This is a genomic window from Granulibacter bethesdensis CGDNIH1 (assembly GCF_000014285.2).
Taxonomy (GTDB): Bacteria; Pseudomonadota; Alphaproteobacteria; order Acetobacterales; family Acetobacteraceae; genus Granulibacter; species Granulibacter bethesdensis.
In genome coordinates this window covers 682,762-740,432 of sequence record NC_008343.2, presented here as the reverse complement: position 1 = coordinate 740,432, position 57,671 = coordinate 682,762, and the positions used below count along the sequence as shown (strand labels likewise).

Annotated in this window: 45 protein-coding genes, 1 tRNA gene and 1 pseudogene (2 of these 47 only partly in view); 14 read left to right on the top strand and 33 right to left on the bottom strand. The window is 58.4% G+C overall.

Annotated elements, in window-relative coordinates:
• On the top strand, nucleotides 1-976 hold the 3' portion of the coding sequence (locus GBCGDNIH1_RS15690) for a cobyric acid synthase (RefSeq protein WP_011631361.1). The gene continues 470 nt to the left of window position 1, outside the view; 976 of the gene's 1,446 nt are visible here — the last part of the coding sequence; its start codon lies off the left edge, out of view; its stop codon occupies nucleotides 974-976.
• Nucleotides 977-984: 8 nt separating this feature from the next.
• Here GBCGDNIH1_RS15690 and cbiB read toward each other — a convergent pair whose 3' ends face one another.
• Nucleotides 985-1,992, bottom strand: a complete 1,008-nt coding sequence (gene cbiB, locus GBCGDNIH1_RS15685) for an adenosylcobinamide-phosphate synthase CbiB (protein ID WP_025318299.1) — start codon at nucleotides 1,990-1,992, stop codon at nucleotides 985-987.
• Between the two features lie 20 nt (nucleotides 1,993-2,012).
• Here cbiB and cobD point away from each other — a divergent pair, with 20 nt between their 5' ends.
• A complete protein-coding gene (cobD, locus tag GBCGDNIH1_RS15680; protein WP_198353680.1) occupies nucleotides 2,013-3,029 on the top strand; it encodes a threonine-phosphate decarboxylase CobD in 1,017 nt (338 codons plus the stop codon).
• A 98-nt stretch (nucleotides 3,030-3,127) separates the two neighbouring features.
• Here the strand turns inward: cobD and GBCGDNIH1_RS15675 are convergent, their stop codons facing one another.
• A complete protein-coding gene (locus tag GBCGDNIH1_RS15675) occupies nucleotides 3,128-4,924 on the bottom strand; it encodes a methanol/ethanol family PQQ-dependent dehydrogenase (RefSeq protein ID WP_011631358.1) in 1,797 nt (598 codons plus the stop codon).
• A gap of 468 nt (nucleotides 4,925-5,392) precedes the next feature.
• Nucleotides 5,393-6,562 carry a glycosyltransferase family 4 protein gene (locus GBCGDNIH1_RS15670; protein ID WP_011631356.1) on the bottom strand — a complete coding sequence of 390 codons (1,170 nt, stop codon included), beginning with the start codon at nucleotides 6,560-6,562 and terminating at the stop codon, nucleotides 5,393-5,395.
• An 85-nt stretch (nucleotides 6,563-6,647) separates the two neighbouring features.
• On the opposite strand from GBCGDNIH1_RS15670, the gene GBCGDNIH1_RS15665 reads away from it, so the two are divergent.
• Nucleotides 6,648-7,415 carry an alpha/beta fold hydrolase gene (locus GBCGDNIH1_RS15665; RefSeq protein WP_025318297.1) on the top strand — a complete coding sequence of 256 codons (768 nt, stop codon included), beginning with the start codon at nucleotides 6,648-6,650 and terminating at the stop codon, nucleotides 7,413-7,415.
• A gap of 163 nt (nucleotides 7,416-7,578) precedes the next feature.
• Nucleotides 7,579-7,655, top strand: a tRNA-Arg gene (locus tag GBCGDNIH1_RS15660).
• A gap of 281 nt (nucleotides 7,656-7,936) precedes the next feature.
• Here the strand turns inward: GBCGDNIH1_RS15660 and GBCGDNIH1_RS15650 are convergent.
• Nucleotides 7,937-9,556: a glucan biosynthesis protein gene (locus tag GBCGDNIH1_RS15650; RefSeq protein ID WP_157691975.1), complete on the bottom strand. Its 1,620-nt coding sequence runs from the start codon at nucleotides 9,554-9,556 to the stop codon at nucleotides 7,937-7,939.
• 179 nt (nucleotides 9,557-9,735) lie between these two features.
• Between GBCGDNIH1_RS15650 and GBCGDNIH1_RS15645 the strand changes: the two genes are divergently transcribed.
• The gene (locus GBCGDNIH1_RS15645; RefSeq protein WP_011631353.1) at nucleotides 9,736-11,817 is read left to right on the top strand and encodes a hypothetical protein; all 2,082 of its coding nucleotides are present in this window, start codon (nucleotides 9,736-9,738) and stop codon (nucleotides 11,815-11,817) included.
• Between the two features lie 63 nt (nucleotides 11,818-11,880).
• Here the strand turns inward: GBCGDNIH1_RS15645 and GBCGDNIH1_RS15640 are convergent, their stop codons facing one another.
• On the bottom strand, nucleotides 11,881-13,368 hold the full coding sequence (locus GBCGDNIH1_RS15640; RefSeq protein ID WP_050748395.1) for an FAD/NAD(P)-binding protein: 1,488 nt from the start codon (nucleotides 13,366-13,368) through the stop codon (nucleotides 11,881-11,883).
• Nucleotides 13,369-13,527: 159 nt separating this feature from the next.
• Here GBCGDNIH1_RS15640 and GBCGDNIH1_RS15635 point away from each other — a divergent pair, with 159 nt between their 5' ends.
• Together GBCGDNIH1_RS15635 and sfnG are read left to right on the top strand one after the other, a co-directional pair.
• Nucleotides 13,528-14,835, top strand: a complete 1,308-nt coding sequence (locus GBCGDNIH1_RS15635; RefSeq protein WP_011631351.1) for an SfnB family sulfur acquisition oxidoreductase — start codon at nucleotides 13,528-13,530, stop codon at nucleotides 14,833-14,835.
• 10 nt (nucleotides 14,836-14,845) lie between these two features.
• Nucleotides 14,846-15,925 carry a dimethylsulfone monooxygenase SfnG gene (gene sfnG / locus GBCGDNIH1_RS15630; RefSeq protein ID WP_011631350.1) on the top strand — a complete coding sequence of 360 codons (1,080 nt, stop codon included), beginning with the start codon at nucleotides 14,846-14,848 and terminating at the stop codon, nucleotides 15,923-15,925.
• A gap of 66 nt (nucleotides 15,926-15,991) precedes the next feature.
• Here sfnG and nadC read toward each other — a convergent pair whose 3' ends face one another.
• The 3 genes from nadC to nadA are packed head-to-tail and all read right to left on the bottom strand — an operon-like array spanning nucleotide 15,992 to nucleotide 19,420.
• Nucleotides 15,992-16,837: a carboxylating nicotinate-nucleotide diphosphorylase gene (nadC, locus tag GBCGDNIH1_RS15625; protein WP_011631349.1), complete on the bottom strand. Its 846-nt coding sequence runs from the start codon at nucleotides 16,835-16,837 to the stop codon at nucleotides 15,992-15,994.
• The gene (locus tag GBCGDNIH1_RS15620; protein WP_157691974.1) at nucleotides 16,834-18,381 is read right to left on the bottom strand and encodes an L-aspartate oxidase; all 1,548 of its coding nucleotides are present in this window, start codon (nucleotides 18,379-18,381) and stop codon (nucleotides 16,834-16,836) included. The genes nadC and GBCGDNIH1_RS15620 overlap by 4 nt, the downstream gene beginning before the upstream one ends.
• Before the next feature lie 55 nt (nucleotides 18,382-18,436).
• A complete protein-coding gene (nadA, locus tag GBCGDNIH1_RS15615; RefSeq protein WP_011631347.1) occupies nucleotides 18,437-19,420 on the bottom strand; it encodes a quinolinate synthase NadA in 984 nt (327 codons plus the stop codon).
• A 314-nt stretch (nucleotides 19,421-19,734) separates the two neighbouring features.
• Here nadA and GBCGDNIH1_RS15610 point away from each other — a divergent pair, with 314 nt between their 5' ends.
• Nucleotides 19,735-20,289, top strand: a complete 555-nt coding sequence (locus GBCGDNIH1_RS15610) for a sulfotransferase family 2 domain-containing protein (RefSeq protein ID WP_025318291.1) — start codon at nucleotides 19,735-19,737, stop codon at nucleotides 20,287-20,289.
• Nucleotides 20,290-20,355: 66 nt separating this feature from the next.
• Here the strand turns inward: GBCGDNIH1_RS15610 and GBCGDNIH1_RS15605 are convergent, their stop codons facing one another.
• The 5 genes from GBCGDNIH1_RS15605 to GBCGDNIH1_RS15585 form a co-directional block, all read right to left on the bottom strand.
• Entirely contained in the window at nucleotides 20,356-20,721 is a 366-nt protein-coding gene (locus GBCGDNIH1_RS15605) for an RT0821/Lpp0805 family surface protein (RefSeq protein ID WP_011631345.1), read from the bottom strand.
• Between the two features lie 171 nt (nucleotides 20,722-20,892).
• Complete coding sequence (locus GBCGDNIH1_RS15600) at nucleotides 20,893-21,234, bottom strand: carboxymuconolactone decarboxylase family protein (protein WP_025286149.1); 342 nt, start codon at nucleotides 21,232-21,234, stop codon at nucleotides 20,893-20,895.
• Between the two features lie 69 nt (nucleotides 21,235-21,303).
• Complete coding sequence (locus tag GBCGDNIH1_RS15595; RefSeq protein ID WP_338014266.1) at nucleotides 21,304-22,263, bottom strand: NUDIX hydrolase; 960 nt, start codon at nucleotides 22,261-22,263, stop codon at nucleotides 21,304-21,306.
• An 11-nt stretch (nucleotides 22,264-22,274) separates the two neighbouring features.
• Nucleotides 22,275-24,146 (bottom strand): hypothetical protein, encoded by a 1,872-nt coding sequence (locus GBCGDNIH1_RS15590; protein WP_011631342.1) that lies wholly within the window; start codon nucleotides 24,144-24,146, stop codon nucleotides 22,275-22,277.
• Nucleotides 24,147-24,167: 21 nt separating this feature from the next.
• On the bottom strand, nucleotides 24,168-25,199 hold the full coding sequence (locus GBCGDNIH1_RS15585) for a mitochondrial fission ELM1 family protein (RefSeq protein WP_025318287.1): 1,032 nt from the start codon (nucleotides 25,197-25,199) through the stop codon (nucleotides 24,168-24,170).
• A gap of 174 nt (nucleotides 25,200-25,373) precedes the next feature.
• Between GBCGDNIH1_RS15585 and GBCGDNIH1_RS15580 the strand changes: the two genes are divergently transcribed.
• Nucleotides 25,374-26,363 carry a succinylglutamate desuccinylase/aspartoacylase domain-containing protein gene (locus GBCGDNIH1_RS15580; protein ID WP_232449674.1) on the top strand — a complete coding sequence of 330 codons (990 nt, stop codon included), beginning with the start codon at nucleotides 25,374-25,376 and terminating at the stop codon, nucleotides 26,361-26,363.
• Nucleotides 26,364-26,393: 30 nt separating this feature from the next.
• Here the strand turns inward: GBCGDNIH1_RS15580 and cobT are convergent, their stop codons facing one another.
• From cobT to GBCGDNIH1_RS15565, 3 genes are all read right to left on the bottom strand, one after another.
• Entirely contained in the window at nucleotides 26,394-28,280 is a 1,887-nt protein-coding gene (cobT, locus tag GBCGDNIH1_RS15575; protein ID WP_011631339.1) for a cobaltochelatase subunit CobT, read from the bottom strand.
• 20 nt (nucleotides 28,281-28,300) lie between these two features.
• Nucleotides 28,301-29,335 carry a cobaltochelatase subunit CobS gene (gene cobS, locus GBCGDNIH1_RS15570; RefSeq protein WP_011631338.1) on the bottom strand — a complete coding sequence of 345 codons (1,035 nt, stop codon included), beginning with the start codon at nucleotides 29,333-29,335 and terminating at the stop codon, nucleotides 28,301-28,303.
• 85 nt (nucleotides 29,336-29,420) lie between these two features.
• Nucleotides 29,421-30,035 carry a J domain-containing protein gene (locus GBCGDNIH1_RS15565; protein WP_011631337.1) on the bottom strand — a complete coding sequence of 205 codons (615 nt, stop codon included), beginning with the start codon at nucleotides 30,033-30,035 and terminating at the stop codon, nucleotides 29,421-29,423.
• Between the two features lie 110 nt (nucleotides 30,036-30,145).
• Here GBCGDNIH1_RS15565 and GBCGDNIH1_RS15560 point away from each other — a divergent pair, with 110 nt between their 5' ends.
• On the top strand, nucleotides 30,146-30,481 hold the full coding sequence (locus GBCGDNIH1_RS15560; RefSeq protein WP_025318284.1) for a BolA family protein: 336 nt from the start codon (nucleotides 30,146-30,148) through the stop codon (nucleotides 30,479-30,481).
• An 18-nt stretch (nucleotides 30,482-30,499) separates the two neighbouring features.
• On the opposite strand, the gene GBCGDNIH1_RS15555 is transcribed toward GBCGDNIH1_RS15560, so the two are convergent.
• The 6 genes from GBCGDNIH1_RS15555 to GBCGDNIH1_RS15530 form a co-directional block, all read right to left on the bottom strand.
• Nucleotides 30,500-32,314 carry a beta strand repeat-containing protein gene (locus GBCGDNIH1_RS15555; RefSeq protein ID WP_043452710.1) on the bottom strand — a complete coding sequence of 605 codons (1,815 nt, stop codon included), beginning with the start codon at nucleotides 32,312-32,314 and terminating at the stop codon, nucleotides 30,500-30,502.
• Nucleotides 32,305-32,718, bottom strand: a complete 414-nt coding sequence (locus tag GBCGDNIH1_RS15550; protein ID WP_157692804.1) for a hypothetical protein — start codon at nucleotides 32,716-32,718, stop codon at nucleotides 32,305-32,307. Before GBCGDNIH1_RS15550 ends, GBCGDNIH1_RS15555 begins: the two co-directional genes overlap by 10 nt.
• 112 nt (nucleotides 32,719-32,830) lie before the next feature.
• On the bottom strand, nucleotides 32,831-33,616 hold the full coding sequence (locus tag GBCGDNIH1_RS15545; protein WP_011631333.1) for a competence/damage-inducible protein A: 786 nt from the start codon (nucleotides 33,614-33,616) through the stop codon (nucleotides 32,831-32,833).
• A gap of 17 nt (nucleotides 33,617-33,633) precedes the next feature.
• The gene (locus GBCGDNIH1_RS15540) at nucleotides 33,634-34,803 is read right to left on the bottom strand and encodes a bifunctional GNAT family N-acetyltransferase/(deoxy)nucleoside triphosphate pyrophosphohydrolase (RefSeq protein WP_011631332.1); all 1,170 of its coding nucleotides are present in this window, start codon (nucleotides 34,801-34,803) and stop codon (nucleotides 33,634-33,636) included.
• Between the two features lie 4 nt (nucleotides 34,804-34,807).
• Complete coding sequence (argJ, locus tag GBCGDNIH1_RS15535; protein ID WP_011631331.1) at nucleotides 34,808-36,037, bottom strand: bifunctional glutamate N-acetyltransferase/amino-acid acetyltransferase ArgJ; 1,230 nt, start codon at nucleotides 36,035-36,037, stop codon at nucleotides 34,808-34,810.
• A 3-nt stretch (nucleotides 36,038-36,040) separates the two neighbouring features.
• Nucleotides 36,041-36,922, bottom strand: a complete 882-nt coding sequence (locus tag GBCGDNIH1_RS15530) for a peptidylprolyl isomerase (RefSeq protein ID WP_043452705.1) — start codon at nucleotides 36,920-36,922, stop codon at nucleotides 36,041-36,043.
• Between the two features lie 383 nt (nucleotides 36,923-37,305).
• Between GBCGDNIH1_RS15530 and secA the strand changes: the two genes are divergently transcribed.
• Entirely contained in the window at nucleotides 37,306-40,059 is a 2,754-nt protein-coding gene (gene secA, locus GBCGDNIH1_RS15525) for a preprotein translocase subunit SecA (RefSeq protein ID WP_011631329.1), read from the top strand.
• An 83-nt stretch (nucleotides 40,060-40,142) separates the two neighbouring features.
• On the opposite strand, the gene GBCGDNIH1_RS15520 is transcribed toward secA, so the two are convergent.
• Nucleotides 40,143-41,729, bottom strand: coding sequence for a hypothetical protein (locus tag GBCGDNIH1_RS15520; protein ID WP_011631328.1), 1,587 nt, complete (start codon nucleotides 41,727-41,729; stop codon nucleotides 40,143-40,145).
• A gap of 833 nt (nucleotides 41,730-42,562) precedes the next feature.
• On the opposite strand from GBCGDNIH1_RS15520, the gene GBCGDNIH1_RS15515 reads away from it, so the two are divergent.
• Nucleotides 42,563-44,941 carry a TonB-dependent receptor family protein gene (locus GBCGDNIH1_RS15515; protein WP_011631326.1) on the top strand — a complete coding sequence of 793 codons (2,379 nt, stop codon included), beginning with the start codon at nucleotides 42,563-42,565 and terminating at the stop codon, nucleotides 44,939-44,941.
• Between the two features lie 65 nt (nucleotides 44,942-45,006).
• Here GBCGDNIH1_RS15515 and GBCGDNIH1_RS15510 read toward each other — a convergent pair whose 3' ends face one another.
• From GBCGDNIH1_RS15510 to GBCGDNIH1_RS24945, 3 genes are read right to left on the bottom strand one after another with little or no spacing between them, the layout of a single operon-like run.
• A complete protein-coding gene (locus GBCGDNIH1_RS15510; RefSeq protein ID WP_011631325.1) occupies nucleotides 45,007-45,990 on the bottom strand; it encodes an acetyl-CoA carboxylase carboxyltransferase subunit alpha in 984 nt (327 codons plus the stop codon).
• Between the two features lie 49 nt (nucleotides 45,991-46,039).
• Nucleotides 46,040-46,912 (bottom strand): tyrosine recombinase, encoded by an 873-nt coding sequence (locus GBCGDNIH1_RS15505; RefSeq protein WP_011631324.1) that lies wholly within the window; start codon nucleotides 46,910-46,912, stop codon nucleotides 46,040-46,042.
• 37 nt (nucleotides 46,913-46,949) lie between these two features.
• The gene (locus GBCGDNIH1_RS24945; RefSeq protein WP_164504080.1) at nucleotides 46,950-47,093 is read right to left on the bottom strand and encodes a hypothetical protein; all 144 of its coding nucleotides are present in this window, start codon (nucleotides 47,091-47,093) and stop codon (nucleotides 46,950-46,952) included.
• 126 nt (nucleotides 47,094-47,219) lie between these two features.
• On the opposite strand from GBCGDNIH1_RS24945, the gene aroB reads away from it, so the two are divergent.
• The gene (aroB, locus tag GBCGDNIH1_RS15500) at nucleotides 47,220-48,908 is read left to right on the top strand and encodes a 3-dehydroquinate synthase (protein WP_050748392.1); all 1,689 of its coding nucleotides are present in this window, start codon (nucleotides 47,220-47,222) and stop codon (nucleotides 48,906-48,908) included.
• 21 nt (nucleotides 48,909-48,929) lie between these two features.
• On the opposite strand, the gene GBCGDNIH1_RS15495 is transcribed toward aroB, so the two are convergent.
• The 4 genes from GBCGDNIH1_RS15495 to GBCGDNIH1_RS15480 all read right to left on the bottom strand — a co-directional run bounded on the left by GBCGDNIH1_RS15495 (nucleotide 48,930) and on the right by GBCGDNIH1_RS15480 (nucleotide 53,722).
• Entirely contained in the window at nucleotides 48,930-50,981 is a 2,052-nt protein-coding gene (locus tag GBCGDNIH1_RS15495; protein ID WP_043452703.1) for a calcium-binding protein, read from the bottom strand.
• A gap of 193 nt (nucleotides 50,982-51,174) precedes the next feature.
• Nucleotides 51,175-51,477, bottom strand: coding sequence for a 50S ribosomal protein L28 (rpmB, locus tag GBCGDNIH1_RS15490; protein WP_025286128.1), 303 nt, complete (start codon nucleotides 51,475-51,477; stop codon nucleotides 51,175-51,177).
• Nucleotides 51,478-51,653: 176 nt separating this feature from the next.
• Nucleotides 51,654-51,944 carry a hypothetical protein gene (locus GBCGDNIH1_RS15485; protein WP_050748521.1) on the bottom strand — a complete coding sequence of 97 codons (291 nt, stop codon included), beginning with the start codon at nucleotides 51,942-51,944 and terminating at the stop codon, nucleotides 51,654-51,656.
• Nucleotides 51,945-51,997: 53 nt separating this feature from the next.
• Nucleotides 51,998-53,722 carry an ABCB family ABC transporter ATP-binding protein/permease gene (locus GBCGDNIH1_RS15480; RefSeq protein WP_080504535.1) on the bottom strand — a complete coding sequence of 575 codons (1,725 nt, stop codon included), beginning with the start codon at nucleotides 53,720-53,722 and terminating at the stop codon, nucleotides 51,998-52,000.
• A 273-nt stretch (nucleotides 53,723-53,995) separates the two neighbouring features.
• On the opposite strand from GBCGDNIH1_RS15480, the gene GBCGDNIH1_RS15475 reads away from it, so the two are divergent.
• A complete protein-coding gene (locus tag GBCGDNIH1_RS15475) occupies nucleotides 53,996-54,853 on the top strand; it encodes an NUDIX hydrolase (RefSeq protein ID WP_043452701.1) in 858 nt (285 codons plus the stop codon).
• Nucleotides 54,854-55,409: 556 nt separating this feature from the next.
• Here the strand turns inward: GBCGDNIH1_RS15475 and GBCGDNIH1_RS15470 are convergent.
• From GBCGDNIH1_RS15470 to GBCGDNIH1_RS15460, 3 genes and pseudogenes are all read right to left on the bottom strand, one after another.
• Nucleotides 55,410-55,712: pseudogene (locus tag GBCGDNIH1_RS15470) on the bottom strand (DUF4167 domain-containing protein); the annotation flags it as partial.
• Nucleotides 55,713-56,104: 392 nt separating this feature from the next.
• A complete protein-coding gene (gene prmC / locus GBCGDNIH1_RS15465) occupies nucleotides 56,105-56,971 on the bottom strand; it encodes a peptide chain release factor N(5)-glutamine methyltransferase (protein WP_011631315.1) in 867 nt (288 codons plus the stop codon).
• Nucleotides 56,972-56,975: 4 nt separating this feature from the next.
• Nucleotides 56,976-57,671: the 3' portion of a class I SAM-dependent methyltransferase gene (locus tag GBCGDNIH1_RS15460; RefSeq protein WP_011631314.1), read on the bottom strand. 90 nt of this gene lie beyond the right edge of the window; 696 of the gene's 786 nt are visible here — the last part of the coding sequence; its start codon lies off the right edge, out of view — the gene reads right to left on this strand; it ends in the stop codon at nucleotides 56,976-56,978.

Here is a 57,671-nt window from a genome sequence, read left to right as displayed (position 1 = left end):
TGCGGGTGACATAGATCGCGGCGGCGTCATTGCCGCGCTGGTCGGCACCAAAACCGTGTTGGACCCGGACGATGCTGCGATGGTGCGGGGGTTTCTGGTCAATCGTATGCGCGGCGATCCATCGCTGTTCGCAGAAGGAATGCGACTGATCGAACAGCAGACCGGCTGGGAAGCGCTCGGACTGGTGCCGCATTGCGAGGCCGCCCGCGCCCTGCCGGCCGAAGATGCCGCCGATCTCCTGCGCGGCCTATCAGCACCGACACGATCGGGAAACACCGTCATTGCCGTGCCGATGCTGCCGCATATTGCCAATTTCGATGATCTCGATCCTCTGGCCGCCGAAGACAGCGTGACACTGGTCATGGTGCCGCCGGGACAGCCCCTGCCAGTGGCGGACGCGATTATCATTCCGGGATCGAAAACAGTGATCGCCGATCTGGCAGCTCTCCGTCACCATGGATGGGACATCGATATTCTGGCGCACCGGCGCAGAGGACGGAGCATCATCGGTCTGTGCGGAGGCTATCAGATGCTGGGGCGTGCCATTCACGATCCTCAAGGGTTTGAAGGTCCCGCCGGCAGCGCCGCCGGGCTGGGGCTGCTGGAGATCGAGACCGTGCTGGAACCGCATAAAATCCTGACCTCCCGCAGCGGTCATCTCTTCAATCATGATGTGCCGGTCAGCGGCTATGAAATGCATATGGGGATCACAACCGGCTCAGGATTGCGGCGGCCCTTGCTGTCGCTCGGTCCCGATGCACCGGAAGGATGTGTTTCAGCCGATGGGGTGGTGATGGGAACCTATCTCCATGGCCTGTTTCATGGGGGGGCTTTCAGGCGTCACCTGCTCGCGACCCTTGATGTGAGCAGCCATGGCGGCGATCACGAGGATGCTGTCGAGCATGCTCTCGATGCTCTGGCCGACCATATGGAGGCGCATGTCGCTATCGACCGGCTGCTGGCCCTGTCAGCATGAGATGCGGTTCAGCCAAACGCCACGGCAGCGATCAGGGTCAGCAGCACAAGCAGCCAGAGCAGCAGGCAGGCGCGACGAAACAGCCCGAGTGCGCGCAGGATATCCCCCACATCAGCGTCCTTGCGGCCATGCCCCATCCAGGCATCCTCAACCGCGACACCATGATACAGCCGGGGACCTGCCAGACGCAGCCCGAGCGCACCAGCCATGGCGGCCTCCGGCCAACCCGCATTGGGGGAACGGTGCAATCCGGCGTCCCTCCTTATCGCGGTGAAAGCCTCCGCCCGCCGCTGGCGTGCTGCAAGGGCAAGACACAAAGCCGCAAGCCGGGAGGCAGGCAGATTCACCAGATCATCCAGACGCGCTGCCGCCCATCCGAACATGGCATAGCGGGGCGACAGATGGCCGATCATGCTATCCGCCGTGTTGATGGCCTTGTACGCAACAATGCCCGGCAGCCCCGCCAGCAGACACCAGAGTGCAGGTGCCACCACTCCATCGGAGAAATTCTCGGCCAGGCTTTCGATGGCCGCACGGGAAATGCCGGCCTCATCCAGCACCGCGACATCACGCCCCACGATCATCGCAACAGCCTCCCTGCCACCGGACAGGCCATGCCGATGCAGCCCCTCCGCCACGGCAGCGACATGCTGATACAGGCTTTTCTGTGCGATCAAAGCCGAAACCGGCAGGGCAGACAGCAGCATGACGCTCCAGAGCGGAAACCAGCGCAGAGCCAGATACGTCATGCCGATAGCGGGCAGCACTGTGACTGCCAGCAGCAGAATCAGGCTCACAATCCCGAACACTCTCTGCAAGAGCGGGGGAAAAGCAGGTCGGTTGCCACATCGCTCCAACAGCGTGATCAGAGCGCCAATCCACTGCACCGGGTGGCCAAGCCGACGCTGAAGCAAGGCTGGATATCCGAAGCCCGCATCAAGACAGAGCGCCACCAGCAGGATCAGCGCATGCGCCGGAAACAGGACATGCCAGAAGGAAGAGCCGTCGAAATGCATCATCCGGGATGGGGTGCCGCGTGAGCATCGGAAAAGCAAGCCCTCCGTCTCATGGTGGCCGGATCTCCGCCTTTCGCCATTCCAACCCCGATGCGCCGACCCCGGTGCTGGATCTCTCCACGGGGATCAATCCCTTCGCCTACCCTGTCCCCGCATTGCCCGCCCATGTATGGAGCGCCCTGCCCGATCCCGATGACCTTGCCACACTGGAACGGATCGCGGCCGAGCAATACGGTGTCGCCGATGCATCCCGGGTCGTGGCCGCCCCAGGATCACAGTGCCTGATCGGCTTGCTGCCGCTCTGCCTGGGCGGTCGAAACCGGATCGTGAATGTCGTTGGCCCTACCTATGCAGAACATGCAGCATCCTGGGTGCTGCATGGGCATCGCGTCGTCCAGACATGCCGCTTCCCCGATCCGGATCAAAAATCGGAAGCCAGCATCAGCATCGTCTGCAATCCCAATAACCCCGATGGTACACGCTACACGCTATCCGATCTGCGCATCCTGTCTGATCGCATGGCAGACCAGAAAGGATGGCTGATCGTCGATGAGGCCTTTGCCGATTTCGAAAAAGGAATCCAAAGCATTGGCACGATACAGCATTCTGCCGCCATTGCTCTTCGTTCTTTTGGAAAAGCCTATGGCCTGGCGGGGCTGAGGCTTGGCTTTGCGATTTTACCACCAGACCATGCTGATTTTCTGCGGCGTATTTTGGGGCCGTGGCCGGTCTCCGGTGCTGCGATCACTATTGCCCGGGCAGCCCTGACGGATCATGCGTGGCAGCAAGCAACCATGGCGCGTCTTGAGGCAGCGGCAGAACGTCTGGATAGGTTGCTGATTTCAAAAGGGTTCGAGATTCTCGGGGGAACCAGCCTGTTCAGACTGACCTGTCACCCGGACAACATGATGATTCATGACCGACTGAATAAAGCAGGTATTATGACAAGGCGCTTTGATTGGGATGATCGCCTGTTCCGTTTCGGGTTGCCCAAGAGCAACCGCGACTGGAACAGGCTTGATCACGCATTGAGCTAAAATAAAGATAAAATCAAAAGAAATAAAAAGCCCGGTGCCCGAAGGCACCGGGAAGTGGTTGGAAATATCATGTCCCAGGGAGGACATGCCTCGACGATTTACTCGACGGCAAACACCGTGAGCACACCGCCAAGCTGCGTGTAGCTGGACAGAGCCTTATAGGCACCGACCGCACCCAGACCTTCGGTGTCACCCGCAAGACCAGCGGCCATACCGATACCGGCCCAGCCACCGACGCCGGACAGAACGGCGATGTATTCCTTACCCTTATGTTCGTAAGGTGTGACATTACCAATGATGCCGGACGGGGTCTTGTATTTGTAGAGCAGCTTGCCGTTCTTGGCATCGACTGCCTTCAGGAAGCCATCCAGCGTGCCATAGAACACGACACCGCTATCCGTCGACAAAGCACCAGCCCAGACGGAGAAGGTTTCCGGGATCGACCAGTTGATCTTACCCTTGTCCACATCATAAGCGATGAAGTTGCCCAGATGATCCTCACCCGCAGGCGGGAACATGGAGAGCGTCGCACCCACGAAAGGCTGACCCGCGGTGTAGGACACCTTGAACGGCTCGTAATCCATGCAGACATGATTGGTCGGCACGTAGAACATATGAGTCTTCGGATCGAACGAAGCAGGCTGTTCGTCCTTCGAGCCCAATGCGGCCGGGCAGATACCCTTCGTGTTGTGATCTTCACCACCGGCTTCGGTGGAGTATTTCTTCACACGATCAGGCAGACCGGTCTTCAGATTCACACCCGTGGCCCAGTTCACCGCCGGATCGAACTTGTTCGCCTGCAGCAGCTCACCCGTCACACGATCAAGCACATAGGCGAAGCCGTTACGGTCGAAATGCACCAGCGCCTTGGTTTCCTTGCCGTTCACCTTGGTGTTGGCAAGAATCATTTCGTTGATACCGTCATAGTCCCATTCGTCGTGCGGGGTCATCTGATAGACCCATTTCGCGACGCCGGTATCCGCATCACGCGCGAAAACGGTCATGGACCACTTGTTATCGCCAGGGCGCTGAACCGGGTTCCAGGTGCTGGGGTTACCAGAGCCGTAATAGACAAGATTGGTGTCCGGATCATAGGAAATCCAGCCCCATGTGGAACCGCCACCCGTTTTCCACTGATCGCCCTGCCAGGTCTTGATGGAGCTGTCCTTACCGACAGGCTTGCCCATTGCCGTGGTCTTGTCATCGAACAGGATCTGATCATCCGTGCCGACGGAATACGCCGTCCAGGCCTTGGAACCATCCTTCAGATTGAAGGACATCAGGCGGCCCTGAATACCGAATTCACCGCCGGAGATGCCGACCATCACCTTATCTTTGATGACCAGCGGTGCAGAGGTACCGGTTTCGCCTTTCTTGGCGTCGCCCGTCATAACCTTCCACACTTCTTTGCCGGTCTTGGCATTCAGCGCGACCAGTCCGTTATCCGCCTGGTGAAGAATGATCTTGCCATCACCATAAGCAACGCCACGATTCACTGTATCACAGCACATGACCGGAATGACATCCGGATCCTGCTTCGGCTCGTACACCCAGATGATACGACCATTGTCGTTCAGATCGAGGGCGAAAACCTTGTTCGGGAACGGCGTATGCACATACATGACATCGCCGATGATCAGCGGACCACCTTCATGGCCACGCAGAACGCCGGTGGAGAAGCTCCATACCGGACGCAGCTTGCTGGCATTGGCAACCGTAATCTGCTTCAGGGCGCTGTGGCGCTGGTTTGCATAATCACCAGCAGGCATCGACCAGTTTGCAGAATCCTTGGACAGTTTCACCAGCTCATCATTTGCCTGAGCCTGGAAAGAAACCGCCAGAGCGCCGATGCCCAGCATCATGGCACAAACACGGGACAGCGTTTGCTGTTTCATAAGAGACCTTTCCCCTGATTTTAATTTTATTCTGGATTATTCTTGGATTTTTGGTGATGGGCCTTATCTGACAGGCTGTTTGCCATTCAGGATCAGGCCATTTGAAAGCAATGGAAATTTCAGCGATGCATATTCCATCGTCTCCTTGAGTCGTGAAACCGGAGCAGTCGAAAACTCCGTCGACGCAGGACCACCGAAGACAATACAGCCAGGAAAGTGGCTGCTGCTCCGATCCCTACCCATCACGCCTCGGCGCGATGCCATGAGACTTCACCTGACCGGCGATAGAGGAAATCTCTTTCCTGAGAGAATTGTTATTTCAGCTTTTGGGACTAAGTCAACATGCTTTTGCATTAACTGCAAAATAATATCCGCATAATCCGAGAAACGATTATTGTGCGATGCACAAAAAGGGGCGATTTTTATTGTCGCAGTGCAGCAAAAAGCGCGTAATGGCCGAATAGCCCCTCAGCCGAGCAATTCATTGTAAACATCCAATGTCGCTCTCTGCATCGCATCCGTGGTGTAGCGCTCCAGCACTTTCTGTCGTGCCCGCCATCCCGCCTCGGCCCGTACATCCGGCGGCAAAGCCAGTGTTTCGGCCAAAGCAACTGCCAACGCTTCCACATCCGCCGGCGGCACCAGCAAACCACTGACCCCATGCTCCACCGTTTCCCGTGGCCCTCCGAGATCGCTGGCGATAACCAGCCGCCCCATCGCCTGCGCCTCAATGACTGTTCGCCCGAACGGTTCCGCTTCCAGCGATGCATGTACAACGCAATCAGCGAGGCTCAGTGCGGCCGGCATATCATCACAAATACCGCCCAACCGGATCTGGCCGGCAATACCGTTTTCTTTCGCGCGCTCCATCAGGGAACGGGCATAATCCTGCTGCCCTTTATCTCCCCCAATGAAAACGCAGATCACATCCGCGCGCTGAAGTCGGGCCAAAGCATCAAGCAGAATGTGCTGACCCTTCCAACGGCTGAAACGCGCCGGCATCAGAACAAGGGAAAAAATATCCCCTTCCGGCAATTGCCATTGCTGAACCAGACGCTGAATACGAGGGCCGGTGATCATGGCCGGGTCGAACAACAACGGATCGACACCGCGGGGGATAATACGCAGCCGGTCAGGCCCCACCCCGTGACGCTGCGCCACCAGCGCCGCCACATGCTGGCTGATCGCAATGACGCGATCCCCCTTTGCCATCACTGCATTATAATGCCGTTTGAAGGGAAAGGACTCGCTATACACACCGTGATAGGTCGTGACAAACGGGACATTCATGCGCCGCGCCGCACGATAAGCCGCCCAGGCTGGTGCACGGGAACGTGCATGGACCAACCGAACATCTTCCAGATGGATCAGCCGCTCCAGCGTGCGGGCATTGCGCAGAATCCTGAATGGCTGCTTGGCAGGCATATCCGGGATCAGAACATGTTTCCCCCCCCTACGCTCCAGCCCCGGCACCATCCGGCCACCCGCACTGGCGACCAGCGCCCGTCCTCCGGCCTCCGTAATCGCCTGTGCCATTTCCAGCGTACCCCGCTCCACGCCGCCTACATCCAGGGCAGGCAGCACCTGTAAAACGCATGGCGCGGTATGAATCCGGTCCGCCCGATCAGAATCCGGCATTCTCTCTCCCGTTTGCGGTCGTCAGGCGAAACGCAATAAACCGGGTATAAGTCCGTGCCCTCCATTGGAGAAGAGGAAGCCTCTTATGACAGCAAGCCAGATCGTCCGCCCCGATGGCATCAGGCTGGCAGCACATTGCCATGCAGGACGCAGTCCCACTGTGGTTTTTCTGCCGGGATTCCGAAGTGATATGGAGGGAGAAAAAGCCCTGCGGCTTGCTGCATGGTGCGAGGCTGAGGGACAGGCCATGCTCCGGCTGGATTACAGCGGCCACGGTCAGAGCGAAGGACGATTCGAAGATGGCTGCATCGGCACATGGCTGAACGATGCCCTGACTGTGATTGAGAAAACCGTGCGAGGGAAACTGATCCTCGTTGGCTCCTCCATGGGAGGGTGGATCGCGTTACTGGCGGCCCGGCAGCTTGGTGATCGTGTTGTCGGGCTGGTCGGTATTGCTGCGGCTCCGGATTTTACCGAGCGCCTGATGTGGGATGTCATGCCGGCAGAGGAACGCGAAACCCTGCTTCGCGAGGGCGTCTTGATGGCCCCCAATCCCTACGGACCGCCTGTGCCGATCACACGACGTCTGATCGAGGATGGGCGCACACATCTGCTGCTGAATGCGCCTCTGCCTCTGTCCTGCCCCATCAGGCTGCTGCAAGGGCAGGAAGATCACGAGGTTCCATGGGAAACTGCGACCCTCCTTTCCCAGACCATCACCCGCCCTGACGGAAGCGTTCCTGATCTTGTCGTGACGCTGATCCGGGATGGCAACCATCGTCTGTCACGCGAAAGCGATATTTCACGGATCATCGAATCAGTCAAAAGCGTTCTTGACCTTTCAAATACATGAAAGAAGATAAAAATATATTTTTTACAGGCCATAATATTGGCAATATGCTTTAAAAATAGCCATATCCTTTGCACGATGCTGCATTGTCTTCGGGATCGAAAAAAATATCGGGCTGGCTCTTGCGCCCTTATGACAGTCAGGCTACATCGCCCCCGTCAGCGCGGCGCCCGTAGCTCAACTGGATAGAGCACCAGACTACGAATCTGGGGGTTGGAGGTTCGAGTCCTTCCGGGCGCGCCATTATTTCAATGCATTAGTCAGTTTTCAACACTCTGCGATTGGCAGATGGTCTGCAAAACTGTTTGCTGGCAGCTGCCCGCTATTCGGTCATGATTGTCATGCCAGCTGTTCCCTGGCGATTGATGGGAGTGCCGTTAAGCCTGCCAATGCAGCAAGAAAAGACTGTCCCGGCCTCAATACAGAATGCAGTTGCAAGGTCATGTTCAGTGGCCTGCACAGTCTTTTCCAGAATATTATCCGAACTTTTTTGTTGGGGGAGGAGGCACCTGGCCATTCCAGGATCAAGGCCTGGGATGATCTTTCGCTGTCCAGCGATACATCCAGGTCTCCGAAACCACTTTTCTACCTCGCCTGACCCGAACCGTCAGATCGACCAAAGATGCATCACCGGGCTCAAGTTCGAACCCCACACGATAAAGTGCCACGCCGGAGCGTCTCATGCCGTGCATCGATGCCACCGGATAGGCAGGGATACGCTTGATCTCGGCCCATTTGAGCTGCCCCGCTGAACATATCACCTCCGGCACCAGCATGGCGGCAAGCTGACGGGGGGATGCGGGAGGCGCCATCGCATCCAGCATCCTCTCATCCGCTCTTAAATCGCCCCCCGCCAGATCGAGCATGAAAAACCGCCGTTTGGGATCGGCGCTGGCACCGGCCCTGAATGCAACCACTCTTGCCAGAGTGCGTGCCGAAATATCATCGCACCAGCGCAAACGATAGGCGTAGCGATACTGCTGCCCACCCTTCAACGGTGCGGTCGGACGCCAGAAAGCGACAATATTATCCTGAAATTCCGTACCGGTCGGCAATTCGGCAAGATGCACAGCCCCCTCCCCCCAATCCTCATCAGGCTCCACCCAGGCAGAGGGGCGTAAATCATAGCGGGCACCGATATCTTCATAAGCATCAAAGCCCCGCTGACGCTGCATAAGTCCGAAACCACGGGGAGAGTGGTCGGCAAAAGACGAAAACTGTACCTGCGCCGGATCCGCAAGGCTGCGCCAGATTGTCTCTCCGGCACCGGTATGGATCAGCAGACCATCCGAATCATGGACCGCCTGCCGATAGTCATCCACCCCCACCCGATAGCTGGGGTCGAACCAGAACATGCTGGTCAGCGGCGCAATGCCGATATTGGCGATATCGCGCCGCGGAAACAGGACGGAATCGACATCCATCACCGTCTCGACATCGGAACGCAGCACGAAGCGGAAGGCGCCCGTGAGGGAAGGACTGTCCAGCAGCGCATAAATCACCAGATGATCAGCATCCTGTTGCGGACGCTCCAGCCAGAATTCCCGGAAAACCGGAAATTCCTCCGCACCGTTCTCACCGCTGCCCAAAGCCAGTCCACGTGCTGACAGACCAAAATTCTGTCCTGGCGCTACGGCTCGAAAGTAACTCGCCCCCAGAAAAACCGCGATCTCCTTTCGGTCCCGAGGGGAAGCGCCGGGGAAGCGGGCCAGAATACGGAAACCGGCCAGCCCGATATCATCCTCCGGCGGCGAGATATCGCCCAAATCAAACCATGCAGGATCATAGCGGATCGGATGGCTGATGCCGTTCACGATCTCATTGATGGCTACACGATCCTTGAACAGATAGCCACGATGGAAAAACTCTGCTTCAAACCGCTCACCACGCCCATGCCACAAGGCATGATCGGGGAGAAATCTGATTTTGCCATATCGCTCGTAATCAAGGCCTGCCAGCGTTTCGGGCAGTTGTTGCGACGGGGGAACATAAGGCAGGCTGGCCAGAGTGCGTGCCATCTCTTCCAGCGTTTCGACATCAAAGGATGTAGGCTGCGTTACCTGCCCGGCAAGCGAAGGTCGTAATGACAATCCCAGCGACGCCAGTCCGGCTGCCATGCCCTGCCGCAATATGACACGCCGCAAGACTGGGGATGTCCAAGAGGATAATGGCCGGGGCGATAAACGGGATCGTTGCGGCATCGAGTCTCCTGCGTCCTGATCTGCCGCAGAAGAGAATATCTTGGAGCTGGATTATACGATAGTAGTCGGCTGCATTCCGTTTCCGTCCTTGCCCTGATCCTTATCCCTATCGAGGTTCTGTTTTGAATCGCTCTTTTCGCCATAAAGTATTACTGGGCGGCCTGATCATTGCCATCCTCGCGGCACTCTGGTCGAGCCTGCATACAAGCTTTGATGCGTTCGGGTTCGACAGCGATAACGCAGCCCCCTACGTTGTCTGGCAGGGTATTCGTCAGAACGGGCTATCCTTTATCAGTTCATGGCATGCGACCCAGGATAACTGGCTGTTTTCTCTCTATCCTTTTTATTATGCCGCGTTCGAAACCATAGGCCCGGCAGCACTGAGCCCGGCATGGGCAGGATGGGCCGTCTTTGTGGCACTCTGCGCCATGGGCGGCATACTGACAGCCAGATTGGCAGGCCCCCTCGCCGGGCTGACAACCGCCGCACTGATGCTGGCCGCCGATTGCTCTGCGGTGGCTCATCCCGGATATCTTGCTCATCCCGTCAGCCATAATATTTCACTGTTCTGGGGACTGGCTGGATTGCTGGCAGCCTGCTGTGCCTTGACACCCCGCAACAGATGGGGACATGCGGGCTATATTCTTCTTTCAGTTCTGGCCTTCATGATCGGAGGACTTTCGGACCCCTGGCTGAACGGGGCCATGCTGCTGCCCGCCATCGCCGCCTGCGGATGGGTTCTGATCACCGGTTCGGGAATACGGGAAAGAGTTGTCTCTGTCGCACTGGCTATAGCCCTTGCCGGTGCCCTTGAGCTGGACCGCACCAGAATTTTCGGTCAGGCGACGTTTCTCGCTTCCTCCGCTCCGCAAATGAGCTTTTCTCCCGAGCGGGCATGGCCGGCACTCAAAACCGCCCTGCTGATTGTCCCCGCATGGTTCAATCCGGTTCCGCTGGGGCATAGTGCGCTGACAGACAGACTCTCTCTGCCCGCCATCATTGCCTGTATCGCTTTTGCGATCGCAACCATCATCCTGCTGCTCCCTCTGCGGCGCAGTTTGATGGATCGGACATCTCCCCAGCTGCGATTTATCACCGCGACCGCGCTGCTGTCCTATCCGGCGATTCTGGTGTTGTTCCTGCTGGTCTTCTCTGATCCGGCTTTTGAGTCCCTGCGCTTTTTCATTGCCCCTTTCGCATTATGGATTATTGCCGGGGTCAGCCTTGCCGCCCGGCGCCGGGCCGATATGGCGGCATGGCAACAATACGGACTGACAACCTATGCGGTCCTTATCGTCATAGCCGGCTTGCTCAGCGGACGAGAAAGCTGGTCTCATCCCTTAAAAGCAGACACGCAGTCTATGGATGGACTGAGCAGCTTCCTGGTGGAAAACGGGCTGTCTTATGGATATGGTCCTTATGGAGAAGACAGCGCCAATGCAGTGCACTGGGTCAGCCACGGCAAAGTCACGCTCCGTTCCGTGCATGCGGAAGCCATAAGCGGCCATATTACAGAAGGAGGCGCTCAAACCTCCGATACCTGGTACGAGGCCAGCGATATCCCGCCGAACACAAAGGATATATTTCTGATCATGCCGCATCATTGGTTCGACTGCGGCAAAGCAGGACATTGCGAGGAAACGGCTGTGCAGCAGTTCGGGCCACCGGCCCGTATCCTGCATTATAAAGACAATACCATCATGGTCTGGCCTTACTCCATCTGGACAGACCCGGCGGCAATCGCCGCAAATCTGCCACCGATCGCCCTCGGGAAAGCAATCTCATTCGGTGCGCAGGGAGAGGGCCTCCATCTGCTCGGCAAAGGATGGTCCAATCCGGAAGCAACAGGCACATGGAGCGACGGAGCCAATGCATGGATCCGTTTCCGCCTGCCCGAAGGAGCCACCTATCCCCTCCATCTCTCCTTCAGTCTGGCTGCTTTCACTGCCAGACATCATGACAGGCAGCACATCGGATTATTCGCCAATCAGCATTTCATCGGCTGGTTCACAACAAGCAGCTGGGATGACCGGTTCGAAGCCATTATCCCGGCTCCGTCAGAGGACAAGGGAAAAAACGGCGTCGTTGTCCTGAAATTTGCGCTGCCTGATGCGGTGAAACCATCATCCGTCATGTATTCGGCTGATGATCGCAATGTCGCAATTCTACTGCATACGATGACGGTAGATACCAAACACGAATAAATCTCTTCCCCAAGCGGGAGGAAAAAAACGGATGACAAGTCCCGTCTTTCCTCCTTCTACGCATCATACCTTTATATCAGCAGGGGCAATACTCTTTGCTGCGAGCGCGGCAACCGTAGCCGCTACAGCCTTCGGCTGGGTTGTGACCTGCGGCAATCCCATCAGCTCTCCATGTGTGCCACGGGCCAGCGGTCCTACGACAAAAGCATCGGGCCATGCCGTACCGTCACGATCCAGCACCCGGCTTTCCCAATCCACATCAATACCCAGACGGCAAGGGTCGGAGCGTAATACGCCTTGCTCCTCCAACGCATGCAGAACCGGATGGGCTTCTACCACCGAGCGATGGCCGGGGCCGGTGCAGTTCACCACGGCCCGTACGGTCGTACGGCTGGTATCTGACTGCCCCCGTGCACGGAAGGTCATAACAATGTCACCGGATGCCTCCCTATCCGCTGAAACCAATGAGGCCGCCCGTACTGTCAACCAGCCCTCTTCCAGCCCTTGTCTGACCACTGCATCGATCTGAGGAGCGCACTGGAAACGGTGCACATCCCAGAATGGCCGCGCATGTCGTAACAGGCGTCGTTTTTCCTCTGTCTTCAGAGCGCCCCATACAATGGGAGCCTGAACACGCAGGGCATCAATCACATCCTCCCATGGGCGTCCCTGTACTTCACCAGCGGCAATGGTGCGGCGGATACGGCGCAGCAGAGCTGATGCCGTTCGGGCTGGCTCAGTGCTGAAATCTCCAGCAGCCTCGACCGGCAGCAGAGTCCGTGGCCGGGGCAGTAATCCGCGTCGGGACAAAGCCGTCATGGGGGCACGATGCCCTCGCGCTCGCAACGAGGCGATTACGTCGCATGCAGTCAGCCCGGTGCCGATAATGCAAACCGGCGCATCCAGCGCAATATCGGCCAGTGCGTCGGGCTGCCACGGATCGGCGACCAGTCCCTTTTCCCCCGCCCATCCACGCAGCGTTGCAGGCAAGTCGGGCGCGGTGTGACTGACGCCCAATACCAGAATATCCGCCGCAATGAGCGATCCATCTTCCAGCGTAATCCCCCAGCCAGACTTGCCAGCATGATTCCGGGAGGCCGAAACAGCACGCAGCCGAAGATGACGGACCATAACCATTCCAGACGCGGCTTCGATAACCGAGCGGACCGTGTCATCGACATAATCCCCAAATACCGACCTTCTGGCGTATATCCGTCCATCCTCCAGAGTGGAATGCGCATCGCTATGGGGTATATTTCTCTGCCTGAGCCATGCATCAAAATGATCGGGCAGATCGGGAAAAAGCGACATACGGGCTGCCGCCACATTGGTACGATGCACAGGATCGGATGTGCCATATGCCAACCCGGCCCCAAGCTTTTCTGAAGGCTCCAGCACCGTGATCCTGCCTGAAAAATCAGGATGATCGCGGATAAGATGAGCCAGAAAAGCAGCCCCGGACAGACCACAACCGATCAGGACAATATGCCTGTAGAACCCCTGGCCGCTGATCGGTTGTGATTCTTTTACGGGTTGAGACTGCACGAACATCGTTTGCAAATTCCAGATAAATTTCACTATTATAATTAGTTATTTATGCAAAATAATCATAATTTGTGAATTCCCTCTTGCATAGCCAACCATTATACACTTTTAATGACACATCTTAAAAAATTAAACGATCAAATTAAGTAAATACTGGAGCCGATCATGAGCGTGACGGAACTCGATCCTGCAAGCCTGCGGACAGCATCGACCCCAGACACATCCTCTACACCGCATCGGGTAGGAAGCGGCGAGCGGGGCGTTCCCGGCGTATCACGGCCAGCTCAGCCTGCCCATGTCATTACCAGCGATGAGGAGGCGGTCGAAGTCGCTCACCGTCTTGCGGCACGCTTTGCAGAAGGTGCATCGGAACGAGACCGCCATTCGGCCATTCCCCGGGATGAATTGGATGCATACTCCCAGTCCGGTCTGTGGGCGATCAATGTGCCACGCGCTTTCGGTGGCGCAGATGTTTCCTATGCCACCGTGGCGGAAGTGATCAGGATCATTTCCGCAGCCGATCCCTCCATTGGACAGATCACGCAAAATCATCTCGGCATTGTTTTCTCCATCCGCGCCAACGGAACACCGGAACAACAATCGATCCTGTTCGGGGAGATCCTGCGCGGCACACGTCTCGGCAATGCATTCTCGGAACGAGGCACCAAGAATGTCGCTGAATTTATCACGCGTTTTACCGATCAGGGTGATCATGTTATCGTTACCGGGCAAAAATATTATTCCAGCGGGGCATTGCTGGCGCATCTGGTGCCGATTGTAGCACTGGATGAACAGAACCGCGCCTGGTACGCGATCGCCGATCGCAATGCACCGGGCCTGACGGTCATCAATGACTGGTCGGCTTTCGGCCAGCGTGGCACGGCCAGCGGGACAGTCTTGATTGATCATGTCAGGGTGCCCAAAACCCATCTGATCGCCGGTTTCAAAGCCTATGATCCGGCCACGGTGCAGGCGGAAAGCGCTATCTTCCAGATCATTCAGGCTGCCGTTGATGCCGGTATCGCCGAAGCCGCCATCAAGGACACCATCCGGTTCGTCCGGGAGAAAGCACGTCCCTGGATTGATGCCGGACAGGACAATGCCTGGGAAGATCCCTACACCATTCAGACGATTGCCTCCCTTCAGATTCGTCTGAATGCCGCATTGGCCATACTGGAGAAAGCAGGCCACGCCATTGATGAGGCTGTCGCCAATCCGACCACGGATACCGTGGCCCGTGCGCAGATCATCACCGCCGAATCCAAGGTTTTGACAACAGAAATCGCTATCGAAGCCACCAATAAACTGTTCGAATTGGGGGGAACCTCCTCCACGGATGGCAAATACAATTTTGATCGCCACTGGCGGAATGCGCGGACTCATACGCTGCATGACCCTGTGCGCTGGAAATATGCGGCCATCGGCAATTACTACCTGAATGGCATCAACCCTCCCCTGCACGCCTGGAGCTGAGAGTACGACCATGAGCCAGTTACGATTTGCCTATTGGGTACCGAATGTCAGCGGCGGTCTGGTCGTCAGTAAAATTCCCCAGCGCACACATTGGGGAATTGACTACAATGTCGAGCTTGCCCGCACGGCAGAAGAGGTCGGTTTCGATTACGCTTTGACACAGATTCGCTTCATCGGCAGCTATGGTGCTGAATCCCAGCATGAAAGCACGACGTTTTCAGCCGCTTTGCTGGGGGCGACAAAAAAGCTGCGCGTGATCACTGCCATTCTGCCCGGACCATGGCATCCGGCGGTGGTCGCCAAAATCGGAGCCACAGCCGATCATCTTTTTAATAGCCGCTGGTCGGTCAACATTGTCAGCGGATGGTTTCAGGGCGAACAGGAAGCCATGGGGCTTGGCTGGCCGGATCATGAGGCGCGCTATCGCCGCTCCCGTGAATTTATTGATATTCTCAAGGGAATATGGACCACCGACCATTTCAGCTATGATGGTGAATTCTACAAGATCAACGATTTTACGCTTAATCCGAAACCACTCAGCAAACCGCATCCGGAGATTTTTCAGGGCGGAAATTCCAGTGCGGCACAGCGGAACGCGGGCGCGGTTTCCGATTGGTATTTCATGAACGGCAACAGCCTGGATGGCTTAAAAGAGCAGATCACCAAGGTCCGTGCTCTGGCAGCGGAAAACGGCCGAACTGTAAAATTTGCCGTCAATGCTTTCGTCATTGCACGCAGCAGCGAACAGGAAGCACGCCAGGAGCTTGCCCGCATCGTTGGCGCTGCGGACAAGGAAGCGGTGGAGGCCTTCGGCACTGCCGTCAAACAGGCCGGTCAGTCCTCTCCGGATGGAAAAGGCATGTGGCAGGACAGCAAATTTGAAGATCTGGTGCAGTATAATGACGGCTTCCGCACCAATCTGATCGGCACGCCGCAACAGATTGCAGAACGCATCCTTACTCTGAAATCGCTTGGTATAGACCTTGTCCTGACCGGCTTCCTTCATTTCCAGGAGGAGCTAAAGGCATTCGGGGAGGAGGTCATCCCCCTGGTGCGTGCCTTGGAAAACGGACAGAAAATAGCCGCCTGATATCGATCCTGTGGCGGATGAACGCATCCGCCACAAACGACCTTCCTGATGACTGAAAACCGGTCGTCAATCCAGAAAATCCAGCCCGATATCCAGTACCGCAGAGCTGTGAGTCAGCCATCCGGCTGAAATCAGATCTACCCCGCTTTCAGCGATGGCTGGTGCTGTCTGCGGCGTAATCCGCCCCGATGCCTCAGCAATGGCGCGGCCATTGATGATCCCTACTGCCTGCCTCAGCGTGGCCGGATCCATATTGTCCAGCAGGACGGCATCGATATCGTATTCCAGCACCTGATGCAGCTGCGTCAGTGTATCCACCTCGACCTCAATTTTGACCAGATGGCCGATGCTGGAACGCGCCCGCTTGATGGCTGTCGCCACACCTCCGGCAATGGCGATATGATTGTCCTTGATCAACACCGCATCATCGAGACCGAAGCGATGATTGCTGCCGCCACCGGCACGCACTGCATATTTCTCGACAGCACGCAATCCCGGTGTCGTCTTTCGCGTGCAGCATATACGCGCCTTGGTATGGGCGATTGCATCGGCAATTCCGGCCGTTGCCGTCGCGATACCACTCAGATGTCCCAGAAAATTAAGGGCGACACGCTCCCCGGTCAGCAACCCGCGTGCAGGGCCATCAATGGTGGCAATGGCATCCCCAGGCATCACCCGACCGCCATCGGGAACGTGGATAGAAAAATGGATCCGTGGCTCCACCAGATGAAAAGCGAGCCTGGCAAGGTCAAGCCCGGCAATGACCCCAGGCTGGCGTGCTTGCAAAGCCACGCGCGCGGTCTGCGTCGCCGGTATGACGGCATCCGTGGTAATATCCCCTGCCCGGCCAAGATCCTCCAGCAATGCGGCACGGACCAGTGGTTCCAGCAGCAGATCGGGCAAAGGGGTCATGATGCCTCCTGTTTCAGCACTGCTGGACTATCCGGTCTGGCCTGAGCGTTCATCGAACAGGCGGTACGGGCCAGCACAGATATCGCCGATTCGCTGCGCCGAAGCGGGAGTAGAGTAGAGGGATAATCATCCCTCGCATGACCTCCGCGGCTTTCTTTCCGGGCCAGCGCAGCATCGGCAATCATCAGCCCGATCAACGCCGCATCATCTTGCTCCGCAAGGGGGCGCAGCGCTGCAATAGCCCGGCTCAGCCCTGCATGATCACGCAGGACGCCGACATCACGACTCATCACGGCACGCACAGCATCGCCGGCACCACATGTAATCGCGTCAGGCATGGCAGGCGCTGGCAACAGTGGCACAACAGGCGGAGCCGTCTGCGCCGCGATGCTCTCCGCAACCCAGCCACCGGTGACGGCGGCCTCCAGCAACGAATTGCTCGCCAGCCGATTGGCTCCATGCAGACCTGTGCATGCCGCCTCCCCGCAAGCCCACAGCCCGGGAACGGAACTTCTGCCCTCCTTGTCCACCACGATACCACCCATGTGGTAATGCGCAGCGGGACGGATCGGTATTGGCTGCACTGACGGATTGAGGCCCGCCCCCCGGCAAATGGCATCAATAGCCGGAAAGCGAACCGGGAAACGGGCACCGACCGCCTTTGTTGCGTCAAGATAAACGCGATGACCTTCAGCGAGATGCCGGAAAACGCCACGCGATACCACATCCCTGGGCGCCAGATCGTCAGGGAGAAACCTCTCTCCTGTCTCGTCGATCAAAGCCGCCCCTTCACCGCGGACGGCCTCACTGATCAACGGCATCGGATCGCATCCGGCATCAAAGGCAGTAGGATGAAACTGCACGAACTCCATATCCCCCAGCAACGCTCCGGCCCGAGCCGCAAGGGCCAGCCCCGCTCCCGTAGCTCCTTTCGGATTGGTGGTATGGGCATACAGACCGCCGACGCCGCCGGTGGCAATCACCACGCGGCCGGTGCGGATACAGTGAAATGATCCTTTCCGCGCAAACAGCAAACCGGCCACGGCACCATTGACGGTGATCAGCCGCACCGCCCGCGCACAATCCAGCAGCGTTATCGACGATTCATTTCTGGCTGCCGCGAGCACGGCCCGAAGAATTTCTCGTCCGCTGCCATCGCCTTGCGCGTGGACGATGCGACGACGACTATGCGCGGCTTCAAGCCCCAGCCTGAAGGCGCCAGACTCATCCCGATCGAACCGCGCCCCCAACTTCGCCAGCGCCTCCACCGCTGCCGGAGCAGCAGCGGTGATCCGGGCCACCACATCAGGGTCACAGAGGCCATCCCCGGCCGCCAGAGTATCCTGAGCATGCAATACCGGAGAATCATCCGGACCGAGCGCAGATGCGATTCCCCCCTGCGCCCAGCCGCTTGCCGCCTGCTCCCCAAACGGAGCAACGCTCAGCACCACAGAGGGAACAGGCGCCAGCCGCAGGGCCGTCATCAGCCCGGCCAGGCCCGCCCCTATGATGACAACCCGCCCATCGAGGGATGAGTGATCCATATGTCTGGACTCCAACAGTGCCGGCATGGCGAAACGGCAACAGGATCGAAGCGGTTCAGATCGCCAGCATGCGCTCCACTGCCTGGCGCGCCCTGTCAGCGACGGAGGCATCGATGGTCACTTCATGGGTCATCGTTTCCAGACTGTGCCGGATATTGGCCAGCGTGACCCGTTTCATGTGCGGGCACAGATTGCACGGACGCACGAATTCCACATCCGGGTGATGCACGGCAACATTATCGCTCATCGAGCACTCCGTGATCAGGACGACGCGGCCCGGCTTGTTTTGCGCCACATAATCCGACATGCCCGCGGTCGAGCCTGCATAATCGGCCTCCGCCACCACGTCCGGCGGGCATTCCGGATGCGCCAGCACGACGATACCGGGGTTTTCCGCCCGCAACTCCCTGATCTGTTCGGGCGTGAAGCGCTCATGCACCTCGCAATGCCCAGCCCAGGTAATGATGTTGACACCGGTTTCGTTGGCTATGTTCTGTGCCAGATACTCGTCCGGGATCATCATGACGCGCTCATGACCTTCCTGCACCAGCCGCTCCACGATTTTCCGTGCATTGCCGGACGTGCAGCACAGATCACTCTCCGCCTTCACCGCCGCCGAGGTATTCACATAAGTCACCACCGGAACACCGGGATAACGCTCCCGCATCAGCCGCACATCAGCCGCCGTGATGCTGTCGGCCAGCGAACAGCCAGCCGCCATATCGGGAATCAGCACGGTCTTGGACGGGTTAAGCAGTTTTGCCGTCTCGGCCATGAAATGCACGCCTGCCAGCACGATGACATCGGCGTCGACGAACTGCGCTTCGCGTGCCAGTTTCAGGCTGTCGCCGACAATGTCGGATACGCAGTGAAAGATTTCCGGTGTCTGGTAGTTATGCGCCAGAATCACTGCGTTGCGTTCCCGCTTCAGCCGTAGAATCGCCTCGATATCGCCTTCGAAAGCAGGCCATTCCATCGGGGGAATGACGCGCTTTACACGGTCGTAAAGCGATGAAACGTTTTCGATCGAATCCAGCAAGCACGCCTCCTATTATGCTCTTTTTGAGCATATTAAGATAAAAGATCGGCCTTCGTTGACAGCATTATGCTGTAAATGAGCATAATGCTGTCAAGTTGTTTTCCATATTTGCCGATAAAAATGAGGCGAACCCGATCCAGCAACATATCGTTTCAATTCATATCAATAGCTTACACCCTGCGCGCGTATAGCTTGGGGCTCTTTCGTCTGAGCACCGGAGCATCCTCCTGACGACGCGCCCGACCCCTTCGACCGCCACAATGCCCTTCGACAATCGCGGACGCTTCCGTCCTGGCAGGCAGCATTTGACCTTCATGCTGGGCGGAAAGCGTATTCTATATGCCTATATTCGCAAAAACGGATGCAGCAGCTTCAAGGCTGCGATGGGTCTCCATCCCGAAACACGCATTGGGCATATCCCGCGGAAATACAAAATCTGGCCATTCGGCCATTACGACGCCCGTATCTTTGTGTGGCGCGATCCTGAAGCACGCCTCGTCAGCCTGTTTCGCAATAAAATTCTTGACCGGCATAATGCAGAGGATCTGATCGCACGATATCAACGCATTATGCGTGAAGAGCCGTCAACATTTGAGAAATTTGCTGTTTTTGCGTCGTTGAACGGCGATCCGCATGTCGTGCCGCAGTATCGCCATCTACATCCGATCCGCTATTCGCACGCCATTGAACTCAGTCAGTTACATGATGCGATGGCCGATCTGGTCGGGACAGAAGAAGCAGCCATATTCCGCAAGCCCTTCAACCCGTCCCAGGCTACAAGGGTCGAGATTACCCCCGAAGCCCGCCGGATTATCCGTCATTATTACCGGCAGGATTATGCCATGGTCGAAAAATTGACCCGCCCATGACAGACAGAAAAGGGGCAGGACCAATCCGGTCGCTGCCCCCTTTATCCAGGCTTGCAAGACTGAAAATCAGCGTGTTTTCCACACACCTTGCGCTGTCTTGCACCAGTCCAGCGTATAGACATTTGGGGCATTGCGCCTTTTCAGCATCACATCATATCTGATTTTTCGGCAGGACATTCCGTCCTTTTGGTACTGCTCAACCAGGGTCAACGTGCCGCTGTTACCGGTCTTAGGATTGGACCACGGTTGGGTTGAGCCGTTGAACAGAGGCTCGTTTCCTAAGAGCGGGCCCGCTGCCTTACCAAGAGTGGCCAGGTCGCTCTTGTTGAGGGCCGAACCGTCAACGCTGGTGTAAAATGGATTGAGCTGGGCATGGGCATGGCTGGAGACCAGCAGAATTCCCATGATCAGTCCGGCTTTGAATAATTGCATACGCTCCAGCCCTCATTATAGCCAGCCTCGTTACAGATCGTCGCAGTCTGCTCGCCTCGCCCAGCGTCACACCCTGCGCGAAAACCAATCTGCCTGTGTAACACAAGGCGGGTCAATGGACGGCTTGCCACCGGCTCCACATGCGAGCGGCGGCAAGCTTTTCACGCAGGATCAGTCCGCGGACTGATCACCAAACGCATCCATGGCACGGGCAGAATAGACCAAAGCTGCGCCGGTATTCAGGGCAATGGCAACCCCCAAAGCCTCGGCCACTTCCTCCTTCGTTGCGCCCGCCTTACGGGCCGCCTCGGTATGGAACGCCAGACACCCATCGCAGCGTGTCGTGACAGCAACGGCAAGGGCGATCAGTTCCCTCGTTTTGGCATCCAGCACATTCGGAGACGGTGCCGCCGCCGCAAGAATGTCGTGGCCTTTCAGGACATCGGGGTTAACCTTCGCCAGCTTTCCCAGCTCGCCGCCCAACTGACCGCGATAAGCAGCCCAATCCAGCATTTTTCCGGCCATTCATATGCTCCCTTTTTTATTTCTGCTCCGATCCCGATACCCGACAAGCTGAAACAGTCAGGGCACCCGGGCCAAGGGCAGTTTGGAACCAGCCATACTCCGCTCCCGCATCACAGCACCCCGGAAGCGGTACAGTTTCGCAGGACGGCCACCCGTCTGCGCTGCCATAGCGCCGGTTTCCTCGACCAGTTCCTGCTGCTCCATCTGGCGACGAAAATTCTGCTTGTGCAAGCGGTGTCCGGCCAAAGCCTCCATCGCCACCTGAAGCTGACCAAGGGTAAAAGCATCCGGCATCAGTTCAAACACCACCGGACGATACTTGATCTTTGCCCGCAGCCTGGCAATTGCCGTCGCCAGAATACGGCGATGGTCATACAGCATAGACATTCCCGGCACGCGCCCGGCAGTGGGCGCGCGGGATTCAGCCACCAGCCCGGCTTCGTATAACAGTTCGTAGCGTTGCAGAACGAGTTCTTCGTTCCATTTCTCTCCACCGGTGCCGAAAGCGGCATCGCGCCGCAATGTCCGCTGCTGGCGGAGCATACCATCCGCCCCGGCGATCCAGGTTTCCAGACGGCGGGCAATCTCTGCCCCCAGCGCGACCCCGCCCATCTCGCGCCGATCCTCCCATGGAAAATAGGCATACCAGTTGCGCCGGCCCACCTGCCGTTCCGTCATACGGGTCAGCCCGAGATAGGAAATGGAAATCGCACGGCGCCCATCCCCCGCGCGGTCATGATCGGCGAAAGTGTAAAGCTGCTCGATATATCCCAGCGGATGGCCGGTCTGCCGTTCCACCCAGGAGCGTGTGCCGGCCTGAAGGGAACGATGCCCTTCCTCAAACGGGCCGGAAGGAAGGGCATGCCCCTCCTGCACCGTCAGCACCTGCGGATCGCCATCGGAGACCGCCGCCAGCACCGCGATCAGCTCAACCGCGACCGGAGAATTTCCGTTGGCAGGCAATATCCGTTCCTCTTTGTAACCGGACCGCTCCGGCCAGACTTCACCAGGGAGCAACAGGGGGAGCTTCAGAATCCGAACATGTGATCCAGCGAGAAAGCATCCGCCCGTTCCAGACCATGATATCCGAACAGTCGACATGTACGGTCACGGATCAGCACATACCCGCCCCTTCCCGCTGCATCCATCAGCTCCGGACCGAAAACCCGGTGTGGCCGCACCACATGGCTGCCGGAGCAGGGAATCGCAAGTGATTCCTCGGCAATCATCTTGCCCTCCGCATCATGCAGCAGCAGGGATGTGCAGGACAATGCACGCCAGGACGCGGAAGCCGGGTAGATCAGATGCGCGAAGCTCTCCAGCCCGTCCGCCCCCAGTTTCAGGAATAACCGCGTAGACAGGCCCGGCGGCGGCCCGGAATAGGATTGCGGCTCCCCGCGATAGGTCATCGCCGTGTTGTAGATATGCGCGCCGAAGCTGGTCTCCGCCGCATGACCGGAGACGCGATGCTCATAACGGAACAAGCCGTGCAGCCAGCCATCGGCATCTCCGCCATCACGGAAATCATAGACCAGCTCGCCATGGCCGCCCTCCGGCAGTGCGTCTTCCGGCAGAAGAGTGTCCAGATCGAGCGCCAGATCATGCTGACGCGGCAAGTTCCCCAGAAAATGCTCCGCCACTTTCCGGCCATCCGGGGCGAACAAATCGAGCCGCAGTGGCAGGGAGTTCTGCTCATGCGCCATCGGGGTCGGCTGGGCGATACTGCGGAAATACCGACGCGGCAGGATCGGGAATGGCAGCAGATAGCCCCGCCCCAGCAATGGGGACAGGGTACGGATACCCGGATCGGGCCGTAGATCGGCACGCTCCACATTCGGATGCGCAATGCGGGTCAATGCACCGCGGCTCACCTCATAGCGCGGTCTGACCACATGACGGCCCGCAAGAATTTCCACCTGTGCGGGCCAATATATCCCGGGCAGCAGCGTAGCGACATCCAAAGCCTCGGTCGCGAAAGGGGGAATGACCTTATCCAGCACCACCGGTTTTTCCGCACCCATGCGATCCAGCGCGATGGCTCCCGCCGGAATCGGCACGGCATGACTGTTCTGCACCCACAGGATCACACGCTCATCCTCACGCGGGGCGGGCAGGCCGGCATAGCGTTCAGACGGCCATGCATTGGCATCGTGCGTGCAGGATAATGAGTTGCCACCATAGGTATCCACTGCGTATTTCACCACATCATGCCCGGCAACGCCGATGGCATGGATGAAAAGCTGACCGGTGAATTCAGGCAGATCAAAGCGTGCCCTCACCTCGCGGCTGTCAATGACGATACCACCGGGACCGGCAGGCACCTTCTGTTCCCACGTTGCCAGCACTGATCCATCCTGTGCAAACAGACGCAGCCACAGCCGGACCGAGTTTGCACCGTATCCGGCCCAGTAATTGGCGGTGACCAATCGGGTCGAAAGGCCATTCTGCTCTCGGAAAAACGCAAAATTGGTCGCAAAATTCAGCCTGTCGAGATAGCGCGGCGCGGTCTGCAATGCCTCCGGGATACGGATATCCGCCAGCGTGACCAGCTCCGCCCCCTCAGGCATAAGAGAGTCCAGACGGTCGGCCAGCCGCATCGTATCGAAGGTCGCCGCCAGCACGATCTTCGCATCACTGCGAGGTAAATCGGTCACCGGACGCACATCCGGCTCCTGCAGGCGTTCCGTATCCTGCACGTAGAGCGCTTCCACCGGCGGCAATTCGGGCAGCATGACGAACAGGGTCCGGGCGATTCCCTCGGGATCGAAGACGGCGACTTTCCCCTTGCCCACCAACTGACGGGTCAGACGTGAGGCTGCCTCCGCCGCCAGAGGATGCGCCAGCGCCTTGTAAAGAACGTTGCCACCCTGGCGGTTATCGAAGGTTCTGATATCCAGCATACCCGTCTTCCAATCCTTGACTCAGATATTCAGACGATGGCGCAGCTCTGCCGCCACCGCAGGCGTATCATCCAGCGGCTCCGTCGCCCATTGCTCCAGCCGTCCGCGAAACGGCCTGACCCGGCCGCAGGCCATCATCCGATCATTGAACTGACCGATTCTGCGCGAACGACCCGGCAACCGCGCCAGCAGAACCGGCACTGAGGTCGCCACCGCCTCCGACACCATGGAGACACTGTCCTCGGTCGTCACGATAGCGTCAGCGCAGGCCAGCAATCCGAAATAAGGATTGTCTCCCTCGCCATTCCAGACCCATCCACCTCGCGGTTCAAGCGCCTGCCGCAGGGCGGAGACAGCATCCGGGGCGGTGCGGCGCGACGGAGTCAGCGCGATCCCCACATGGTCAGCCTGCATCATGGCCGCCAGATCAGCCCCCAACGCCACAGCCACATCACGATCCAGCCGGTAGCGACCATTGGAGCCTCCCACCAGAACGGCCACCAGCGGGCGAGGCAGATGCGCGAACCGCGGCGCCCATAGCGCCGCCGCCTCGGCCAGACGCTGGGGTGTCACGCCATGCAGCGCATTGCGGGTCACCAGAACATTGGGACCGGTCAGCCCATCATGTTCCGCCACCAGCACGACATCGAACCGGGCCGGGTTCATGCGTGGATGCTGGACCTGCACCACACGAAGCCCTGTCCTATGCCGGGATTTAAGCGCCGCACCGATCCGGGCCGCCATGCCGCCACCGCCGATGATGATCTCCGGGATCGCACCCGCCAGCGCCTGCGGCTCTATCGCACGCAACGGCATCGGCCATAGCGAGGGGGAAAGGTTTTTCCAGACGCCCCGGGCCTTCAGGGAGCGTATCTCGGGGGCCAACCCCACCGCCTCCGCGATACCTCTGATCTGGGCCTGTAAACCTGCATAAGGCTCCGAGATGGCCCAGGCAGCAGGATACACGGCAGACCCCACATGCCCCACAGGGGAGGAGCAGCGGTGCGTGGCAGGCAACGTAACGGGGGTTGTAGCAACAGACGAAGCAACCATGTCCTTCCTATCCGGTGCGTGGATCAACGCGTCAATGCACTGGATCAAGGCCAGTGCAAAAGCAGTGTTTTTTGGCGCAAAAAATCACCACCTTGATTGCAATCATTTCGATCCTGTTGGATTTTCAATCATGGACTCTTCCCGACCGATCCTCCGCCGATTCAGACCATAACCATGATGCAGACCACCTCTGCCATGATCCCTGAATTGACCGTCCGGCTGGAGACACCCGACCTTGATCCGTGGATCACCGGCAATACCAGCATACAGGGTTTTACCAGCATCACCGGGCCTAGACCTGGACCTCATGTTGTTCTGGTCGCTCTGACTCATGGCAATGAAATTGCCGGGGCCATCGTGCTGGATCAGCTGCTGAGACAGTGCATCAGGCCGTTACGGGGTTGCCTGACCTTCGGCTTTGCCAATCTGGCCGCTTTCGCACGCTTCGACCCCCGGCAACCTATCGCCAGCCGCTTTGTAGATGAGGATCTCAATCGGGTTTGGCAAAGCGATTTGCTAACCTCTGCCCCTGATAAAGCCTGTACCGGATTGCGAGAAGGCTATGAACTGTTCCGTGCCAGAGAAATCAAACCGCTGATCGACACGGCGGATGTCCTGATCGACCTGCACTCCATGCTGTGGCCATCCCGCCCCCTGATCCTGTGCGGTCGGAATCAACGGGGTCTGGCGCTGGGGCGCAAGGCGGGAGACCCGGCACTTCCTATTGCCGATGACGGACATGCAACTGGCCGCCGACTGATCGACTATACCCCGTTCTCCGAGGCTGGAAGCAAACGTACCGCCTTACTGGTGGAAGGCGGACAGCACTGGCATGCCGAGACGGTGACAACTCTGCGGCAGATTGTACTCAATCTACTGGCGGCACTGGAGATGATCCCGTCACAACAGAACGTTCCGCCGCCAGTGCCGTGCTGGAGCGTCACGCATACGATCATAGCGCGTACCGCCCGCTTCGCCTTTACACAGGCTTTCGTCGGCGGCCACATTATTCCACATGCTGGAACCCTGATCGCCCATGATGGCGATGAGACTGTTCGGACACCCTATGATGACTGTCTGCTGGTGATGCCAAGCCTGCGGGCCAGCGCCGGACATACCGCCGTCAGGCTGGCGAAACGAATCGAGACAATTCCAGGCGGATAACAGAGAAGGATCAAGCTTGGGTGGGCGGCATTACCCCCGCCGGGTATTTTCCTCGAACAATTCCGACAATTTCCGCATCATCGTGCCGCCGAGTTCTTCCGCATCCACAATCGTGACCGCGCGGCGATAATAGCGTGTGACATCGTGGCCGATGCCGATCGCCACCAGTTCGACCGCATTGCGCCCCTCGATCTCGCGGATCACATCACGCAGATGCCGTTCCAGATAGTTCCCCGGATTGACGGAAAGCGTGCTGTCATCCACCGGCGCGCCATCGCTGATCACCATCAGGATACGGCGATGCTCCGGCCGGGCCAGCAGGCGACGATAGGCCCATTGCAGAGCCTCGCCGTCGATATTTTCCTTCAGCAGCCCTTCCCGCAGCATCAGGCCGAGATTGCGGCGGGCACGACGCCATGGCGTATCAGCCGCCTTGTAGATGATATGACGCAGATCGTTCAGGCGACCGGGGAGACGCGGTTTGCCAGCGGCAACCCAGGCCTCCCGGCTCTGGCCGCCTTTCCAGGCGCGGGTCGTGAAGCCCAGCACCTCGACCTTCACTGCACAACGTTCCAGGGTGCGCGCCAGAATATCGCCACACATCGCCGCAACCGTGATGGGCCGCCCGCGCATGGAGCCTGAATTATCGAGCAAAAGGGTGACGACCGTATCGCGAAACTCCGTCTCCCGCTCCCGCTTGTAGGAGAGCGGCACGGTGGGATTGGCCACAACACGCGCCAGACGGCTGACATCCAGCAACCCGTCTTCCAGATCGAACGTCCATGAGCGCGTCTGCTGTGCCAGCAGGCGACGTTGGAGACGATTGGCGAGTTTCGAAACCACACCCTGAAGATGCTGCAACTGCTGATCCAGCATCTGCCGCAGGCGCGTCAGCTCATCGGAATCGCACAGATCCTCGGCCGCCACTTCCTCGTCATAAGCCTGCGTGAAAGCGCGATAGACCGTATTGTTCGGATCATCCTGTATGTCCCGCCGCTGCTGAGGGCCACCCGGGCTGTCCTCCCCATCTCCAGCGGCTTCGTCCGAGCCGATATCGGCGGTTTCCTCGCGGGAGTCGGTTTCTTCCAGCTCCTGCGGGCTGGCGCCGAGCATACTATCCTGCTCCTTGCGGCTTTCGCCCTCACCATCCGGCGCATTATCCTGCGCACCGGACTGCTCGCCCTGATCCTCGTCCTCGCCTTCTTCCAGCTCCTGCGAGTCCGGCTGGCTTTCATCAAAGGAAGATGGCTCCAGATCGAGCGTCGAGAGAAGCCGCCGTGTCACCCGCGCAAAAGCGGTCTGATCATCCTGATGCAACACCAGATCGGCCAGCGCATCCTGCACCGCCGGACCAAGCTGCGGTCGCCACAGATCCAGCACATGCCGCACTGAAGCTGGGGACACCTCACCGGTCATCTTTTCCCGCGCCAGAAGCGACAGGGCACGGGAAAGCGGGAGTTGATCCCGCTTGGTCATGCGATCACAGCCAGCCGTCTCGCATTCATCAGACAAACGGGCGTGCAGATTTGCGGCAACCCCCGCCATATGACGGCTACCGACGGATTCCACCCGCATCTGTTCCAGCGCGTCGTAAACTTCCCGCGCCTCCGGCTGGGTTGGCAGACGACTCTGATGTACGACCTCGTCATGGTGGCGCAGGCGCAGGGCCAGACTATCGGCAGCCCCGCGCAATTTGGCCATTTCGGCAGGCGGCAGGGCACGTGTCGGCATCGGCAGCCGCGCACGGCGGCCCACCAGCGCCGATGGGCCGGGCTGGAATGCCACCTGAGCCTCTGCCGTTCCCGCTATGGAGCGAAAGACCGAGGAGGTGGCCTTCTTGAACTCATCAACCCGGTTGGCAGCGTCTTGCACGCCGCCATCCTTCGAAGGGGGGCCGTTATGCCTGCTGCCGCTCATTCCCGTCTGCCTGCCCGCGATCAGAAGGCTTTCCGGTTGAACAGACCGGTCGGAATATCCTCGTTGAAGCAGCGCTGATAATATTCGGCCACGGTCGTGCGCTCCGCCTCATCGCATTTGTTCAGAAAGGTGACACGGAACGCAAAGCCTAGATCCTTGAAAATCCGGGCATTCTGGGCCCAGGTAATGACCGTCCGTGGTGACATCACTGTAGAAATATCGCCATTGATGAAACCTGCCCGGGTCAGCTCCGCCAGAGCCACCATGCTTTCGACCTCCTTACGGGCTTGCGGATTTTTCGCTCCATCCACACCCATTTTGGCCAGCACGATCTCCGTCTCCTGCGCATGCGGCAGATAATTCAGAGTGGTGACGATGTTCCAACGGTCCATCTGCCCCTGATTGATCTGCTGCGTGCCATGATACAGCCCGGTCGTATCGCCCAACCCGACTGTATTCGCCGTCGCGAACAGACGGAAGGAAGGATGCGGGCGGATGACGCGATTCTGGTCCAGCAGGGTGAGCTTGCCCTCGACCTCCAGCACGCGCTGGATCACGAACATCACATCCGGGCGGCCTGCATCGTATTCGTCGAACACCAGCGCACAGGCATGCTGCAACGCCCAGGGAAGAATTCCTTCGCGAAATTCCGTGACCTGACGACCATCCTTCAGCACGATGGCATCCTTGCCGATCAGGTCGATACGGCTGATATGGCTGTCCAGATTGACGCGGATACAGGGCCAGTTGAGCCGCGCCGCCACCTGCTCGATATGGGTGGACTTGCCAGTGCCGTGATAGCCCTGAACCATCACCCGGCGATTATGAGCATAGCCTGCCAGCAGGGCCAGCGTCGTCTCCGGATCGAAGCGATAGGTCGGGTCCGCCTCCGGCACATGTTCGGTCCGGATCGAGAAGGCGGGCACCTCCATATCGGAATCAATACCGAACACCTCTCTCACACGGAGAGTAATGTCGGGGACGGTCAATGCAGAAGTTGGGGCAATCCCTTCCTCCGGATCCCTTGTTTCGGAGATGGCGGCAACCTTGGTCATCAGCGAACTCGTCCTGTCTCAAGAAGGAAGCACGGTAACGTCATAAGGAAAGAGAGGCAAAACCGGTAGAATGGCGTAGCACGAATCAGGCAGCCTGCTCGGAAGCGTTTCCATTCCGGGCGGGTTCCCCGGCCAGACCCCGCCGCAGCGTGGCATAGGCCTGGTTGATGACTTTCAGCCGCTCCTCGGCCTCACGGCTGCCTCCGTTGGCATCCGGGTGATACCTCTTGGCCAGCTCCTTGTAGCGGCTTCTGATATCTTCCCAGGTCACAGGCCAGGGCAGACTCATGATCATCAGCGGCTCCCGTAATTCTTTTGGGGGGCGCTCCTCCTCCGGTTTTTTACGGCGGGTGGCAGCAGCCGCGCCATCGCGCAGCACGCCCAGCGGATCACGCAATAAATCTTCCGGCGCAACGGGAGCACCGTTTTGGCCCAAAGGCCAGCTGGGCCGCTGCCATGCGGTATCAGCCCGCAGATGCGCCTCAATCTGGCCCGGGCTCATTCCCTTATAAAAATCCCACGACGCATTGTAGGCGCGGACGTGCTCCAGGCAGAACCACCAGTAATGGCGTAGTTCGGTCCTCGATTTTGGTGCACGATAAGCGGCCGGCATCTCACAGCCAGCCATGTCACAGTCACGGGTCGGCGCGTCCGGATCGGGCGCGTAGGCCCTCGTTCGCGGAGCGCGTCTGGCCATCATGTCCTCTTATGTGCAACGGGAGACACGAAACGCAACCCATCCCGTGCCTATCTGGATCAATATCGCCCGAGACTCTTTCTCAGAACAGCAAAAAAAGCGATACTGGCGGCATGACACAGGAACATGCTCCCCTCATAGGCAGCCGCGCGCAACGGATCGAAGACGTTTTACGCGCCCGCTTTACCCCGGTACATCTCGATGTGCAGGATGACAGTGCTCGCCATGCAGGCCATGCCGGACTCCGTCATCAGAGCCGAGGCCCAGCCAGCACGGGCGAAACACATTTCAAAGTGACACTGATCTCTGACACTTTCCACGGCATATCCCGTGTCCAGCGCTCCCGCGCCGTGCATGAGGCTCTGGAGGCTGAATTCGCAGGCGGGCTGCATGCTCTGGTCCTGAGTCTGCGCACTCCGGAAGAACAGGCGGCGATCAACGCCGCCTGAACCAGCATCCGGAGCGGATCAGCTTATCGACCGGCCAGGAAGGCTGGATGGGTCCGCACCCACGAATGTCAGCATCGTCTGATCGGGCAGGCTGAGTGTCACATAACCCGCTTGGACAGTCTTGACGATGCTCGCGGTATCATAGCCTTCCAGCACCAACGAATCCTGACCCGGATTGAAATCAAAGATCACCGCCGATCCACCGGCCTGCCCGGCAATGACGGTGTAAATATCTTGGCCTGAGCCTCCGGCAATGCTCATGGCACCACTGCCGATATAGGTGGTATCGTTGCCGCTTCCCAGCGTCGCGATTGTAATACCCGCGCCACCCCAGAGCATGTCATTTCCAGAACCACCCCAGAACACAGTGTTTCCATTGGAAAGAAGCTGGGTGCCCGCATTGCCGCCCATCACGGTCGTTGCATTGCCACCGATAATCGTATCTGTAGCGTTGCTGCTCCCAAAGACCAGCATATTGCCGGCCTGCCCGACCACATGATCTCCTGACTGCCCAACGACGGTGCTGCTGCCACTTCCTCCAAGGATGCTATTGGCACCCTGCGCACCGCCGAAAACCAGGGTCGCTCCGCTGCCGCCATAAATGGCGTTCCCGCCGCCTCCGATCACCGTGGCATTGCCCGCACCGTTGACGATCACGCTCCCTGCACCACCAGCAGCGAACACCCCGTCTCCCGCACCACCGAACACTGTCATGGTACCGCCACCCCCGTAAACCTGGGATGCTTCCTTTCCTCCTACGAATGTCAGCGTCCCGGCCCCGCTGGCGGCAACCCGAACCGATGCCATACCAGCGCTGATCGTATCAGCGCCTGCGCTCCATACCGTGGCGCTACCGCTGGTCAGGGACAGTGTGTTTGCCGACCCCGCAGCCATTGCAACGCCACCCGTTCCCAGTCCGGAAGCCGAACTTACAGCGATGGCGGCGCCCTGCAGAACCGTTCCGCCAGTATATGTGTTACTGCCCGACAAGGTCACAGTCCCGGGGGCTTTCACCGTCAGGAGCCCGTTGCCGGAGATCGTGCCATCCAGGGATATGCTTCCGGCCCCCTGCAAGGTTGCCGGCCCTGTCAAAAGAATGGATTGGGAAGATTGAAAACCAGCTTGAACGCTCATATTTCCGGACAGTGAGAAAACCGGATCGAACGAGACCGATGATTGGGGCGAGTGACCATTGGCCCTTAATCCAAACAGCCCGTTCGCTTCATCGTAAAGAACATCGAAGCCTGCCAGAGCATGCAGGCCGGTATTCACAAAAGTACCAGTCGATGAATTGCCTGCGCTGACAAAAGAAGGCGCCACACCCGTGGGGGTTCCGGTATTGAATGAATATTGTACAGCGCCGCCCGTTCCCAACATGGAAAGAGTAATGGTGCTGTTGGCAGGCAGCCTGCTTCCGCCCTCATATTTCAGGAACATTTCATTCAGGCCGGTATCAATCAACACTGAGCCTGCCGGCAGTACCTTGCCATTCACGGTAACAGTCACCGGCGGTGCCAGCCAATCACCGGATTGCGATGCCGGAGCAAGTTTGGTGAAAGCCCATCCGCTGCCCGCGTTCGCCTGATTCAGCCCGACAGTCAGACCAGCCTGACTGATGATATAGCCACGCGACATAGCCCCCGACTGCATCGGAGCAAGATTCATGAGAGCGCTGTAGGCAGTAGTATAGTTTTGCTGCGTCGTCGCATCATAATCGAAGCGCAAGCCCATCATATGCGCATGGCTGTTGTCGGAGACGAGAACCTTGAAGGTCGTCGTCAGTGGCTGCCCACTGCTATCGGTTGCATCGGCAAAAGCCAGAGTTAGCGGCACATAGTAGCCAGTAATACTGACGTTATCGCTGCTATAGGTGAGGGAACCGGGGGGGGGTAGGTCTGCAACTGCGCCTCTGTAAAACCGGGCAATGCAGCCTGAACTAAACTCAGTGGCATGACAGTCGGGAAAGCGCCGGTATCGACCACAAAGGTCGATGTCATATTGCTGATCGCCTGCGAGGACACAGTGGGCACGAGGGCTGCGGTTAATGCCCCGTTGGCTGCCTGCCCGGCCAATCCAACCACCCAAACCCTGACATTCAGCGTGCCAGTTGCCGTAAACTGACTGAAGTCCGGCGTGACATATTGGCCGTTGGAATGAAAAAGAAGCGGGATCGTCACTGATTCAGCAGAGCCGGAATAAATATTCCAGCTTGGCACCCCATTGGAAGAATTAGACATCCGATTCAGCCCCTGAAATAAATACGCAGATATTTGTATATATATTATGATTTTTATGAAAAATCAGCACAGTAAATTACAACCAATAAAAACAAAGTATTCATATCATTTTTCAAGATGTTCGATCCAATTCTCCTAAAACAGGAGAGACATTAAATGTTTCAAACAGTTCCATTACAGAGTCTGCGACTTCATCCAGTTTACGGGCATCGGTTCCCTTCGCAACAATCGCAATGCCATAAATCCGCTTTCCGTTTTCCTCTTTCTGGAACGGATAGCTTCCTATTTCCACATCCGGCCAACGAAGCTGTAAAGTCGCCAGATCGGCAGCAATAGTACCCTCTGCAATGTTCCAGGCATGAACAGTGCGAGACAAGACGGGCAATCCCGCAGGCAGACGCTTTACCAGATCCTGGAACATCGCCTGCATAACGGTTGGGATACCGGCCATGACATGCACATTCCCAATACTGAATCCTGGCGCGAGAGAGACCGGATTGGCGATCAGCGTCGCCCCTCTCGGCATTGTCGCCATGCGTTGACGCGCCGGGTTGAAGCCGCCCGGCGGATAATGCGCCTCCATCAAGGCCCATGCTTCCGGATGAGGCTCCCACGGAACACCGAAAGCCGCCGCCACACATTCGCTGGTGATATCGTCATGAGTGGGGCCGATACCACCTGTGGTCAGCACATGGGCAAAACGGGCACGGGTTTCATTCACAGTGGCGATAATGGTTTCCCGCACATCCGGAATGACCCTGACCTCCCGCAGCGGCAATCCATGCTCGCCCAGTGCACGCGCCAGAAACTGGATATTCCTGTCCTGCGTACGGCCCGAGAGAATCTCGTTGCCGATCACCAGCAGACACGCGCCTTGCGCAGAAGATATATGACTCATACAGCCAGAGTGCAGGCTTAGAGCAGATCCCGCAATATAGGGATGAGCGGTATATCGGCCGCCGGCATCGGGTAACGGTCGAGTTGATCCGGCAGCACCCATGCCAGAGCCTGCTCCTCTCTTGGTCTCGGCACACCCTGCCAGCGACGGCATGCGTAAAGCGGCATCAAAAGATGAAATTTTTCATACGCATGGCTGGCAAAGGCGAGAGGGGCCAGACATCCGGCGGAGGCATCTACCCCCAGCTCCTCCCGCAATTCACGGATCAGGGCCTGTTCAGGGGTCTCCCCGGGTTCCACCTTGCCACCTGGGAACTCCCACAGCCCCGCCATGCTGCGCCCTTCCGGACGCCGGGCCAGCAGGATCTCTCCCTGAGCATTCACCAGCGCCGCCGCAACCACCAGCAGGACCGGCAGATGGGCAGGCGCCGTGCCCGGCATGATGCCCGGTTGTGGCGGTGCTGCCTGTTCCCGCCCGCGCGGCAGCCCCGCATCGGGTGCTCCGAACAAATCATCCCTCAGCGCCTCGAAATGAAGCACCGGCACTTCTCCGGCCCGGGAGCGAAAGGTTTTCACGCCTGCCCCGACCTCCCGAAAACCAATCCGCTTCAACACAGCGATCGAAGCCAGATTATCGCGGTCAGCCGTCGCTTCCAGCCGGTTGATCGGCAGATTGGCCATGGCCCAGCGACACAACCTTCCGACCGCCTCGGTCGCCACCCCATGCCCCCAGAAACGCCGTCCGACCCAGTAGCCGATGCTCGCCGCCCGTCCAGCCTGCCGGAAACTGCCGCGCCCTTCCGGCAGCAGACGCAGGCCGACACCGCCGATCAGGGTTTCCTTGGGAGCTGGCTCATAGCCTTCATGGCCGGTAATGCCGAGATGCCATGCCGTCCCATCCCGGAGACCCCGCAAGGTGGAACCGATCCACTCATCGGCCAGACTGCGTGGATAAGGAAACGGAACCTCTGCCAGAGTGCGACTGATTTCCCAATCATTGATCAACCGGTGCAGGGCCGGCGCATCCTCGGGGGAAAATGGACGTAGAATAAGCCGCTCCGTACGGAGCGGCTTGAAGGCAGGTGTTTCGGATGAAGTCCGACCCGATGGCGGACGGGCTATCTCCGCACCGCTGCTCCGCGCCCGAAAACTGAACGGAGGCCTTTCCGGCCGTGCTTCATCCGCCACCCTGTCAGCTCCTGTAGGAGCCGTTAATGTCGATATAACCGTGCGTCAGATCACAGGTCCAGGCAGTCGCCCGGCCTTTGCCGAGGCCAAGATCGACAGCGATATTGATCTCCCGGCCTTTCATATGGGCCACGACCGGAGCCTCATCATATCCGTCGATCACACCGCCATTGCGGGCCATCCACACGCCGCCAACCGCAACACCAAGCTTGTCGCGATCCGCCGGTTCACCCGCCTTGCCGACCGCCATCACGATGCGACCCCAGTTCGCATCTTCCCCGGCAACGGCTGTTTTCACCAGCGGGGAATTGGCGATGGACATGGCGATTTTCTCCGCCGAACCATGGCTGACGGCACCTTCGACATCGATCCGGATCAGCTTCTGCGCGCCTTCGCCGTCCCGTACCACCTGAAGCGCAAGATCGAGCAAGACTTCCGACAAGGCACGCGCAAAATCGCGCAGGGCCGGACCACCTGTTTCCGGGACGTCAGGATGATCGGCCTGACCAGTCGCGAATAGCAGCACCGTGTCGCTGGTGGAGGTATCACTGTCCACCGTGATGCGGTTGAAACTGGTTTTGACTGCCTTGCCCAGCATGGACTGCAAAGCCGCCGCGGGAATGGCCGCGTCCGTAAACACGAAGCACAGCATGGTCGCCATATCCGGGGCGATCATACCGCTGCCCTTGGCGATCCCCTGAATGCGCACCGTCTGTCCGCCGATCTTCGCGGTACGGACCGCTCCCTTGGGAAAGGTATCGGTGGTCATGATGCCACGCGCGGCATCATGCCATGTGTCTTCGGTCAGCGCGTTATGGAGAGCGGGAAGAGCGGAGACGATCCGCTCATAAGGCAGCTGCTCGCCAATCACGCCGGTGGAGGCCAGAAAAACCTCCTCCTCCGCACAGCCGAGCAACTTCGCCGCCGCTTCAGCGCTGCGGCGGGCCGCTTCTTCCCCGGCGCGACCGGTGAAAACATTGGCGTTGCCGGCGTTGACCACCAGCCCTCGCGCCTGGCCGCCCTTCAGTGCCTCCCGGCACCAGCCGATCGGTGCGCCGGGACATTTGTTGCGGGTAAACACCCCCGCAACAGTTGTGCCTTGTGCCAGCTCCACCATGACCAGATCGGTGCGGCCCTTATAGCGGATACCAGCCGCCGCCGCGCCGAGCCTGACACCCGGCAGAGGCGGCATCTCAGGCAGCGTGACGGCCAAAGGAGAAACCGGATGAGTCATGGCTCAGTTCTTCGCGGGAGCAGGGGCCGCAGGGGCAGCCTCCGGCTTCGGCACGGAACCGTCGGGGTTGAAGCGTTCAACCTTCGCACCCTTCATGGCGTTCGTGACAAGATCTTTCACACCATCCTGAATAACCTGCTGACGGAGCTGATCACGCGCCTGTTCAAAGGTCTGGGCCGGAGCGCGACGATGTTCCAGCGTCTGGATCACGTGCCAGCCGAACTGGGTGTGCACCGGCGTGGGTGAAACTTCATTATTCTTCAGCGCGAAGGCGGCCTTGCTGAATTCCGGCACCATATCGGCCTGCTTGAAGAACCCCAGATCCCCACCATTCGCGGCTCCCGGATCCTTGCTGCGTTCCTTGGCGATCTTGGCAAAATCGCCGCCCGCCTTCAGCTCGGCGATGATGCGCTTCGCCTCATCCTCGGTCGGAACCAGGATGTGGCGGGCATGGACTTCTTCCTCACCCGGCTTGCCAGCCAGTTCCTTGTCGAATTTCTTCCGCAGCGCCTCATCGGTCAGCAGCGGGCCGACATGCTCACGGATATAATCGTTCTGAAGCGTCTGATTGGCAGCCCGCTTCATATCGGCCGCGACATCCGGCTTCTTGTCCAGACCTTCCTTGCGGGCCGCCTGAACCAGCGCCTCACGCTGAAGCATCTGGTTCAGCAGGATCGGGTAGATGACCTGCGGCGGGGCCTGACGCATCTGTTCCGGCAGATTGCGGGCGGCATCCTCCAGATCCCCCAGATGAATGTCGGCGCCATTGACACGGCCGACGACCGTGCTCGGGGGCGGTGCCGCCTTCTGGGCGGAGGCTGCGTCATCAGCCTGCGCTGCGGTGACGGAAAGCCCGGCACTCCCGGCCAGCAGGGCGGCGGCCATTAAAGTCCGACTCCGCGTGCTGCTGAAGCAACGGGACACCGTGGGATAAAAAGTCATGGACGTTCCTTGGTTCTTGACGGGCGGCGAGGATATCGCCTCTCGGCCATACACCCCGCAAGCTTGCGGCTGGATCATGACGAATGCCGCAGCTTCACTCAAGCGGGGGGATGGGAGAAACCTTGCAAGATAACCGTACCATCACGCTTCGGAAGGCTGTTTTCCATTTTATCCCACCCCCCGAAAGGGCCGCTGCGTTGACCCGGCCCGCGACGGGTCCTATCTGAAGCGGCTGATGATGGGTCTGTCAGGCTCATTATCCACTAGGCTCCCACTCCGTGCCGGACTCGGGGCCGGTGTGGAATTCTCATCCGGAAAGCACTTCGATGTTCGCGAGACTCGTCCGCTCCATCTTCGGCTCCAGCAATGATCGCTCCCTGCGCGGGTATCAGCGGCGGGTGCAGCAGATCAATGCCCTGGAACCCGAACTCGCCGCGCTGACGGATGCAGAACTACAGGCCCGCACCATCCTGCTGAAGCAGAAGCTCGCGGATGGTGCCACGCTGGATGGCATCCTCCCCGAGGCCTTCGCCATAGTGCGGGAGGCATCGAAACGTGTTTTCGGTATGCGTCATTTCGACGTCCAGCTGATCGGCGGCATGGTCCTGCATGACGGCAAGATCGCGGAAATGCGGACCGGCGAAGGCAAGACGCTGGTGGCCACCCTGCCTGTCTATCTCAACGCCCTGACCGGAAAGGGCGTGCATGTGGTGACGGTGAATGACTACCTCGCCCGCCGCGATGCGGAAACAATGGGACAGCTGTACAGCTTCCTCGGGCTGTCTACCGGCATCGTGGTCCATGGGCAGGAAGAGCTTGAACGCCGTGCCGCTTATCATGCCGACATCACCTATGGCACCAATAACGAATTCGGGTTCGATTACCTGCGCGACAACATGAAGTACCGGCTGGAGGATATGGTCCAGCGCGACTTCACTTACGCCATCGTCGACGAAGTCGACAGCATCCTGATTGATGAGGCCCGTACCCCGCTGATCATCTCCGGCCCGGCGGAAGACAGCTCCAACCTCTATCGCTCGGTCGACGCAGTGGTCAGGGAGCTGGTAAAAGACCCGGCTGCTTTCGAAAAAGACGAAAAGCAGCGCAGCGTACACCTGACCGAAGCCGGATCGGAAAAGGTCGAGGAGATGCTGCATGCAAGCGGCATCCTGACCGACGGCAATCTTTACGACACCTTCAACATCACCGTGCTGCACCATGTGCAGCAATCGCTGCGGGCACATACCCTGTTCGAGCGGAACGTCGAATATATTGTCCGCGACGACAAAGTGATCATCATCGACGAATTCACTGGCCGTATGATGGATGGCCGTCGTTACTCGGAAGGGTTGCACCAGGCGCTGGAAGCCAAGGAACATGTAACCGTCCAGCAGGAAAACCAGACGCTGGCCTCCATCACCTTTCAGAACTACTTCCGCATGTATCCGAAACTGGCGGGCATGACAGGCACCGCACTGACCGAAGCGGATGAATTCGCCGAGATCTACAAGCTCGACGTACTGGCGGTTCCTACCAACCTGCCGGTCCAGCGCAAGGATGGCGATGATGAAGTCTATCGCACCGCACGTGAGAAATATGAGGCCGTCGCCAATCTGATCGAGGAAATCCGCACCCGCGGACAGCCTGTTCTGGTAGGCACGACCTCCATCGAAAAGAGCGAAGTGATCAAGCAGTTGCTGGATCAGAAGCGCATCCCTGCCGAATTGCTGAACGCCAAGCAGCACGAGCGTGAGGCCATCATTGTTGCCGAAGCCGGTGCGCCGGGCCGTGTCACTATCGCCACCAACATGGCCGGGCGCGGCACCGACATCAAACTCGGCGGCAATGCCGAGGCACGGATCCAGACCGAGCTTGCGGATATGCCGGAAGGACCGGAACGCGACGCCGCGATCGCCCGGATCGAACAGGAAGTGCAGGAAGCGCATGAAGCCGTGCGCAAGGCCGGTGGCCTGTTCGTGATCGGCACGGAACGCCATGAAAGTCGCCGCATTGATAATCAGCTTCGTGGCCGCTCCGGCCGGCAGGGCGATCCGGGCGAATCCCGCTTCTTCCTGTCGCTGGAAGATGATCTGATGCGCATCTTCGGCAGTGACCGCATGGGCGCGATGCTGCAACGCCTCGGGCTGAAGGATGGCGAGGCGATCATCCATCCCTGGATCAACAAGGCTCTGGAAAAAGCGCAGAAGAAAGTCGAGGCCCGCAACTTCGATATGCGCAAGAACGTGCTGAAATACGACGACGTGATGAATGACCAGCGCAAGGAAGTCTACGCCCAGCGCCGCGAATTCATGAACGCCGATGATGTGAGCGAAACCGTCGCCGACATGCGGGAAGAAGTGATCGACACCCTGATCACCCGCCATATCCCCGAGCGTGCGTTTCAGGAGCAATGGGATACAGCCGGCCTGGCCGCTGGCCTGCGCGCGCTGCTGAATGCCGATATTCCGGTCGAGCAATGGGGGCGTGAAGAAGGTGTTGACGAGGCGGAAATGCGCCGCCGCGTTCAGGCTGCCGCCACAGAGCTGATGGATGTGAAGGCCGCCCATGCCGGGGCCGATGCCATGCGCTATATCGAGAAGGCCCTGCTGCTACAAACACTGGATCAGGTGTGGAAAGAACATCTGCTGCTGCTTGACCAGCTTCGTCAGGGCATCGGCCTGCGCGCCTACGGCCAGCGCGATCCGCTCAATGAATACAAGAGCGAGGCTTTTTCTCTGTTCAATGCAATGCTGGATGAGCTGAAACAGCGCGTCACCGCTATTCTGGCGCAGGTGGAATTCGGTGCACCGCCCCCGGCCAGCGCCGATCCCTTCGTCAGCGGCTCCAGCCAGTTTGTGGAAAGCCATCCCGAACCCGTCAGCATCCGTATGGCTGTCGGCCCGAATGGGGAGGATATCCCCCTGCCCCCCCCTCCCCCTGCGATGTTTTCCGCTGCCTATGCAGATGTAGAGGGGATTGACTTCAATGATCCTTCCACATGGATCAATGTTCCTCGCAATGCTCCCTGCCCGTGCGGGTCCGGGCAAAAATACAAGCACTGCCATGGCAGACTTGGCTAAAAACGCTCATTTTTTCTGAATAAGAAATGAAAAACGGGGCCTTCATTGCCCCGTTTTTTCAGTTCTACCGGCACGTTGCCTACTCAGAACCGCGTGTAGATAAAAGCCTCAAGCACATAGGCGTTGCCGCCGACGACAGGCTGGTTACCGGTTGCGGGCTGATAACTCGCGACATTGGCAAGACCATTACGGCCGGGGAATGCAACACCTGCCAGCATGGCACCGGAGATAGTCGGGCTATACTGATAGTTGACCGAGACATCCACCTCATCGCTATACTTGTTACTGCCGGTATTCAGGCCATACTGCGAAGGATGATTCATAAGAACATTATAGTAGATGATGTTAAAAGCCGTCTTGTCATCATGCTTGAAAACGTGAAAAGGCGGATTAAGGGTGATGCCGACCTGATTAACATCATATCCTGAATATCCCATCAGATATTCACCAACAACCTCACCCGAAAAATATCCGCCATAGAGTTTACGGGAACCATTATAGAGAAACAGCGGATCATAGGAGCGCTTGACGGTTCCTTTAGGATTATTCTCGCCGCTGTAGGTGGTGCGACGGTAATAAACGGAGGGCGCCCACGGAAGATCAGAAAAACTGTAGCCTGGCTCTATATAATAGGCATATGCATCAACCCTCTGGTACCCTTGGCTGGCATTGCTGTTCTGTTCACCGACATATTGGCCATAGAGCGTAAAATTCTTTCTGATTCCCAATGCCTTGATGGGAACGAATGAGCCACCGAAACTCAGCGAATAAACATTCATGCCATCGCGATTGGCGCGGCTGGTGTAATTATAAGTGCTGGATTTGTCGGAGTCATAAATATTGAAGTAGGTCAACGTCACATATGCCTCGCGATTGGCATAGGTTGGCGCACCGTCAAGGCCCGGCTTGCTGCGGAACAATGTGACATCGAAGCCGGCAAAACTGCTTCGAGGCCGATCGAAACCATATGTCAGTCCGGCATCGGAATTGACTTCCAGGGCGAAGATATCGGCACGCACAGGATGCCCATCAAACTTGATCACACCCGGACCTGAGAACGCCATGCGGGGCGCATACCACCATGCCGCACGTCCGCCCGTATTGTACGTTCCGCGACCGACGAGAAAACCGTCATCGATTTTGAAAACCTGCCTTCCACCCTGAATAGCCACCACATCCTTGCCACCACCGGAAGCAAGGTTGGTTTCGAATCCCAGATAGGCTTCTTCCAAGCCCATATAAAAAGGCTCATGCCCGGTCTGCGAAAATTGTTCAAAATCGCCATGCCCGACCGTTTTGGTGCCAATAGCATTGACCGCCCCGTACAACGTCCCAATATTGAAATGGTGGGAGGCCATGACACCCGGTTTGAAATATAGCTCAGCCGTCACAGGGCCACGATTGGCAACCGGACGACCATCATGATAGACAATCGACCCTGCACCAAAGTTTATATTAGCACCATTCATGATGACGCCACCCAGCTCCATAAAAGCCTGAATGCGCGTACCATGCGAATCATACAGAAGCTGATCAGTCCAGCCTTTCACCGGTGCCGAAATAACCGCCATACCGCAGACCAATCCGCTGACAGTCCAAGCATGGCCGAATATCGAATTCACCGATATTCTCTTTAAAACAGTCCACATAGTGCACGTTTCCCCGCGCATCGCCCGGCAGCGTGAAGCCGGCCAAACTCACCCACTCACGGCCGTGCGTTGACTTTCCCCTGCTTGACTTCGGCGGCTCTCTTAAAGTGAGAGTCTGTTTCGCCGTTGGATGCCGCTTCGTTTTTCAGCATAGCCGATATTTTATTCCGGCATCGATCTGTGGATGTAACCTTAAGAAAGTGTCTACTTGCTTGGACAAAAACGACAAGGACACTGAATAAACCCAACAATTGCGTCAAACAATTGCTTGTTTTATTTATATTGAATGATCATTCAATATAAATTTACTTAAATGAATATCTCCTCACTCAAGTTAATTGATAATCATTATTAGAGACAGAGATGGCCTACCTTCATGTCAAGCCATTAAATATTTGAATAAAGATATTACAGTTCATTATATAAAGTGAAATCAACTTTTTACTTAAAAGACATTTTTAACGGCTTATATTGTAGTTATATATTTATAATTTAATTATAAAATATAATCTGCGTTTTTATAAAAGCGGCTGCCTACACCCGGAAACTGCCGGTTTGGCGGAAACGCCTGATTGCTTAGCAGCCAGCATGATAATCGACCAACTTATGTCTGGCGGGATGCTGACCAGCAATCAATGACCATGCAACAAGGCACCCCTCTGTTCTCATAAAGCCTTCTTAAAGCATTATTTAAAATTATTCCTGCCGCACAACCATCGGCAAAAAATGTGGCAATTGAATTACTTATCGATTCCAAAATGATATCCATCATTTTATGCAATCGAAGCAGCATTTTACGCAATTGACCCCACCCGGATGTCTTCCAAAAAACGAAAAAAAGAAGGGAAGGGTCCATGAAAATATCAAAAAATCTTTCAGGCTATGCTGCGGTTTTTGTCTGCCTTGCTCCGCACCTTGGCTTTGCTCAGTCAGCATCACCAAAGACTGTGCGGCCTGCGTCATCCGGTTTACAGGATACGACAGACACAAGCACCGTTGCTCTTCCGGAACTGGACGTCATCGGCAGCACCCCCTTGCTGGGATCCGGAATCGACAAAAACAAAGTACCGGCCGACTCAACGGTGCTGGATTCAAAAGACATCGCCTTACGCGGGGCACCAAACATGCTCCGAGCACTGAATCAGCAGGTTGCAGGCGTCAATCTGGTCGATTCTTCAGGAAATCCACAGCAACCTGCCCTGTTATATCATGGTTTTACGGCGTCCCCTCTACAAGGAACGGAGCAAGGTCTGGCCGTTTATCTCAATGGCGTACGGTTCAATCAGGCTTTTGGCGATACCGTTAATTGGGATCTGATCCCCAACCTGGCGATCGACACACTGAACCTGGAGGGCTCGAACCCGGCGTTTGGCCTGAATGCCATCGGCGGCGCCCTGAGCGTCAAGATGAAAAATGGCTTTACCTATCAGGGCGGAGAAATCGATCTGTATGGCGGATCGTTCGGGCGGATGGGAGCCAATCTGCAATACGGCAAGCGTATCGGCAACGTTTCCACTTATCTTGCCGGCAGTGTGCTGCATCAGGATGGCTGGCGTGACCAGCAATCAACCGATATCCAGAATTTCTACGGTGATGTCGGCATCCGTAATGACCGTGCCGAAGTGCACTTCAACCTGACTATGGCCAATTCGGTCCTGAATGGTCCCGGTACCTCGCCTGTCCAGCTTTTGCAAGCCGATCCAGCAGCGCAGTTCACGGCGCCCAACCAGATATCCAACCGCTACATCCTCGCGACAGTGAACGGTAACGTAGACGTTGGTCGCAACACATCGCTTCAGAGCAACGCCTATTACTCCTATTTCCAACAGAGAGTGATGAACGGCAATTCAGCCAATGACTTTCCCTGCAATGATGGCTCCGGGCTGATGTGCAATTCCGATACCGGTTTGCCCAGCACGACCCGAGGCGGCTCACCGATCGCAGCCTATCTCGGCAATAATCCTTATTCCTATTCCGAGCTGGATGCGCAGACGACCAACACCAACAGCTATGGCACCTCCGCCCAGGTCACCAATACGGACGATCTGTTCGGCCATCAGAATCACTTCGTCGCCGGTGGCAGCTATGACGGTGCCACCACCATGTTCGGAGGCTCCTCCTATATTGGTGGCATCACGCCCGTCTCACGCGACTTTATCGGACCGGGTGTCCTGCTGGATGAACCGGGTCAGAATGTTCCGGTCCGCGTCGGTCTGACCAACAATTTCTTCGGCCTGTTCGTGACCGATACGTTCGACGTGACGGATCGTCTGTCATTGACCGTCGCAGGGCGCTTCAACTCCGCCCAGATCGACATCAACCAGATTGGCGGCGGCGATGTGACGGGTAATCATGTCTATAATCGCTTCAATCCCTCAGCTGGCCTGACCTACAAGATCATGCCATGGCTGACCTTCTACGGCAGCTATGCGGAAGCGAACCGGGCACCGACACAGGCAGAGCTTTCCTGCGTCAATCCGGCGCAATCCTGCAGTCTGGCGAACTTCTTTACCGGTGATCCGGACCTCAAGCAGGTCGTTGCCCATACCTGGGAATCCGGTCTGCGCGGCAGCACGCATCTGACGGCCGATGCAAAGCTGGGCTATAAGCTCGGTCTATTCCACACCAACGTCGATGACGACATTGCGTTCGTCAACAGCGTGACACTGGATCGAGGCTTTTTCCAGAATGTCGGGCAGACGCGGCGTCAAGGTGTCGATTTCCATGTTGACTACACCACCAAGCGCCTGATGGCCTACCTCAACTACTCCTATGTGGATGCGACCTATCAGAGCACCTTCATCGAGGATGGCGGCAGCAATCCCGTGACGGATGCGAATGGCAATATTACCGTCAATCCCGGCAACCGGATGCCCGGCGTGCCGCAGAATACCGTCAAGGTAGGCGTTACATACAACGTGACATCGAAATGGATCGTCGGTGCGGTGGGTATTGGTCAGAGTGGAACCTATCTGTTCGGAGACCCCGCCAATACCAATGCGAAGCTGCCTGCGTTCTTCGTCGTCAATCTGAACACATCCTATCAGATTACGCCGCATGTCCAGCTGTTCGGCGTGATCATGAACGTGACCAATCAGAAATATTACACTTACGGCACGTTCTCACCCACCTCATCTGTCTATCTGTCACAGGCGCCCAACGCGACCAATCCCCGTGCCTACAGCCCGGCCGCACCGATCGGTGGCTATGGCGGCCTAAAGATCACCTTCTGAAACAGATACGCCCGGCCAGAGCATTCTGACCGGGCGCATCAGATAACAATGGAAGCGCGATCGGATCAGTGCGTGACTGTATCGCGCCCCATCCGCAGAAACTTTTCGCGCCGCTTTGCCTTCAACGCCGCCGCTTCAAGCCCCAGCAAAGGCTGCAACTGAGCAGCAATCGCCTCCCCGGTCAGGGCAATGGCCTTGTCCGGTGCACGATGCGCACCGCCCAGTGGCTCATGCACGACCTGATCGATCAGCCCGAATTTCAGCAGATCATCGGCGGTGATTTTCATGGTCTCCGCCGCGAGAGAAGCCTGAGCCGCATCACGCCACAGGATCGAACCGCAGGCTTCCGGTGAAATCACCGAATACCAGGCGTGTTCCAGCATCAGCACCCGATCCGCCGAGGCCAGCGCAATCGCGCCACCGGAACCACCTTCACCAATCACCGTCGCAATCACGGGGGAAGGACTGTCCAGCAGGGCTTCGACAGAACGTGCGATGGCTTCCGCCTGACCACGGGCCTCGGCATCCACACCGGGATAGGCACCCGCCGTATCCACGAATGTCAGCACAGGCAGCCTGAAACGACCGGCCAGCTCCACCAGACGCCGCGCCTTGCGATAACCTTCCGGCCGGGGGGAGCCGAAATTATGTTTGATCCGGGTTTCCAGATCGGTGCCTTTCTCCGTTCCCAGCACCATGACGGGATGGCCCTGAAAACGGCCCAGACCACCGATAATGGCAGCATCATCGGCAAAGGCCCGGTCGCCTGACAGCTCCGTATAATCGCTGATCAGCGTGGTGATGTAATCCTTTGCCTTCGGCCGCTCCGGGTGTCGGGCTACCTGCACCTTCTGCCAGGGCGTCAGCTTCGCGTACGTTGTGCGCAGCAGCTTGTCAGCCTTGTCGGTCAGCCGGGAAACCTCATCGGCAATATTGATGCCGTCAGGCTCCGACATGCGGCGAAGCTCTTCGATCTTGCCCTCGAGCTCCGCGATGGGTTTTTCGAATTCAAGGAAATGCCGGGTCATAGCAGGGGCTTTAGCAGCCATACGGGCAGCGCGCTACCCATCTGATGCACATGACGCCCCGCGGCAGAACTCAATCCTCTGCCGTGATGGATAGCGGGTGGCAGGTGTCCAACAGCGCACGCAGCCGCTCCGACAGCACATGAGTATAGATCTGCGTGGTGGCGATATCGACATGCCCCAGCAGCATTTGCAGGCTGCGCAGATCAGCGCCCCGCGCCAGCAGATGCGATGCGAAGCAATGCCGCAGCACATGGGGAGACACCCGGGCAGGATCGAGACCCGCCTGCAACGCGACCCGTTTCAGCATGAGTGCAAAACCCTGGCGGGTCATTGGTTTTGCCGGATCACGGCCGGGGAACAACCAGCGTGATTGCTCCGCCCCGCTCCGCATCGCCGCGACCGCAGAAATGGCAGCGGCGGAGACCGGCACCATCCGCTCCCGCCCGCCTTTGCCCCGCACCGTCATCATGGGCGCATCGCCACGGAAGGCGCGGGCAGGGAGCGCCAGCACTTCGGAGACACGGAGGCCTGTGCTGTACAATATTTCCAGCGCCGCATGGGCTGCCGGCTCGGCCGGAGCCGCCTGCAACAGTGCATCGACCTCCGCCTCATCCAGATATTTCGGCAGAGAGCGCGGCAATTTCGGCGCATCCAGCAGGGCAGTGGGGTCATCAGACCTTGTCCCCTGCTCCAGCAGGAAACGGTAAAACTGCCGTAGCGCAGAAAGGCGGCGCGACTGGGTGCGAGGCCCGTTTCCGGCCCCGCTCTGCGCGGCGAGGTAGCCACGCAAGGCAGCCTCATCAGCATGTAACGGATCTACCCTGTGACGGGCGGCATAGCCAGACCAGTCGCGCAGATCAGTCCCGTAAGCCAGCAATGTGTTCCGTGCTGCCCCACGCTCCGCCGCGAGCATCTCCAGAAAACTCTCGATATGCCGCTCCATGGCCGCAGCCTACGAGACAAAGCGTCAGGAGACGCGGTCAGTGATGATCGAAACGATCATTGGGCAGCGTCTTCTGCACCGCCGCCACATGCGGTTGCGGCGGAAACATGCCCAACCCCATGAAGATGCCTCCGGCCGCCACCAATCCAAGTGCGACAACAATCAATAATGCAGTCCGCATACGTCTTGGCCTCAACCTGTCCTGAATTTCGTCAGCCGGTGCATGTCATCCTCTCTATCACTTCCAATCATGGAAAAAAGGGAGAGAGGCGGACAAAACCGTGTGTCTGTGCTAGCCTCCGCCACCATGACACGCAACTCTGCCCTTGCCCCTTCTCTCCGTGATTCCGTGACACCCCCGGCCTGGCTGCAAGGCCGCAGTATCGTGCTGGTTGGTCTGATGGGAGCAGGAAAAACCTCCATTGGACGCCGTCTGGCCGCCCGACTCGGAATGCCGTTCCGCGATGCGGATGCGGAGATTGAACGCGCAGCGGGCTGCAGCGTCGCGGAAATTTTTGCCCGCCATGGTGAATCAGGATTCCGTCAAGGGGAGCGCCGCGTCGTACGCAGACTCCTGTCAGAGGAACCCCTCGTGCTGGCCACTGGCGGAGGCGCCTTCATGGACCCCGAAACCCGGCGCGTCATCAGGGAGGGCGCTGTCAGCATCTGGCTACGCTGTCGCCTGCCGGTGCTGCTGAAACGTGTCTCCGGCCGCACGCATCGGCCGCTGCTTAATCAGGGCGATCCAGCGGATATCCTGCAACGGCTGATGAATGAGCGGCATCCCGTCTATGCGGAGGCTGATCTGATCGTGGATTGCGGCGATGACAGTCAGGACGGCACCACTGATAACGTCTTGCGTCATCTTCAGGAATATCAGCCTCCACGCAGGCTGACCGTCAGCCTGACCGCCAATCGCTATGATGTGGTGATCGGCGAATCCCTGCTCTCCCGTGCCGGAGCGTTGCTGATCCCGCATATTCCGCAGAAACGGGCGATGATCGTCACCGATGAGACCGTCGCCGCCCTTCATCTGCCGACCCTGTTGAAAGGTCTGGAGGAAACCGGGATCATAGCAGACAGCATCATCGTACCGCCGGGAGAGACTTCGAAATCTCTGGAGGTCTTTGGCCGTGTGACCGACGGGCTGCTGGCTGCGGGGGTGGAGCGCCGAACGACCGTGATCGCCTTCGGTGGCGGCGTCGTCGGCGATCTGGCGGGTTTTGCCGCTGCCGCAACCCTGCGTGGCCTGCCTTTCGTACAGATTCCCACCACCCTGCTGTCACAGGTCGATTCCAGTGTGGGAGGCAAGACCGGGATCAACACCGCGTATGGTAAAAATCTGCTCGGCGCATTCCATCAGCCCCGTCTGGTGCTGGCGGATACGACGACGCTCGGCACACTGCCGCATCGGGAAGTCCTGGCCGGCTATGCGGAGATCGTGAAAGCCGGGCTGATCGGCGATGCCGCCTTCTACGAATGGTGCGAAACCCATGGCCATGCCGTTACCACAGGGGAACGCGACAGACAGGCTGAAGCCATCATGCGCGCCTGCGCCTTCAAAGCGCAGGTTGTGGGGGATGATGAGCGGGAGGAAAAGCCGAATGACGGCCGCGCCCTGCTCAATCTGGGTCATACATTCGGCCATGCACTTGAGGCCGATCTAGGCTACGGCACCATCCTGCATGGGGAAGGCGTGGCGGTGGGGCTGGGGCTGGCATTCCGCCTCTCCGCCAAACTCGGCCATTGCCGGAGCCAGGATGCAGACCGGGTCATCGCCCATGTCGCTTCGGTCGGGCTGCCTGCCGAGTTGTCCATGCTCAACCGCCGCTTTTCCGCCAAGCAGTTGATCGGCCATATGCAGCGCGACAAGAAAATGCGGGACGGCAAGCTTGCTTTTGTGCTGGCACGGGGTATCGGTCAGGCCTTCACAAGCCGCGACGTACCACAGGATGCAGTCAGCGAAGTGTTAAGGGAAGCTGGCTGCGAGGCTTAAGCCTCGCAGCCTTCCGGCTGCTCAGGAAGATTGCCAGTTCAGCCCGGTCACGCCGACAAAAGTGACTGTCGCACCACCTGCCAGCGCCATCACGCTACTTCCGCCCTGCACAGCCACGGAAACATCGCCTGCCGCATAACCGCTGAGCCGGAGCGTATCGGCTGCCGCATTGAAGCCGTAGATCTGGGTGTTGCCGCCAGTCTGTCCCTTGGTCACCTGAAACACGTCCTGACCGGTCCCGGCGAAAATAGTGGCCGCGCCACTGCCGAAAAAGATCGCATTCTGTCCGCTGCCCAACGCAGCCTGCATCGACCCGGCGCCCGTCCAGAGTTCTGTGTTACCGGAACCACCCCACAAGGTTGTGTTGCCTCCACCAACCAGCGCCATATTCCCGGCCCCGGCAATGACAGTGTTGCTTCCCTGAGCCGCCACCACCGTATCCTGACCGGACTGTCCGCCAAACACGCTGGACTGCCCGCTGCCGGTTACAATCGCATTGCCACCGGTACTGACCAGCACACCCTGCCCTGATCCGCCAACGAGCGTGTCCGTGCCGGAACCGAACATGACAGTGCCGGACTCTCCGCCGAACAGCAGACTGTTATGGCCCGCGCCCACCAAAGTCGTATTGCCGCTCGCCGCAACAATACCTGATGCAGCAGCACTATAAACACCTCCGCCACTACCACCGAGCAGGGTGGACGCACCTGAACCACCGGAAACCGTCGAGGCTCCACTTCCTCCCATGAACAGAAATGTACCAGTGCCATTCAACGCGACTTCAGCGGCACCAGCATGAATGGTGTCGGCACCATTGGCGGTAATGGCTTCCTTCCCGCTATGCAGCCAGATTGTGTTGCTGCTGCCGGCCCGGGTAGAAATACCCCCGGTGCCCGCACCGGTTGCCGTGGTGACATTCAGCGTCACCCCATTCAGCACAGTGCCACCGCTATAGGTACTGTTACCATTCAGCGTCAGCGTCCCGCCACCCTGCACCAGCAACCCGGCGGATCCCGTCAGACTGGTGGTCATGGCATAGGTATTACCTGCAATCGTCGTGGCCGCGTTGGGGTCAACCGTGACGGTCAGGCGGTTATCCGCGACCGTCACCCCCGCACTCCGCAGATTGGCCAGAATCACATCCAGATCGGCATTGCCGGTGAGACGCGCGGCAGAGAGTTTCAATGCAGACGGAGCACTGCTGGTTGGATGCCATCCAAAATCATCACGGAACATCAGATGAGTCATCTGTCCGCTGGCAGTTGCACCGAAATACAGCGTTCCCATGCCGATGCCACCAGCACGGATAAAAGCAGCAGCGGGGAGAATACCGTCCTGAACCCGCTGCACATAGTGATTGCCGCTGTTTTCCGGGCGGGAATCATTGGCATGTGGAACATCGCTGCTATCAATCACATTAACGGCATACACCGTCACTACGCCGGCAGCGGCAAGGGCTGTTTGCTGGTCAGAAGGCAATGAGGAAATAGGCACGGTCGTCGGCATATCCCTGACCACCATGACATGCCCGGTATCGCCCGTTGCGTTCAGTTCCGGATTGGTCGATGCGTTGGCAGCATCAGGGTCGGTATAGATTCCGGTGGAATAAGCAATCAGATCCCCCGCCTGTAATGCCGTCAAACCAACCGAGGCATTATTGACGTCAATTGTCTGAAGCCCGTTTGTGCCCGCACTGGCCGAAGCGAAGGCATCCTGCAGAACATTGGCCTGCGCCCATGGCTGGAATGAGCCGTTCAGTACGACTGTTTGACCACCATAGGCTGTTACCGTCTGATTATAGAGCGGAGCATTTCTCAGCGCCTGCACATAGGCATCCTGTACCGGCGCCAGAGTGTTCATGACATAATGAACCCAGCTGGAGCAATCCGCATATCCGTAAGGTGTCGCAGATGTCAGGTCGATAATGGGAGTCGCGGATATAACAGAGAGCGTCCCATCCTGAAGGATGGTCGGATAAACATAGGCTGTGGTTACGCCGCTATTATCCAGAACATTGGCGACAGCCTGACCATAGGCAGACAACACGGTGGATGAGCCTGTGATCGCAACCATCTGTAAAATTCCTGCGTCTGAAAAATAAAGGCGCTCTCTTAAAAGAATAAACTTTCTATTGCTGATTGCCAATTCAAGAGCAGGCCGCGAGCCAATTTCGCCTTTGCCAGACATCATGCTCAAGACATTAAAAAACCGCCGGGCAAATGCCGCGGCGGTTTTTTATGCAGTCAGCCTAACCATCCTGAATAGGTCAGGCGGCAACCTCAGCCTTCTTGGCCTGAGCGCGCGTGATACGACGCTTCAGTTCCAGAGCCTCGGTCGGCAGCTGGCGGTCCGGGGTGCCCAGCAGGAAGGCATCAATGCCGCCGTTCTTTTCCACGGTGCGGATCGCACGGGTGGAGAGACGAAGGCGGACGGAGGTACCCAGCGTGTCGGACAGCAGGCCAGCGACCTGCAGATTCGGCAGAAAACGACGACGGGTCTTGTTGTTGGCGTGGCTGACATTATTGCCGGTCAGCACGCCTTTGCCCGTGATCTGGCAGCGACGCGACATGATCAAATCCCATGCGGAAAGGGTCAGCTTGCGCCGACCAGGTTCTTTCGGAAGGCGCCTTATGGCGAAGCGAAGCCTCTGCGTCAAGCAAACTGTCATCGGGGCGCCCCTTAAAAGCGCCGGGCAGCCATCAGTCTCACACAGTGCCGGACCTTTGCACCCAGACGACTCGATGATCAGGCACGGCCGGAAGAATTGGCCGCTGCCTCCCGCAGACGCTTCAACTCACCGGAACGGACGCTGGCAATAGCATTCTCAAGCACCGCAATCACGCTGGAATCATCCAGGGAACGGCCAAGCATCGACAGGGAGCCGCTCAGCAAGGCCGATGCAATCGACAGCGAATTGAGCTGCTTGTCGGTCATGAAGGCAATGGCCTGATCGACCACCGCACCCGCATGGCTCAGATCCTGCGGCAGCATGTCATCCTGTGCGTCGTGCTCATGCTGTGTTTGCTCTGTAGCCATGATGCGTTCCTCGTTCATAATGGCGCTTCTTATCGGCCGAAGCGGCTTCAGGTTCAAACCGGGACCAGATCGGCAGGCTGTTCCTGCTGGGCGTCCCACATATGCGCGTAGACACCAGCTTTTGCCAGCAGCTCGGCATGGGTTCCCTGCTCGATCACTGTCCCCTCCGACAGCACGATGATGCTATCCGCATCGACCACCGTGGAAAGACGATGGGCAATGATCAGTGTCGTCCGCGCCTGTGAAACAGCCCGCAGAGCCGCACCGATCTCCTGCTCTGTGCGGGTATCGAGTGCACTGGTCGCCTCATCCAGAATCAGGATACGGGGATTCTTGAGGATCGTACGGGCAATGGCGACACGCTGCTTTTCTCCTCCGGAGAGCTTCAGACCACGTTCTCCAACTCTGGTATCATAGCCTTCCGGCAGGCGCAGCACGAAGTCATGCACCTGCGCCAGCCGTGCAGCATGCTCGATCTCTGCCTGCGACGCACCAGGGCGGCCATAAGCGATGTTGTAGCGAATCGTGTCGTTGAACAGCACCGTATCCTGCGGCACCACGCCGATGGCGGCTCTCAGGCTTTGCTGGGTAAGATCGCGAATGTCATGTCCATCAATCATCACCCTGCCCTGTCCCGGATCATAGAAACGGAACAGCAACCGACTGATGGTCGATTTGCCGGCTCCGGTCGGCCCGACAATCGCCAGCGTCCCCCCTGGCGGCACCGCAAAGGAAACACCGCGCAAAATCGGGCGCTCCTCATGATAGCCGAACCAGACATCATCAAACACCAGTGAGGCTGGCGCACCTCCGTCGAGCGTGGCTGGAAGGGTGAGCGCGCCGGGACGGTCCTTGACCTCCTGCTCCACCTCCATCAGGCGGAACATCTGCTCCATATCCACCAGCCCCTGACGGATGGTGTTGTAGACGAAGCCCAGAAAGTTCAGCGGCAGATAAAGCTGCATCAGATAGGTGTTGACCAGCACGAAGCGGCCCACCGAGTAACGCCCTTCCACCACGCCCTGCGCTGCCATCAGCATGATGGCCCCCAGCCCAATGGAAATGATCACCGCCTGTCCAATATTGAGCAGGTTCAAGGAAATCTGCGTTTTCACCATGGAGCGGGCATAACGGCGCAGACTTTCATCCACACGCTCCGCTTCCAGCGCCTCATTGCCGAAATATTTGACTGTTTCGAAATTCAGCAGGCTGTCCACGGTACGGTTCTGCGTTTCCGTGTCCATATCGTTCATTGTGCGCCGGAAACGGATGCGCCAACTGGCGAAGCCGACCGTGAACAGGATGTAGATCCCCACTGCCGCGAAGGCGACCAGCGCGAAACGCCAGTCGAACAGCACCCACAAAATCCCGATCACCAGCAGGATTTCGATCAGTGTCGGCAGGATGTTGAACACCGCGAAACGCAACACCTGCTCGACCGCCGTCACCCCGCGGGAGATGTTGCGACCCAACCCGCCGGTTTGCCGGTCCAGGTGGAACCGCATCGACAGGGTATGCAGATGGCGAAACGTCTCCAGCCCCAGCATGCGGGAGGCCTGCGCCTGTGTCTGCGCGAACAGCGCGTCACGAAGCTCCCCGAACAAAGCCCCTGTCACCCGCAGCAGCGTATAACCCGCTACCAGAGCCAGAGGCAGATAAATCAGCCCCTGCGGTCCGTGCGGTGTGAGCGCGTCCACCGCCTGACTGTAGACGACCGGCACATACACCATTGCCACTTTCGACAGGATCAGAGCCGCCATTGCCGCAACCAGCTGCATCCGGGCCGCGAGATTATCTTTCGGCCAAAGAAAGGGCAGCAACGAGCGGATCGTCGCCCAGACATTGCGTGGCGGCGGTAACTGCCCGGCCGGCGGTACAGAATCCTGAGCAGATGCCGGCGCTCTCGGTATCGTGGAAATGGTCCTGCTCCTTCCCTTGTTTAAAGTCTCATAGCGCGGCCTGGCAGCCCGATCCTGCCAACCCGGTCATTGACATACCCTGCCCCGCGCCTCCATCCATCAGAAACACATGTCAGCAGCAGAGCGCCGTTCATGAGTCCCTTTTTACGCCCTGTCGCCGCCTGTCGCTCTCTTATACTGCCGGGCCATTTTCTACCCTTCAGGCTGGGAGAACGGCAGATCGGATGGGTGTCCCCCCATCTGCTGCCTGCATTAAAGAAAGCACAGCAAGAATTACCCACCCATGCTCTGCAGCTCGACAAAGATGGGGTGACACTGAGCGGTGACAACCCGGACCTGCCTGCACTGCTGGAAAAGGCACTCCATCGAAGCACCGGTTTTCTATGGCGGGATGAACCTTTCGACATCAGGGAAACGATTGACGGGCCGGTTCTGTTCCAGCTTGATCGCGGAGTCCTGCCCATGCTCGGCGTGCTGGCGCAAGGTGTACATGCGAACGGGCTGGTATATCGTCCGGATGGGCTGCATTTATGGGTCTCCCGCCGCAGTGCCACCCGTCCGCTCGACCCCGGCAAACTTGATCACCTCGCGGCAGGCGGTATTCCCGCCGGGCATACCCCTTTCGATGCCCTGATCAAGGAAGCCGCGGAAGAAGCTTCGATTCCCGAGACACTGGTGCGTCAGGCGCGCAAGGTCGCTGTGCTGACCTACCGGTTGGAACGACCGGAAGGGCTGCGGCGTGACGTGCTGCACTGCTTCGATCTGGACCTGCCGGAAAGCTTCATACCTCACGCCGGAGACGGGGAATCCGCCGGGTTCGAGCTGATGCCGGTCAAACGCGCCATGGAGATCGTCGCCGAGACGGATGAGTTCAAATTCAATGTCAATCTGGTACTGATCGACCTGTTCCTGCGTCTCGGTCTGATCCATGGCGCGGAAGCGGAGCTTGTTTCACGCGCCCTGTATGATGAACCGCATCACGCAACATAAGGCCGCTTATGATTTTGGAGGCCTGTTACCGCGACAAAAAAAAAGCTGCCAGCCTGGGCTGACAGCTTTTCCGCTGATTCATAACAGATCAAAAACGCTCTCAGACTTCCCCGGCATCCACGGGGGTGGCAGAGAGTTCAGGCTGATCACCCACGCCTTCCGGCGCGATATGCCGGGTGCGTGGACGGCCCGGTCGACGGCCCCGAGGACGAGGAGCCACCGCAGACTCTTCTTCACTCTGATGAGACGGACGGGCATGCTGATCGACCGGCAGCACATCGGGCTGTGTCTCGGTAACGGCAGACACCGTGGTCTCCGGCTGCTGGACCGACAGGTCCAGAGTCTGCCGTTCCGGTGCAGTATGCGCGGTGTTACCGCCCTCGCCCTGTGACGTTTCATCCCGGGAGCGATCGAACCGCTCGTTTTGACGATCGAACGAACGCTCCTGACCATCCTGCTGCTGGGAAGACGTATACTGGCCGTAGCCTGAATGGCCTCCGCCATTGCCGTTCTGACCATTATAGGACTGGTTGCCGTTATGGTGGCCGCCATTATTCTGCTGATTCTGCTGCTGCGCCTGCAGCATCGCATTCATGATGCGGAAATAATGCTCGGCATGCTGGAAATATCCTTCTGCCGTCACACGGTCCCCGCTGCTGGTCGCATCGCGACCCAGTTGCAGATATTTCTCGAACAGCTGCTGTGCCGTGCCACGTACGCGGACATCGGGGCCATTACTGTCGAAAACATGGTTCCGGTTCAGCGGAATATTGCCATTATTATGGTGGCGCATTCCGCCACCGCCGCCGCCCCCACCGCCGCCGCGATGGTTCCGTCCGCGCATACGTTTCATATTCATGCGTTTGCCGTCGCGATTCCCGTTCGCTTTGCTTTTGCCAGGCTGCGCAAGCCAGTGTCCTCTGACGCTCGACCGCGCTTTATACGCCCTGACGGAGCTAGCTCCTCCGTCCGGGCCGCTTCTGCATTCCAGTTCATGGGCGGGCTGCCAAAAGCACTTTTCACACCGTTGCCCGGAGAATCAGATGACTGCCTTTCGGCTCATCCAGAACTTCACCGGATCATAGAGTCTGCAAAAGCTGGATCAATCAATCCAATCCTGCCGCCTCGACCGCTGCGAAGCTGCCCGCAGACTTGTTCTGGGGCAATTTTATCCGTCAAGTCAATGCATACCACGCAAACCTATCGTGCAGCCTTGCGGAAGACCGCCTGACGACACTTTTTCACCACACGTCATTCTTGCGAGAGGCCGACCGTATCAAGGCCAAGCGCCAGCGCTCTGGCAATACCACCCAGATCAACGCGGCACCCGATAACGCGTAACCCCGCCGGTGCCGCCAAGGCTCCTACCCCGTCCTCCTGCCCGATCCCCAGCTCCAGAATCGCGACACCGGCTGGTGTCAGCAGATCCGGCAAAGAGGGAATGATCCTGCGATAGGCCTCCATACCGCCTTCCCCGGCAGCAAGGGCGGAGGCAGGTTCATAATCACGAACATCTGCCATCAACCCCTCCATATCCCGATCGGGAATATAGGGCGGATTGGACAGGACCAGATCAAACCTGTCCGCACAGCAGAAGGCCCAGTCCCCTGCACAGAATGCTGCCCGATCCGCCATGCCCAGAGAAACCGCATTGCGACGGGCCAACGCCGCAGCCCCCTGCATACGGTCGATACCCAGACCCGTGGCCTGTCGATATTCATGCAACGCCGCCAGCAGCAGGCATCCCGTGCCGGTTCCCAGATCAAGCACACGCCGCACCATCCCCTGTGTCGGAGGACGCAACGCCAGCGCATACTCAATCAGCGTTTCCGTATCCGGCCGCGGGATCAGCGTGTCAGGCGTCACCGCAAAAGACAGACCCCAGAACTCCCGCGCGCCCAGAATATAAGCCAGCGGCTCCCGCTTCGCCCTGCGCGTGATCCATTCGTCGAGTAAGGGCAGCGTCACCTCCCGCTCACTGTCGCGCAGCAGTCCGGTCGCATCCAGCCCGAGCAGCGCCCCCAGCATCAACCGTGCCTCCGCCCGGGGAGACTCCACCTCCGCCGCAGCCAGAGCCGAGGCGGCCCGGTTCAATGCTCCTCGGATCGTCTCGGACATGGTGTCACGCTGTCCGGTGGGCGGTCAGAAAAACAAGCGGCACAGCCCAGCTTGAGATGGCTTCATCCTGCACCCCCAATCGCACACGGATGGATTGCGGCACCCCCATCAGTAATGCGCGGATGGAGGCTTCATGCACAGACGGCGTCGCCATGCGCGCCAACCATGCTGCAAAATCCATGATCAGAGTGTCGCTGCGTGCTTCCTCAATCAGGAAACCGGCCCTTTCCAGCCCCGCCACCCATTCGCCCAAAGTGCGATTACGGACATGGGAGGGATCACGCAGCAATTCAATGCTCTGCAAGACCGTATCGGCCGCAGCATCGGGAAATCCCGCCGTATCCATGAACACCGCGAGGCCACCCGGCTTCAGAACCCTGTAGGCCTGCCGTAATCCGGCCTCGAAATCGGGCCAGTGATGGGCACTGTAACGGCTGGCCACGACATCGAAATGATGATCCGCAAATGGCAAAGCCTCCGCCGTGCCGGACACTGTTTCAATATGATGCAGCCCCCGCCGGGCTGCCTCCGCCCCTGCCGCCTCCAGCATACGGGGAGACAGGTCACACGCCACCACATGCTGCATCAACGGGGCTGCCGTAAAGGAAACATGCCCACCGCCACAGCCGAGATCGAGCATCACACCGCCCCGGTACGGTTCAAGCACATCGACCAGACGATGCAGATCAGCACCCTTCGC

What these genes read in the sequence shown, in the direction of transcription:
- cbiB (WP_025318299.1), bottom strand. Translation starts at nt 1,992, where the DNA reads ATGCATTTCGACGGCTCTTCCTTCTGGCATGTCCTGTTTCCGGCGCAT.
- GBCGDNIH1_RS15675 (WP_011631358.1), bottom strand. Translation starts at nt 4,924, where the DNA reads ATGAAACAGCAAACGCTGTCCCGTGTTTGTGCCATGATGCTGGGCATC.
- GBCGDNIH1_RS15670 (WP_011631356.1), bottom strand. Translation starts at nt 6,562, where the DNA reads ATGCCGGATTCTGATCGGGCGGACCGGATTCATACCGCGCCATGCGTT.
- GBCGDNIH1_RS15665 (WP_025318297.1), top strand. Translation starts at nt 6,648, where the DNA reads ATGACAGCAAGCCAGATCGTCCGCCCCGATGGCATCAGGCTGGCAGCA.
- GBCGDNIH1_RS15640 (WP_050748395.1), bottom strand. Translation starts at nt 13,368, where the DNA reads ATGTTCGTGCAGTCTCAACCCGTAAAAGAATCACAACCGATCAGCGGC.
- GBCGDNIH1_RS15635 (WP_011631351.1), top strand. Translation starts at nt 13,528, where the DNA reads ATGAGCGTGACGGAACTCGATCCTGCAAGCCTGCGGACAGCATCGACC.
- sfnG (WP_011631350.1), top strand. Translation starts at nt 14,846, where the DNA reads ATGAGCCAGTTACGATTTGCCTATTGGGTACCGAATGTCAGCGGCGGT.
- nadC (WP_011631349.1), bottom strand. Translation starts at nt 16,837, where the DNA reads ATGACCCCTTTGCCCGATCTGCTGCTGGAACCACTGGTCCGTGCCGCA.
- GBCGDNIH1_RS15620 (WP_157691974.1), bottom strand. Translation starts at nt 18,381, where the DNA reads ATGGATCACTCATCCCTCGATGGGCGGGTTGTCATCATAGGGGCGGGC.
- GBCGDNIH1_RS15610 (WP_025318291.1), top strand. Translation starts at nt 19,735, where the DNA reads ATGCTGGGCGGAAAGCGTATTCTATATGCCTATATTCGCAAAAACGGA.
- GBCGDNIH1_RS15605 (WP_011631345.1), bottom strand. Translation starts at nt 20,721, where the DNA reads ATGCAATTATTCAAAGCCGGACTGATCATGGGAATTCTGCTGGTCTCC.
- GBCGDNIH1_RS15600 (WP_025286149.1), bottom strand. Translation starts at nt 21,234, where the DNA reads ATGCTGGATTGGGCTGCTTATCGCGGTCAGTTGGGCGGCGAGCTGGGA.
- GBCGDNIH1_RS15590 (WP_011631342.1), bottom strand. Translation starts at nt 24,146, where the DNA reads ATGCTGGATATCAGAACCTTCGATAACCGCCAGGGTGGCAACGTTCTT.
- GBCGDNIH1_RS15585 (WP_025318287.1), bottom strand. Translation starts at nt 25,199, where the DNA reads ATGGTTGCTTCGTCTGTTGCTACAACCCCCGTTACGTTGCCTGCCACG.
- GBCGDNIH1_RS15580 (WP_232449674.1), top strand. Translation starts at nt 25,374, where the DNA reads ATGATGCAGACCACCTCTGCCATGATCCCTGAATTGACCGTCCGGCTG.
- cobT (WP_011631339.1), bottom strand. Translation starts at nt 28,280, where the DNA reads ATGAGCGGCAGCAGGCATAACGGCCCCCCTTCGAAGGATGGCGGCGTG.
- cobS (WP_011631338.1), bottom strand. Translation starts at nt 29,335, where the DNA reads ATGACCAAGGTTGCCGCCATCTCCGAAACAAGGGATCCGGAGGAAGGG.
- GBCGDNIH1_RS15565 (WP_011631337.1), bottom strand. Translation starts at nt 30,035, where the DNA reads ATGATGGCCAGACGCGCTCCGCGAACGAGGGCCTACGCGCCCGATCCG.
- GBCGDNIH1_RS15560 (WP_025318284.1), top strand. Translation starts at nt 30,146, where the DNA reads ATGACACAGGAACATGCTCCCCTCATAGGCAGCCGCGCGCAACGGATC.
- GBCGDNIH1_RS15550 (WP_157692804.1), bottom strand. Translation starts at nt 32,718, where the DNA reads ATGTCTAATTCTTCCAATGGGGTGCCAAGCTGGAATATTTATTCCGGC.
- GBCGDNIH1_RS15545 (WP_011631333.1), bottom strand. Translation starts at nt 33,616, where the DNA reads ATGAGTCATATATCTTCTGCGCAAGGCGCGTGTCTGCTGGTGATCGGC.
- argJ (WP_011631331.1), bottom strand. Translation starts at nt 36,037, where the DNA reads ATGACTCATCCGGTTTCTCCTTTGGCCGTCACGCTGCCTGAGATGCCG.
- GBCGDNIH1_RS15530 (WP_043452705.1), bottom strand. Translation starts at nt 36,922, where the DNA reads ATGGCCGCCGCCCTGCTGGCCGGGAGTGCCGGGCTTTCCGTCACCGCA.
- secA (WP_011631329.1), top strand. Translation starts at nt 37,306, where the DNA reads ATGTTCGCGAGACTCGTCCGCTCCATCTTCGGCTCCAGCAATGATCGC.
- GBCGDNIH1_RS15520 (WP_011631328.1), bottom strand. Translation starts at nt 41,729, where the DNA reads ATGCGCGGGGAAACGTGCACTATGTGGACTGTTTTAAAGAGAATATCG.
- GBCGDNIH1_RS15515 (WP_011631326.1), top strand. Translation starts at nt 42,563, where the DNA reads ATGAAAATATCAAAAAATCTTTCAGGCTATGCTGCGGTTTTTGTCTGC.
- GBCGDNIH1_RS15510 (WP_011631325.1), bottom strand. Translation starts at nt 45,990, where the DNA reads ATGGCTGCTAAAGCCCCTGCTATGACCCGGCATTTCCTTGAATTCGAA.
- GBCGDNIH1_RS15505 (WP_011631324.1), bottom strand. Translation starts at nt 46,912, where the DNA reads ATGGAGCGGCATATCGAGAGTTTTCTGGAGATGCTCGCGGCGGAGCGT.
- GBCGDNIH1_RS24945 (WP_164504080.1), bottom strand. Translation starts at nt 47,093, where the DNA reads ATGCGGACTGCATTATTGATTGTTGTCGCACTTGGATTGGTGGCGGCC.
- aroB (WP_050748392.1), top strand. Translation starts at nt 47,220, where the DNA reads ATGACACGCAACTCTGCCCTTGCCCCTTCTCTCCGTGATTCCGTGACA.
- GBCGDNIH1_RS15495 (WP_043452703.1), bottom strand. Translation starts at nt 50,981, where the DNA reads ATGGTTGCGATCACAGGCTCATCCACCGTGTTGTCTGCCTATGGTCAG.
- rpmB (WP_025286128.1), bottom strand. Translation starts at nt 51,477, where the DNA reads ATGTCGCGTCGCTGCCAGATCACGGGCAAAGGCGTGCTGACCGGCAAT.
- GBCGDNIH1_RS15485 (WP_050748521.1), bottom strand. Translation starts at nt 51,944, where the DNA reads ATGGCTACAGAGCAAACACAGCATGAGCACGACGCACAGGATGACATG.
- GBCGDNIH1_RS15480 (WP_080504535.1), bottom strand. Translation starts at nt 53,722, where the DNA reads ATGCAGCTGGTTGCGGCAATGGCGGCTCTGATCCTGTCGAAAGTGGCA.
- GBCGDNIH1_RS15475 (WP_043452701.1), top strand. Translation starts at nt 53,996, where the DNA reads ATGAGTCCCTTTTTACGCCCTGTCGCCGCCTGTCGCTCTCTTATACTG.
- prmC (WP_011631315.1), bottom strand. Translation starts at nt 56,971, where the DNA reads ATGTCCGAGACGATCCGAGGAGCATTGAACCGGGCCGCCTCGGCTCTG.